Origin of the sequence: Nocardia sp. NPDC057455 (assembly GCF_042802775.1) — a bacterium.
Lineage (GTDB): Bacteria > Actinomycetota > Actinomycetes > Mycobacteriales > Mycobacteriaceae > Nocardia.
Map to the genome: position 1 here is coordinate 1 of NZ_JBHVDM010000024.1, position 55,754 is coordinate 55,754.

The window sequence follows — 55,754 nt, forward strand, 5'->3', positions numbered from 1 at the left end:
GCAGCAGGACCGGGCGTCGGCGAGGAAGCTACTTGGCGTCGGCTTTCTTACCGGCACGCTTGCCGTAGCGTGCCTCGAAGCGAGCCACGCGGCCACCGGTGTCGAGGATCTTCTGCTTGCCGGTGTAGAACGGGTGGCACTGCGAGCAGACCTCGACGGTGATGTGTCCCGACTCCTTGGTGCTGCGAGTCTGGAAGGTGTTGCCGCAACCACAGACGACCGTGGTGTCGACATACGTCGGGTGAATTCCTGCCTTCATGGGTGTCCTCTCGATCGTGGTCGCCGGGTCGCCCGCGCGCGATCGCGCGAAGCGTGAACCGGAACCGACTAGGCGGGAGCTCTGCTCACCTGAGCAGACGCAACGACGGCTCAGTATGCCAGAACTGCCGTTACGCTCCCAAAACACCCCCGGCGGGTGGTTTGTTCCCGACCGGGGTGCATCCCCCCGTCGTTCGCGCCCCCGGAAGTCCGGGCACGCGAATCCGCGTCACCTCCGGGACCCTGAAGTCGGGTAGTCCGCTACTCAGGAATGTGAACAAATTCGTTCATAGAGTTGCGTCCTGGTGCACATCGGCGTGCCGAGACAGGAAGGAGACCCCGTGAACATCCGGATCGCTTCCGCGATTTTCGTTCTACTGACTTTCGCGGTCGCCGTCGGTTTGTCCGCACTCCCCGCCGGCACGCCCTACTCGGCGCCGGAGAACTCCGTGTACGTCCACCCCTCGGAATCCGCCGCCCCCGGCCCCGACATCGGACCCTGTGCGCTGATCCTCGGTTTCCTGATCGGTGGCGCGGCCACCGTCGGCCTCGTCTTCTTCACGCCCCCGACGCCGAAGAGGTCCCACTTCAGCGGGACCCCTTCGGCCGTTGCCATCGCGACAACTGATTTCGCGAGCACATGGATGACTCGCCGGGCACGCCCAGAACCGGACGCGGCACCTAGCGCAGGCGCTGAACGCCTACCGCGCGGCACCCGAGCACTACGGCCCGCGTACCCGCAGAACTCACTCGTCGAGCGCGCCGGGCGCGGTCTTGCTCACCTGCATCAAGAACTCGAGGTTGTTCTTGGACTTCTTCAGGCGGTCGATCAGCAGATCGATCGCCTGGTGCGAGTCCAGGCCGGACAGTACGCGGCGCAGCTTGTGCAGCACCGCCGCCTCGTCGGGGTTGAGCAGTAGCTCGTCCTTGCGGGTACCGGACGGGTTGACGTCCACCGCGGGGAACACTCGCCGCTCCGCGATCTTGCGGTCCAGCTTGAGTTCGGCGTTACCGGTGCCCTTGAACTCCTCGAAGATCACCGTGTCACCGGTCGATCCGGTCTCCACCATGGCGGTGGCGATGATCGTCAGCGAGCCGCCGTTCTCGATGTTGCGCGCCGCGCCGAGGAACCGCTTGGGCGGGTACAGCGCGGTGGAATCCACACCACCGGAGAGGATTCGGCCCGAGGCGGGCGAGGAGTTGTTGTACGCGCGCCCGAGCCGGGTGATCGAGTCGAGCAGCACGACGACGTCCTTGCCCATCTCCACCAAGCGCTTGGCGCGCTCGATGGCGAGTTCGGCGACCGAGGTGTGGTCTGACGGCGGACGGTCGAAGGTCGAGGAGATGACCTCGCCCCGCACCGAACGCTGCATGTCGGTGACCTCTTCTGGACGCTCGTCGACCAGCACCACCATGAGGTAGACCTCGGGGTTGTTGATCGCGATCGCGTTCGCGATGTCCTGCAGGATCGTGGTCTTACCCGCCTTCGGCGGCGACACGATCAGGGCACGCTGCCCCTTGCCGATCGGCATGATCAGGTCGATCACGCGGGTGGTCAGCTTGTTCGGCTGGGTCTCCAGCCGTAGGCGCTGGTTCGGGTACAGCGGGGTGAGCTTGCCGAACTCGGGACGGCGCCTGGCCGCCTCGACGTCGCCGCCGTTGACCGTGTCCAGCCGCACCAGCGGATCGAACTTCTGGCGCTGGTTGGACTGTTCGCCGTCGCGCGGAGCGCGCACCGCGCCGGTGATCGCGTCACCACGGCGCAGGCCGTTCTTGCGAACCAGGTTCATCGACACGTAGACGTCGTTCGGCCCGGCGAGATAACCCGATGTGCGGACGAAGGCGTAGTTGTCCAGCACGTCGAGGATGCCCGCGACCGGCTGGAGGACGTCGTCCTCGCGGATCTCCAGCTCACGGGCCTCGCCGCCGCCGCCGGTCTCGCGGTCACGCCCACGACGACGCTCACGGAAGCGGCGTCCGCGCCGTCCGCGACCGCCTTCCTCGTCGTCACCGCCGCGGCCGCCCGCGCTGCCGTTCTGGTTCTGGCCGCGCTCGCCCTGGCCACGGTCGCTCTGACGCTCACCCTGGCCACGGTCCCGGTCACTCTGACGCTCGCCACGGTCGCTCTGACGCTCACCCTGGCCACGGTCGCTCTGACCACGCTCGCGGCGACGCTCGCCACCCTGCTCGGCGTCCTGCTTCGATTCGTCGGCACGCGTCTCGGCAGGCGCGGTCTCGGCCGCGGAACGCGCCTGGTCACGGCCGCGGCGCTGCCGGCCCCGGCCACGCTGGCCGCTCTCCCGGCCGGACTCCTCGGTGCTCTCGGTCGCCGGAGACGACGCCGACTCGGCCGCGTTCGTGGCGGCGGGCGCGGAATCGGCGGGGGCTGTCTTCGCCGGGGCGGGAGCCTCGGTGGGCGCGGACGAAGCCGCGGGCGTCACGTCGAGGGTCGCCTGCTCGGCCTTGGCCGGCGCCGCCGAAGCGGCGGTCTTGGCGGGGGCATCGGCTTTCGCGGGGGTGTCGGCCTTGGCGGTTACCGCGGACTTGGCCTCGCTCTTGGCGGGCTTCTCCGCCTTCGCTGCCGCCCTTCCGGCGGCCTGATTCTCCTTGATGGCGGCGATCAGATCGCCCTTGCGCATGCCGGAGGTGCCTCGGATACCGAGCTCCCCCGCAAGCGCGCGCAACTGCGGCAACAACATTCCAGTCAGCCCCGATCGTGCGACGTCGGTGTGTTCGCTCATCTTCGAAATCTGTCCGGATTCACTTTCGCGGTCGCCCGTCGGGTTCGATTCCACGCCGGGTGTCGCGAGCAGGTCCGTATCTGTCACGGAAATCCTTTCCTTCCCTCGATCGCCGTGTGCTGTTTCGAGGGTTCGTCCCGCAGCCCGGGCATTCTGCCGGACTGGGATGCGTCCGTCCGGGCGCTGTGTGCCGTATCACCTGCTCCGCCGGACCGGCGGCTTCTCCACCATTGGTGAAAGGTGGGGAGAGATCATTCCAGTTGCGCAGCTACGCAGCACCCCCATGGCCTGGAGGCTCGAGCCTGGAGCCTGCTGGAGCGATTGCCCTGATGAAGCACCGGCGTCTGATGCGCACGATGTACGGACTTGCCCAGGATAGCTGTCTATTGCGAATCTCGGCAAGACAGACTCGCCGTCAGTCGATCAGGACACCTTCGGCGATTCCCGGCTCCACCACGCGCAGGCCGTCGGCCGCCGCCAGTTCGCGCAGTTCCGCTGGAAATTCGCTGGTGCCCAGGGCCAGGATGGTCGGTCCCGCCCCCGAGACGGTGGCCGCGATCCCCGCCGTGCGCAAGCGGGTGATCCAGGCGGTGGTCAGCGGTAGCGCGGGAGCACGCTGGGCTTGGTGCAGACGGTCGGCGGTAGCCGGCATCAGCAGGTCGGGACGCTGGGTGAGCGCCACCACGGCCAGCGCGGCGCGGCTGACGTTGAAGGCGGCGTCACCGTGCGCCACGACGTCGGGCAGCAGACCGCGAGTGTGCGCGGTGGACGAGCGCTCCTCGGGGATCAGCACGACCGGACGCAGCGCGGGATGCGCCTCGAGCCGCACCGCGCGGTAGGCGCGAGCGTGGTATTCGGTGCCCGGAGCCTCGTCGGCGGGGCGCTCGCTCTCGGTCCACGAGACCACGATCCCGCCGAGCACACTGGCCGCCGCGTTGTCCGGATGACCCTCGAATTCCGCGGCCAGCTGAACCATTCGGTCGGCCGACGTGGCCAGCGCCGGGTCCAGCTTCGCGGCCAGGGCGCACCCGGCGGCGAGTCCGCCGACCACCGCCGAGGCGGAGGAGCCGAGCCCGCGCGAATGCGGAATCACGTTACGGCACACCACATCGAGGCCGTCGGCCCACACACCGGCCGACTCCAGGCCGCGCTCGATCGCGCGCACCACGAGATGCGAAGGGCCCCAAGGGACATCGTCGGCGCCCTCGCCCTCGACCCGGATGGTGAGCCCGGAATCGGTGGTACGCACTTGGATCTCGTCGTAGATCCCCAATGCCATACCGAGCGAGTCGAACCCGGGACCGAGGTTCGCGGTGGACGCGGGTACCCGCGCGGTCACGGTCAGACCGGCGGGCAGCGTCGAGCTCATGAGCTGGCTCTCGCGCGAATTCAACTCAGGCCAGCTCTAGTTCGGCGGCGACCGCGACCGGGTCGACCGCGACCGGCTGCACCTGCGGCAGGCCCAACAGCGCGGTGTCGGGATCCTTCAGGCCGTTGCCGGTCACGGTGCACACCACGGTGAGACCGGAATCCAGCCAGCCCTCCTTGCGGGCGGCGAGCACACCGGCCACGCTGGCGGCCGACGCGGGCTCGACGAACACGCCCTCGGTAGCCGCCACGAGGCGGTACGCGTCCAAGATCTCCTCGTCGGTGGCGGCACGGAACGCGCCACCGGACTGCTCCTTGGCCTCGACGGCGCCGTTCCAGGAGGCGGGCGCGCCGATCCGGATCGCGGTCGCGATCGTCTCGGGGTCCTTCACCGGGGCGCCGTTGACCAGCGGGGCAGCGCCCGCGGCCTGCACGCCGAGCATGCGCGGCAGCCCGCCGGTGACGCCGTCGGCGTAGTACTCCCGGTAGCCGCGCCAGTAGGCGGTGATGTTGCCCGCGTTACCGACGGGAAGGGCGTGCACGTCGGGCGCCTTGCCGAGTACGTCGCAGATCTCGAAGGCCGCGGTCTTCTGGCCCTCGATGCGCGCCGGGTTCACCGAGTTCACCAGGCCGATGCTGGGGAAATCGGCGGTGACCTTGCGGGCGAGTTCGAGGCAGTCGTCGAAGTTGCCCCGCACCTGGATGATCTTGGCGCCGAGCATGACGGCCTGGGCCAGCTTGCCCATCGCGATCTTGCCCTGCGGGATCAGCACCGCGCAGCTCATGCCGGCGCGGGTGGCGTACGCTGCGGCGGATGCCGAGGTGTTGCCCGTGGACGCGCACAGCACCGCTTGCTGGCCGCGGTACTTGGCGTCGGTCATCGCCATCGTCATGCCGCGGTCCTTGAACGAACCGGTCGGGTTCAGGCCCTCGACCTTGAGGTATACCTCGCACCCGGTCACCTCGGACAGGTGCGGCGCGGGCACCAGGGGCGTACCGCCCTCGTACAGCGTGACCGGCTCCCAGTCGGCCGCGCCCGCGAGCCGGTCGCGGTAGGCCGCGATCAGGCCCGGCCAGCGGGAGTGCACTCCCGCCTGTGGCGCGACGCCGGTCGTATGCCCGCCCGTCTCCCGGCCGCCGCCCCTCATGGAGTCGCTGCGCGACGCTGTGGTCATTCTTCGGTGCCTTCCAATCTCAGAACGCTGGTCACGGATGTGACGGATGTCATTTCCGCCAGGGCGGCCACGGTGTCCGCGAGCGCCGACTCCACTGCGTGGTGGGTCACCACGACGAGGCGCGCACCCGAGCCGTGCCCTTCTTGACGGACGGTCGAGATGCTCACCCCGTGCTGGGCGAATTCGCCCGCCACCGCGGCCAGGACCCCAGGGCGGTCCTCGACCTGCAGGTTCACGTGATAGCGGGTGGGCGTATCGCCGATCGGCGCGATCGGTAGCTCAGCATAAACCGATTCGCCGGGAGCGCGACCCCCGTAGAACTTGTTCCGTGCCGCCATCACCAGATCGCCGAGGACGGCGGAGGCGGTCGGGGCGCCGCCGGCGCCCTGCCCGTAGAACATCAGCCGCCCGGCGTTCTCCGCCTCGACGACGACCGCGTTGAAGGCTCCGGTCACCGCGGCAAGCGGGTGCTTGCGCGGGATGAGCGCGGGGTAGACGCGCACCGAGACGCGCTCTTTGCCGCCCTCCTCCGGTCCCGGTTCGTCGGGGCCCGCGTCCACCCGCTCGCAGATGGCCAGCAGTTTGACCGTGCAGTCGAGCGCCGAGGCGGTCTCCAGATCCTCGGCGGAGATCCGCGAGATCCCCTCGCGATACACGTCGGCGGCGGTGACCCGGGTGTGGAAGGCCAGCGAGGCGAGGATCGCGGCCTTGGCCGCGGCGTCATAGCCCTCCACGTCGGCGGTCGGGTCGGCTTCCGCGTAGCCCAGCCGGGTGGCCTCGGCCAGCGTCTCGGAGTAGTCGGCGCCGGTCTCGTCCATCGCGGAGAGGATGAAGTTCGTGGTGCCGTTGACGATGCCGACGACCCGGTTCACCCGGTCGCCCGCCAGCGACTGGATCAGCGGCCGCACCACGGGGATGGCACCCGCGACGGCGGCCTCGAAGTACAGGTCGGCGCGGCTACGCTCGGCAGCGGCGGCGAGCTCGCCGGTGTAGTCGGCCAGCAGCGCCTTGTTCGCGGTCACCACGGATTTGCCCGCGTTCAGCGCGGCCAGAATCAACCGGCGCGGCGGATCGATGCCGCCGATCACCTCCACCACCAGGTCGACGTCGTCGCGGGCGACCAGTGCGTCGGCGTCGGTGGTCAACAGGCCCGCGGGAAGACCGCGGTCGGTGTCGAGGTTGCGTACCGCCACACCGCGTAGCACCACGGGGGCGCCGACGCGGGAACGCAAATCCTCGGCGTGCTCGCGCAGGATGCGCACGACCTCGGTGCCGACATTGCCCATGCCCAGGACCGCGACGCCGATCGGGCGATCGGTCCCCCACGCACCCTTGTTCGCGTTCGCCGTCACGCTTCCACCTCCAAGCTGAGCAGGTCCGCCACCGTCTCCCGGCGCAGGATCAGGCGCGGCTGTCCGTCCCGCACCGCGACGACCGCGGGACGGGTCAACTGGTTGTACCGGCTGGACATCGAGTAGCAGTACGCGCCGGTGGCGGCGACGGCGACCAGGTCGCCCGGGCCGACATCGGCGGGCATCCAGGTGTCCCGGATGACGATATCGCCGCTCTCACAATGCTTTCCGACAACGCGCGCGACCACCGGGCCGGCCTGTGACGACCGCGAGACCAGGCGGCAGTCGTAGTCGGCCTGGTACAGCGCGGGCCGGATGTTGTCGCTCATGCCGCCGTCGACGCTCACATAGCGGCGGCGCAGACCACCGTCCAGCGAGACGTCCTTGATGGTGCCCACCTCGTAGAGCGTCACCGTGCCGGGCCCCGCGATGGCGCGGCCGGGCTCCACCGCGATCACCGGCGTGGGCAGGCCCGCGCGTTCGGCTTCCGCGGCGACCAGTTCGCGCAGGTTCGCGGCGAACCGGTCCAGTGGCGGCGGGTCGTCCGACGGCAGATACGAGATTCCCAGACCGCCACCGAGATCCAGCGTCGCGATCTGCGCGGTGCGCTCGACACCGAATTTGTCGATGGCCTCGCGGAGCAGGCCGAGCATGCGCCGCGCGGCGATCTCGAAGCCGTCGATTTCGAAGATCTGCGAGCCGATGTGGCTGTGCAGGCCGACCAGGCGCAGGTTGTCGGCGTCGAAGACGCGCGCGAGCGCCTCCATCGCGTCGCCGCCCGCGATCGAGAAGCCGAACTTCTGATCCTCGTGCGCGGTCGAGATGTATTCGTGGGTATGGGCTTCCACCCCGACGGTCACCCGGACCAGCACGTCCTGCACCACGCCCGCGCGGACCGCGACGGCTTCCAGGCGCTCGATCTCGATGAGCGAGTCGACCACGACGTGACCGACGCCCGCGGATACCGCGGCTTCCAGCTCCGCCACGGATTTGTTGTTGCCGTGCAACGCGATTCGCTCGGCGGGGAAGCCCGCGTGCAACGCGATGGCGAGTTCACCGCCGGAGCAGACGTCCAGCGCGAGGCCCTCGTCCCGGATCCAGCGGGCGACCTCGCCACACAGGAACGCTTTGGACGCGTAGTGGACTCGGGCGTTCGCCCCGAAGGCGTGGACCATGTCGCGGCAGCGGGAACGGAAGTCGTCCTCGTCGACCACGAACAGCGGGGTGCCGAACCGCTCGGCCAGCTCGTACACCGGCACGCCCGCCAGATGGACGATGCCGGCCTCGTCGCGGGTGGCGTTGCGGGGCCACACGTTGGCGGGCAGGTCGATCATCTGCGTCGGATCACTCGGACGCTCCGGCAGGTTCGGCGCGTGCGGAATCTCGGCATGCCGGGGACCGGCGGGATGCGCGCTCATAATTCCGCCTCGCTGCACTCGCTCACTGAGCCTTCCTTCCTCGCTGTGGTCGACCGGCCGGTCACATGCGCTCCGGTGCGCCGACGCCGAGCAGGCCCAAGCCGTTGGCGAGGACCTGGCGGGTCGCGTTGACCAGAGCGAGCCGGGCCGCGTTCGTCGGGGAGACGGGGTCGTCGCCCAGCGGCAGGACGCGCAGGTTCTTGTTGGTCTGGAAACGGTGGTACGCGCCGGCCAGCTCCTCCAGGTAGCGGGCCACCCGGTGCGGTTCGCGCAGGCTCGCCGCACCGGCCACCACGCGCGGGTACTCGCCGAGGGTGCGGATCAGCTCGCCTTCCTCCTCCGCCGACAGCGACGCGAGGTCGGGGGTAACGGAGTCGTAGTCGAACGCGGCGGCGTTGCGGGCTATGGACGCGGTCCGCGCGTGCGCGTATTGCACGTAATAGACCGGATTCTCATTGCTCTGGCTGGCCCATAGGTTCAGGTCGATGTCGATGCTCGAGTTCACCGAGGAGCGCACCAGCGAGTACCGCGCCGCGTCCACGCCGATCGCCTCGACCAAGTCGTCGAGCGTCACCACGGTGCCCGCCCGCTTGCTCATCTTCACCGCGACACCGTCGCGCAGCAGGTTCACCATCTGCCCGATCAGCACCTCGACGGTCGCCGGATCGTCGCCGAACGCGGCCGCGGCGGCCTTCAACCTGCCGATGTAACCGTGGTGGTCGGCGCCGAGCATGTAGATGCACAGGTCGAAGCCACGCGACCGCTTGTCCTGGAAGTAGGCGATGTCGCCCGCGATGTAGGCGGCTTTGCCGTCGCTCTTGAGGACCACCCGGTCCTGGTCGTCACCGTATTCCGAGCTGGCGATCCACCAGGCGCCGTCCTTCTCGTACAGGTCGCCGGAGTTCTTCAACCGCTCCACGGCCTGCTCGACCGCGCCGGAGGCGAACAGCGAGCTCTCGTTGAAGTAGACGTCGAAGTCGGTGCCGAACTCGTGCAGTGACTGGCGGATGTGCGCGAACATCAGCTCGACGCCCTCGGCCCGGAACACCTCGAGGCGCTCGGCCTCCGGCTTGCTCAGCACGTCCGGGTGGGCGGCCAGGATCTTGTCGGCGATATCGCCGATGTAGGCGCCCGCGTACCCGTTCTCCGGGGTCGGCGCGCCGGTGGCGGCCGCGACCAGCGAGGCGGCGAACCGATCGATCTGCGCGCCGTTGTCGTTGAAGTAGTACTCGCGCACCACGTCGGCGCCTTGCGCGGCCAGGATGCGGCCCAGCGCGTCGCCGACCGAAGCCCACCGGGTTCCACCCAGATGCACGGGACCGGTCGGGTTGGCCGAGACGAACTCGAGGTTGATCCGGGTCCCCGTCAGCGTCTCGGCGGTGCCGTACGCGGCGCCCGCGGCGAGTATCCGCTCGATGATCGCGCCCTGCGCGGAGGCCGCGAGGCGGATGTTCAGGAACCCGGGCCCGGCGACCTCGGCGGCGGCGACGCCGTCGGCGGCGGCCAGTGCGTCGGCCAGCCAGGTGGCCAGGTCACGGGGCTTGGTTCCGGCGCGCTTGGCCACCTGCATCGCGACATTCGTGGCATAGTCGCCGTGTTCGGGGTTGCGGGGGCGTTCCACGGTGACCTCGTCGGGCAGGACCGCAGGGTCCAGTCCACGTTCGACAAGCACCTTCGCCGCTGTCGAGCGAAGGAGATCTGCAAGGTCAGCTGGAGTCACGAGTCTCTATCCTATGGTCTTGGCGGGTGTACACCTCGGGGTGGGCACTGCGCAGCCAGCGGATCCATCAACGTCGAAAGAGCACACTGAGCGATGCCTAGCAGTCCCAGCGCCAAATCGGCCAAGGCCGCCAAGGCCGCGGCGAAGTTGTCCGATCCCCGCAAGCGGGGCAAAGGAGGACAGCTTCCGAAGAAGAACCGGCAGATCCCCTGGCCGGCCATCGGCGCGGCCGTAGTAATCATCGCATTGATCGGCGCGCTGGCTTACAACCTGGTCCCCAAGTACCGGGAAAAGGCCGACCTGGACAAGTACACGCCGAGCGCGCAGAAGAAGGACCCGTCCGACGGGATCGCGGGTGTGGTGAAGAAGGAGTACCCCGCGGGTCTGCACATCGGCTCCGGCCAGCGCGTGGCCTACGACCAGGCGCCGCCGTTCGGCGGCCCGCACGACCAGTCCTGGGCGACCTGCACCGGCGTGGTCTACAGCAAGCCGATCCGGGTGGAGAACGCGGTGCACTCCCTCGAGCACGGCGCGGTGTGGATCGCCTACAACCCGGACAAGGTGAACGCCGACGGCATCGCGACGTTGAAAGCGAAGGTCGAGGGCAAGCCGTACACGATGATGTCGCCCTATCCCGGCCTCGATTCCGCCGTCTCGCTGCAATCCTGGGGTCATCAGTTGAAGCTGGACAGCCCGGAGGACAAGCGCGTCGGCCAGTTCATCACCGCGCTGCGGCTGAACAACTACACCTACCCCGAAGTGGGCGCGGACTGCTCGACCATCGTCTTCGACACCGACAACCCGCCGCCGTTCGACCCGACGCCGCCCGGCCCCGATGCGGTGCCGATGGATGGCAAGGGCTTGCAGCCGGACCAGTCCGAGCTCGGTGGCGCACCCGGCGGCCTGCCTGGTGTGCCCGGCGTTCCCGGTCTTCCCGGCCTGCCCGGCATGCCCGGCGCTCCGGTGCCCGCGCAGCCCGCCCAGCCCGCACCCCGCGCGGGGCAGTAGTGGCCGGCGATCGGGAAGAGGCCGACTCCGGGGCGCGCGGAGTATCCGGGTCCGGCGGTGCCCGAGCCGACGGATCCGACGATTCCGGGAGTCGCGAGGTCGCCGGATCCAGCGGTCGCAAAGCCACGCGGCCCGGCACTCGCAAAGCACGCGGGCCCGGCAACCCCGAAGGCACCGGGCCCGATGAGCGGGCAGCATCCAGCGAGCCCGGCACTCGCGAAGCCACCGAATCCAGCGGTCGCGAAGCCACACCGCCCAGCAGTCGCAAAGCACGCGGGTCCGGCAACCCCGAAGGCACCGAATTCGACGATCGCGCAATACCCGCCGGGTCCGGCGTCGGCGATGGCGCCGGATCTGGCGGTCGTGCAGCTGCTGTGTCGGGCGGTGGCGAAACCACGGGGTCCGACGATCGCCCGGCACCCGACGGGTCCGGCACCGCTGACGTCATCGGGTCGGGCGGTCGCGAAGCATCCGGGTCCGGCAATCGAGAACCGGCCGCAACCGACCGGGAAGCGCACATCTCGGCCGACAGTCGGGAGACACCCGGAACCGACAGGCGCGAAGCACCTGCCGGAACCGGCGATCACCAGGCACCGGCCGGGACCGGCATCGGTAAACAATTCCGCCGCCAGCGCACCGCGCTGCTGACCCTCGGCATCATCGGGGCCATCCTCATCGGGTTCGCGATCGGCGTGCTGGCCCGGATTCCGCTGGACAGGTCCCCGGAGCCGGATCCGGGCCCGGTCGACATCGGTTTCGGCCAGGACATGTCGGCGCATCATGCCCAAGCGGTCGAAATGGCGGGCGTGGTGCTGGTTCGTTCCACCGACACCGAGGTACGCCGTCTGGCCTACGACATCCTCACCACCCAGCAGAACCAGATCGGGCGCATGCAGGGCTGGTTGCAATTGTGGGGCGAGCCCGCGCAGGGCGTGGACGGGTTCATGGGCTGGATGGCCGAGCCGATGGGCGGCCACGACCATTCCGGGGCCGACATGCCGCACCATTCCGGCCCGGTGTCCGCCATGCCCGGTATGGCCACGCCCGCGGAACTCGCCGCGCTGCGCCAGGCCACCACCCCCACCCTGGACACCAAATTCCTGCAACTCATGCTGCGCCACCACCAAGGCGGGCTGTCGATGATCGACTACGCCGCCCAGCACGCCGCCACCACAGCGGTGCGCGCCCTCGCCGAAACCATGGCCACAACCCAGCGCGGCGAATCCGACCTGATGACCACCATGCTCACCGCCCGAGGCGCCGCCCCGCTCCCCTGACTCGAAACCCCGCCGCCGTCCGCGCTTTTTGTTGGACGGCCCCCGATACGATAGGCTGACCCAGCCCGATCGGACCGCCTCCCCGGCCCCGACCGAGTCCTATCCCGCCCTCGTAGCTCAGGGGATAGAGCGTCTGCCTCCGGAGCAGAAGGCCGCAGGTTCGAATCCTGCCGAGGGCACCACAGGCCGCCTGCCAGAACACTGGTAGGCGGCCTTTTCTGTGCCGATCGCACGGGTGACTGCGTAGCCGGAGTCAGTCCAATAGGCGGTGACAGACGCTCGCGTCCGCGCCACGACCGTATGCCCGTTCGAAGTCCGCATAGTCCGGATCTATCTTGTCGTTCAGGTAGTACGGGACAAGCGCCGCCTCGACGCTGTTGCACACCCATGTCTCACCCGATCCGCTGTTTCGCAGCTGGAAGGTGATCCAGTGGTGGCCGGTCAGTGGAGCGCCCGCCGAGGCCGTGCATTCGCGACCTTTGACGGAGCCGAAGTGCGGTAAGTCGATCGTGTAGCCGCAGGTGTAGGTCGGCAGAACTTGCGCCTCTGCGGCGGGGGCCGTCACCAGACCGGCGGTAGCGGCCAGCAGGAGTATCGGCAGCCCGAGTCGGACCGTGCGGGTTGTACTCATCGCGGTTCCTGTTCGAAATAGAAATCAATACTTCTCGGCACTCATGAACAGCTGTCTCGCGCGCGGCGCGCGGTCAGATCGGGCGGCAATTGCTCGCGTCCACCCCGGCGTTGAGCACCGCCTCCGCCTCGGAAGCTCCCATTCCCGGATGGATCGGCTTGCCGAGGTGCGGGAATGCGCCACCACACTCCCATTTCTCACCGGTGACGCTGTTCTCCATCCTGACCGGATAGAAATAGTTACCGTCCAGCGGAGCGCCCGGTGACGCGACGCACCTGCGCGCTCGCATCGAGCTGAATATCACGACGTAGTTGGTGATGGGCGTGTGCTTGCAGGTGTAGGTCGGCAGCGGGGGCTGCGCCACGGCAGTGGGAGCCGTCGCCAGACCAGCAGTAGCGGCCAGCACGAGCACGGGAAGCCCCAGGAGGGCCAGACGGGTTGTGATCATCAAGGCTCCTACGCGAGAACGAAATCACTGTCCCGCGACCCTCACCGAACGGCCTAAAGGAATCCTTAACGACTGGTAAGCACGGACGGCCGACCGGGCGCGGCTTCCGCGCGGACCCTTCCGGCCGGAGTGTCCAGACCTGCCCACTCGGGGATCGGCTACCTCAATCGACCGCAGAGTGCCGTCGCACTGATCGCGACGTCGCCGCGCTGCGGGATCTACCGCAAGTCGAGGGGCCCTTCGGCGAAGTTGCGGCAGTCCTATGCTCGGTCGAACCCGCCACGGACCACGCCGGTGGTGAAAGCGTCCCACTCGCCGGGCGTGAAAATCAACGCCGGACCGGTCGGGTTCTTCGAGTCACGGACGCCGACCGCGCCTCCGGCCAGGTGTGCGACCTCGACACAGTCGGCTCCACCACCGCTGTGGCTCGATTTGAACCACCGGGCGCCGGTTAGGTCAACGGTCACGGTCGAACTCCCTTGCTATCTCTCGCAGTAGGTCTCTGCTCAGGCGGCTGTCCAAGCTCGACTGTTGGAGAACGGCGAACGCCTGGCGGAACCGCAGCACATCTGTCCGTCCTTCAAGGTACGTGCTACCGGTGTAGCTCTCGCAGTAGATGACTGGCGGCTCAGTGAACCGGCCTCGGACGTCGGGCGCGAAGTCCAGAATGGTGAAGGGCGGAAGAGGCATCCCTACGGGAATTCCGGCATGAAAGGGCAGTATTCGAAGTTCGATGTTGGCGAGAGTGCCGACGTCGGCAAGATGCCGCAGTTGCGGACTCATCACATTCCGGTCGCCGACGATAGTTCGCAATACCGCCTCCTGGAGCACGAACAGCGCCTTCGTCGGCCGGCGCGAACGAGTGAGGATGTGTTGGCGTTGGACCCGAAGTTGCACACGCCGCTCCAGTTCCTCATCGCTGTCCTCGGCAAAGTATCGCCGGTCGATGGCGCGCGCGTAATCGGGTGTTTGCAGCAGGCCTGGTATCAGCAAAGGCTGGAATATAGCCAATTCCTCTGCGGCAGCCTCCAACCCGACATACAGGTTGAACCACGCCGGAATCAAGTCTCCGTATGCGTGCCACCACGACTTCGCCGGAGTCTGCTCGGCCAGCCCTCTGGCGACAGCTGTGTTCTCCTCACTCAATCCATAGATCTCGCACAGCCCTGAAACGTCACGGACCCTGACCTTTTCGGTCAATCCGCGCTCCAGGCGGCTCAGGGTCGATTTGTTCCACTCCATGAGGGACGCGGCCCGTTCCAGGGTGAAACCCGATCCCTCCCGAGCCTCTTTCAGATACCTGCCGAGCTGTCGGCGGGGCAGTGTGCTGCCCGTTTCCTCCGCGCGGTCGTCTGCCATGCACGTCTCCCCTGCCGTTGCATTCCGCGATCTCTGTTTGTTGCGGTCCGCGCCGATCGTAGGCGGCGTCACACAACCCGAGCTGGTGATTTGCGCGAGTTTGCCCACGTAATGTGTTGCGCTGCCGCGAGACCGACGCCCGGCCCATCCTTTGCCGCATGCCACCGGACATCCGACTCAGCAGAACTCAGGCCGACGTGCTGGCGGCGCTCGAGCCGGGCGGAATCCTGTCCGTCGATGCGCTGGCGAAGACGGTGAACCTGACCGGACGGCAGGTGCGCCGCACGTTGCCGCCGCTCGAGTCGGCGGGGCTGATCGTGCACGCCGGACTGGTCAGCCGTCCCGGATACCAGATCACCGCCGGCGGCAGGCGGGCGCTCTCCGCCCACGGCGGGATCGACACCACGCGAGCGAGGCTGGATGTTGCGCCGCACGACATCTGGTGACCACACCGTCCTCTGGCAGATCGTCCGAGGGGCACGGATCGCGATCGAATCACTGATCGACCACGCGGCAACGACCCCGGCCTACCGGATGAGAATGGACGGCTCGATCGTCGATATCCCGAACGGCCACCCCGGCGTGATCTTCTTCGGCGAGGGCGGCCACCGCCCCGACCTCGCCCAGGTCCGCGAGTGGTTCCCCGAACGCTTTCACCTCTGGGACGCGGTCAAATCCGACTACTGGAACGCCGTAGCCCCGCGTCGATAACGCGAGTGGCACACCACGGAGAGGTCTACTCGACGTTTGCCGCGGCCGTGTGCCACTCGCCGACTCACCCGATGGGCGGCGGGTGGATGGATAGGCCGACGAGGTGCCTACGATGGCACCGTGTGACGGCTGTCCGGATGGCGGCGTGGGGACTATCCGATGTCGGGGCATCTGCCTATTCGGAGGAGCGTGAACAGTATTGGCTGACACTGGGTTCCGGCGCGGGTGGGCGCTGCGCTGGACCGTGGCGGGGGTTTCGGTGGCGGTCGCTGTGGTCGGAATCGTCTTGCTGATCGAGATCACCGGAAGTCGGCCGCCGTTCGATCCGGACGCGGTGCCGGGCAGTCAAGTGGTCTGGGTGACGGCGCCCGCGGGGGCCGATCGGGGGACGTTGGAATTGTGGCAGCGGAAGCGGTTTCGGCGGTGGGAGCGGACTTTGGCGGTGCCCGCCTGGGTGGGCAAGGCGGGTATTTCGCGGGAGGCGAGGGAAGGGGCTGCGTTTACGCCGGAGGGCACGTTCGCGTTGACCGAGGGCTTCGGCCGGTTACCTCACGCGGGCGCGAAGCTTCCCTACCTGTCGGTGGACCCGTCGAATACCTGGTGGTGGGTGTCCGACACGGAGAGCCCGCTGTACAACCAGAAATATCGATGCGCCGAGAGTGAGTGCCCGTTCGACACCACCCTCAGCGAGAATCTCGGGCGCACCGACCCGCAGTACAACTACGCGCTGGTCATCGACTACAACCGCTTTCCGGTCGTGCCGAAGCGCGGCTCGGCTTTCTTCGTTCACGTCGAGGCCGGCAGGCCGACCGCCGGTTGCGTCGCGGTCGGCGACGACGTGATGCGCACGTTGCTGGCCACCCTCGAGCCCGCGAGGAAGCCGGTGATCGGCATGTACGCGATCTGAATCGCCCGGCAGCGCCCAACCCGGCGGCGGGTCCCGGTCTCGGCCGAACGCGACGACGCTCGCACTCGCGCTGGACGATCACCCGAGCGGTTGCCGAACCGCACGCGGATGGCCGACAGCCGCGGCACGGCACGCGAACGAGGTGTTCTCGAATGCCGCCGTCATACGGAAGAAGGGCCCCGAAAGCCGGGGCCCTTCTCGAATGGATGGGTGTCGCCTGCGATCAGCGGGTCACGGCAAGGGCTCGGTGGGCTTGGCGGCGGACGTGAGGACGCCGGCGTCGGTGAGGTAGGTGAAGGCGGGGGCGGTCAGGCCGGGCTGGAGGAAGTAGAAGTGAGCTTTGGTGACGGTGCCGTTCTCGGTGGCGTCACAAAGGGCGTGCAGGGCGGTGGGGTCGACGGTGAGGGCGGTGAGCTTGCCCGCCTCGTAGTCCATCTCCACCCACTTCGCGTGGATGGCGGCGCTCATGACGCTGCCGGTGAAGCTCTCCCGGTCGGAAGCGGCGCTGAGGCTCAGTTCGAGGCCGTCGTCGAGGTCGGTCGGAGTGTGCTGCCAGCGGCCGAACTCCCACCAGCGCACGAAGCTGACAGGGCCGTCGACGCCGCCGGGCAGCTTCGCCGTCGGCTCCACCGAGCGCACCCAGGCGGGCGCCGCGGCAAGCGGATCGTAGGAGGTCCCGGCGACCTCGTTGTCCTCGTCCCGCCCGAATAGCAGCGCGCGGTCGCCGGGGTATCTGACCAGCGAGTACCAATTGCCCTCGCCGTCGTCGCTGATCAGCCGGCCGCCTTCCACGCCGGCCGTCTGCCCGATCTCCTGTCCGCTCGCTACCCGATCGGTGCGGGTGGCGGCGGTGATCACGTCCAAGACGGTCACGCGCGCCCACAGCACCTCGGGATGCGGCAACTGAAATCCCATGCCGGGCAACGTATCACCGGCCCCCTACCGCGACAACCGATCGGCAACCGGCCGGACAACCCGCTCGACGGGGGGTACACACCCCGGCAAACCGGAACGGATGGGGCGCTCACAGGGGTCTCACAAAATGCGCGAAGAGAAGGCAAATACACAGCTATGACGCCGGGCCTGGCACTGACGGACATCTCCGACAGGTGGACTCCGATCCGGACCGCTCGGAGCACCGGACATACGCACGAATGAAACCGAGTTCGACACGGCATGCCATCCGGCGGAAGTCTCCGCTCACGCGGACTCCGATCCGGACCATCCAGCGCACGAGGGATAACGCAGCGTAAATGACACCGAGCCGGGGGCAGGATTCCATCCGGCGGATATCGCCGATCAGGTGGACTCCGGCTCGGATCGCTCGGTGCGCCGGGGACGCAGCGCGTAGGCCGGGATCAGCTGGTCGCGCACGTGCAGGTCCGGGCGGCCGTCGGCGAACTGGATGCTGTAGGTCACCCGCCCCATCCAGTCTCCGTCGACGGTGGGAAACCAGTGGGTCAAGGTGCCGGGGCGCTCGCCGCGCATGACGACACCGGCGCCGTTCACATGCCGCGGGGTCCCTGGGTCGCGAACCAGAATCGCATCCAGCCGCACCCAAACCGGCCGCGGCGGGTAGGTCAGTGTCCGGTAGTAGTGGCCGGTCCTGTTCGGATAGACCAGCTCCGGTTCCGTGCCTTCGGTTCGCGGCGTTTCATCGCTTATCGAACCCATGTTCGAATGTTAGCCGGACATATGCGGCAAGCACCAGGCAACCCGGTCTCGAATCGGACGCCATGACGTCGGCCACACAGCGATGGCCGCAACTGTCGCCCGTGATCTAATATGATCGTTCTAGAACAATCACTTTAGAAGGAGTGGGAGATGTCCATGAAAAGCGAGGTCGTCAAGGGTTTCTACACCGCGACGCAGACGGGTGACGGACCGGCGATCCTGGCCCTGCTGCATCCGAAGTTCGAAGTGCGCACCGCACCGGGCATGCCATGCGGCGCGGGCGGCGCCTTTCACGGGCCACGAGCGGCCATGGCGCGAATCTGGGGTGCGGTGGCCCGGGACTTCGACACGGCACCGTACGACGAGACCTGGCAGGAGACCACGGACGGGACCGTCGTGGTGACAGGTCACTATCGCGGCGCGGCCCGCGCCACCGGCCGCGAGTACGAGGCCGAGTTCGTGCACCTGTGGCAGGTCGACGACGAAGGCCACATCACGCGACTGCACCAGTACACCGACACCGCGCGCTGGCACGCCGCATTGGCCGTCTGACGCTGCCGGAAACCGTTTGCCACAAGTCCCCCACCACCGCACGCCGACCTCTACCAGGACGACGCACATCCGGCGCAGGACTGGACGGATAGGCGCTGGGCCGAACCTCTCGCACTGGCTCGGGTCGTTACCGGCTGCGACGCAAGGCGCCGTTGTCTCAGCCGCCCGGAAACCATCGTCCCGTCCTCGATGCCCCCGCTCGTCGAAGCCGACCCTTGCCACAACCGGAAACCCTCGTCCCCGTCCTCGATACCCCGCTCGTCGAAGCCGACCCTTGCCACACGCCGGATGACCCGCCGACTTCGGCACGAGCCGCTGACGCGTCGGCCACCTCGATGTCGGCGGTCAGGCCGGGGGTGAGGTCGTCGTGGGCCTACACCAGTCGTCCGCGGGCAGCCTGCCAAGCGTTCGGCGGAGAAGGCGCCGGTGAGCACGCCGCGAGGTCCGACCCGTTTGGTTTCCGCTACCCCGGGCACGCCTTGGCGTAAAGATCCAGGTACCCGGGGGCAGACCGGAGGACGAGATGGCTTATCCGCCGGGCGGGCAACCGCCGGATGATCGACCGCCCCACCCGCAACAGCCGCCGCCTGGCTATCCACCACCCGAACCCGGACAGCCACCCACCGGCCCCGGCTATCCGCCACCCGGACCCGGACAGCCACCCACCGGCCCGGGCTATCCGCCACCTGGCTCCCCGACCTGGGGGTATCCGCCGCCGCCCCAGAAGAAGAGCCACACCGGCTTGATCGTCGGCTTGGTGGCGATAGTCGCGCTGGTGATCGCGGGCGCGGTGATCGCAGGAGTGTTCCTGACCTCACAAGGCAGAGGTCCGCTCGCCTCGGACGAGAAGCGGGTCGAACTCTCGATTCGCGACTTCTACGAGACCCTCGACACGCGCGGTTTCCGCGCGGCGGCCGAGCAGGCGTGTGCGCGCGAACGCGCCGCATTCGAGGCGATGACCGAGAGCGAGAAGAGCGAGTTCGACAGCACCTCGGTGTCGATCACCATCGATAGGATCGATGACGTCGTGGTCATCGGTGACACCGCGACCGCGAAGGTCACCGGCAAGCTCACCGTCGCGGTGCCCGGTGAGCAGCCCGACACCGAAACCAGCACGACCGAGCATCTGAAGAAAGAAGACGGCAAGTGGAAGGTCTGCTCCGCGGAGGGCACGCGCTGATCGCATGCACCCACGCATGAGTTGCTGCGGCCCGAACCGCAGAACCGTTCTCGGGGCACTCGGCCTCGCCGCACTCCTTCCCTTCACCGGTCGAACGAAAGCTCGGGCACTGCCGGATACGGCCGTCGCCACCGATCTCGAAGTGGTGACGATCACCGACACCTCGGTGATCCTCACCTGGACCACGCTCGCCCCCGACCCGGCCGGCCGGCTGCTGCCCGTCGACGCCGACACCCACGTCCGGATCGGGCCCGCCGACTCGGCGCGCGCGCCGGCGCCGGTCTTCAGCGACGACCACCCGACGCCGTTCCACTACGCCGAGATCGATGGACTCGAACCGGGGCGCGCCTACCGCTTCGAAGCCTGGTCGGCGGGCTTGCGCGCGACGCCCGCGCTATCGCTCACGACGTCCGATCCCGGCGCGCCCGAAGCGCGCGGCGAGTTCACCACCCTGGTCCCGCCGCCCGGTCGCAGGCTGCGCACCCTGGCTCTGGCCAACGATGTGCACTACGGCGAGCAGGTCAGCGGGCTGATCGTCGGCGACCTGCCGCCCGGCTTCCGGCAGGGCCCCGGCCTGGCGCCCTATCCCGAGACGATGCTGACCGCGGTGCTGGACGACCTGCGCCGTCCCGACCGCGGAGCCGAACTGCTGCTGCTCGCGGGCGACCTGACCGCCGAAGCCTCCGAGCACGACACCCGCACGGTGCGGGCCCGCCTCGATGCGTGGGGGACCCTCGGCCGCGACTACTTGGCGGTGCGCGGCAACCACGACCGGCCGCACGTAGGCGGCGAGTACGCCGGTTGCCCACCCGCGCCCGCCGACCACCGCGACTGCTGGGCCGATGTGTTCTCCGCACGACAGCGACTGGTCGAACACGAGGTAGGCGGTCTGCGGGTGCTCGGGTTGGATACCAGCCGACTCGACGGCGCGGGCGGGTCCATCGAGCGCCCGCAATTCGATCACCTCACCGAGCGTCTGCGCGCCGACCCGGACCGGCCGACCCTGCTGTTCGGCCACCACCCGGTCACGGCCGAGTCCGGACTGACCAACCTCGCCGGGCCGGGATTCGTGCTCGACGGACGCGACAGCGGCGAACTGCAAGCGCTCTACACCCGCTCCCCCGGTGTCTTCCTGCAGCACAGCGGCCACACCCACCGCAATCGCCGCACCAGGCCGGACGCGCCGTGCGCGGTGGAGTTCCTCGAGGTCGCCGCGGTCAAGGAGTATCCGGGCGGCTACAGCCTGCTGCGCCTCTACGAGGGCGGCTACATGGTCAACTTCTACAAAACGCGGACCGAGGAGGCGCGGCGCTGGAGCACGCTCACCCGCGGCGAGTACTTCGGACTGCTTCCGGACTACACGCTCGGCACCTGCGCCGACCGCAATCACGTTGTGCTGCGCGATTTCTCGGGGCTGCGCTAGCGGGTGTGCGAGTTCGCCACATCCGGGAACGTTTGCGCACGTCGGACGCGGTATCTTCCTTAGGTAAGCCTCAACATATGCACGAGGGACGCGGTCGGAAGGACGAGGATGAAGCCGGTCAGATGGAAGACGATTGCCGCTGGATTGGTCCTCGCGATGACGGCGCTCGGCGCCACGGCGTGCTCGAATTCCTCCGACGACGCGAACGGGATCACCGTCTACAACGCGCAGCACGAGTCGCTCACCAAAGAATGGGCCGACGCGTTCACCAAGGAAACCGGCATCGAGGTGACGTTGCGCCAGGGCGGTGATACGGCGCTGGGCAACCAACTGGTCGCCGAGGGCGCGGCGTCGCCCGCCGATGTCTTCCTCACCGAGAACTCGCCCGCAATGGCGCTGGTGGAGAACGCGGGGCTGTTCGCCGACGTGAACGCCGGCACGCTGGAACAGGTGCCCGCGCAATTCCGTCCGTCCACCGGCAAATGGACCGGCGTGGCGGCCCGCGCAACGGTATTCGTCTACAACAAGAACAAGGTCCAGCCCGGACAGCTGCCCGCCTCGCTGCTCGACTTGGCGCAACCGCAGTGGAAGGGGCGCTGGGGCGCCGGCGTTTCCGGCGCCGACTTCCAGGCCATCGTCGCGGCCCTGCTCGCGCTGAAGGGTGAGGACGCCACCCGCGCGTGGCTGAAGGGCATGAAGGAGAACGCGACGCCGTTCCCGAACAACGTCGCCACCATGAAGGCGGTCAACTCCGGCAGTCCGGATGGTGGCGTCATCTACCACTACTACTGGTACCGCGACCAGGCGAATACGAAGGAGAGCAGTGGCGACACCGCCCTGCATTACTTCAAGAACCAGGACCCGGGCGCTTTCGTCAGCGTCTCCGGCGGGGGCGTGCTGAAGTCGAGCAAGAAGCAGGAGGCGGCGCAGAAGTTCCTGGCGTTCATCGTCGGCAAGGCGGGCCAAGAGGTGCTGCGCGACGGCACGTCGCTGGAATACCCGGTCGCCGCCGGTGTGGCCGCGAACCCGGCGCTGCCGCCGCTGGCCGATCTCCAGGCCCCGGCGGTCGACCCGTCGAAGCTCGATTCGAAGAAGGTCACGCAGCTGATGACCGAAGCCGGTCTGCTGTAGCCGTGGCACTCCGGCACGTCGTCGCCGCGCCCCGGATCGGCAGGCCGGGGCCGGTGGTCACGGGCGTCGCGCTGCTGCTGGTGGCGGCGACGTTCGTGCCGCTCGGGTACATCGTTTCGACGGTCTTCTCCACCGGAATCGATCAGGCGGCGGAACTGGTGTTCCGGCCGAGAGTCGGTGAGTTACTGGCCAATACGGCCGCGCTGGTGGCGTGCACCGTGCCGATCTGCGTGGCGCTCGGTGTCGGGCTGGCCTGGGTGGTCGAACGCACCGACGTGCCGGGGAAGGCGTGGTGGGGGCCGGTTTTCGCGGCTCCGCTCGCGGTACCCGCCTTCGTCAACAGTTACGCCTGGGTCAGCGTCTTCCCGACCATGCACGGCCTGTGGGCGGGTGTGGTGATCTCCACGATGTCCTACTTCCCGCTGGTCTATCTGCCCGCCGCGGCCACGCTGCGCCGCCTGGATCCGGCGGTGGAGGAGTCGGCGCGGGCGCTGGGCTCGGGACCGGTCGCGGTGTTCGCGCGCATTGTGCTACCGCAGCTGCGCTTGGCCGTTCTCGGTGGCGGGCTGCTCATCGGGCTGCATCTGCTCGCCGAGTACGGCGCCTTCGTGATGGTCCGGTTCGACACGTTCACCACGGCCATCTTCGAGCAGTACCAGTCCAGTTTCGCCGGGCCGGCAGGCAGCATGCTGGCCGGTGTGCTCGTGCTGTGCTGCCTGGCGCTGCTCGGGGCCGAGGCGGGACTGCGCGGCCGGGCGCGTTACGCGCGGATCGGCAGCGGCGCCCCGCGCGCCGCGGCCCGGATCCGGTTGGGCGCGAGCACGTTACCGGTTCTGGCCGCGCTCGTCGCGGTGACGGCGGGTGCGCTGGGCGTGCCGTTGTGGACCATCGGGCGCTGGCTGCGCATCGGCGGAACGGCGGTATGGGATGTCACCGACATCGGCAACGCGCTCGGGCAGACGGTCGGCCTCGCGGCCGTCGCCGCGCTGCTGACCACCCTGTGCGCCTTCCCGGTCGCGTGGATCGCGGTGCGTTCCACCTCGACGTTCGCGCGGCTGGTCGAGGGCGCCAACTACGTCACCAGTTCGTTGCCCGGCATCGTGATCGCGCTGGCCATGGTGACCGTGACGATCCGGTGGGCGCCCGCGCTCTACCAGACGGCGGGCATGGTGATCGCCGCCTATCTCCTGCTGTTCCTGCCCCGGGCGCTGGTCAGCGTGCGGGCCGGACTCGCCCAGGTACCGGTGGGCCTGGAGGAGGCGTCCCGTTCGCTGGGGAAATCGGCGACCGCGACATTCTTCCTGGTCACGCTGCGTCTCGCGGCCCCTGCCGCGGCGGCCGCCGCCGCACTGGTGTTCGTCGCGGTGGCGACCGAGCTGACCGCGACGCTCTTGCTGGCGCCCAACGGAACTCGCACGCTGGCGATGCGGTTCTGGGGCCTGTCCGGCGAATTGGACTACGCCGCCGCCGCGCCGTACGCCCTGATCATGATCGTCGCCGCCGTGCCCGTGACGTACCTGCTGTTCACCAACTCGCGGAAGGCGGCCGGGATATGAGTCGCGTTGTCGTCGCCGATGTGTCGAAGACCTTCGGGCACACCCGCGTTCTCGGCGGGATCACCCTCGACGTGCCGAACCGCACCGCGACCGCCGTGGTCGGGTCGTCCGGATGCGGCAAGACCACGCTGCTGCGCGTGATCGCCGGATTCGAGTCGCCGGACGCGGGTTCGGTGTCGATCGGAACGGAAACCGTCGTCGGCGAACGAGTCTCGGTCCCGCCGCAGCGCCGCAACATCGGTTACGTCGCCCAGGACGGGGCGCTGTTCCCCCATTTGACCGTCGGCCAGAACATCGCCTACGGCCTGCCCGGTTTGCGCCGCCACCACCGGCGGGTGCACGAACTGCTGGAGATGGTGTCGCTGGACGCGTCCTACGCCGACCGGCGGCCGCATCAGCTCTCCGGCGGTCAGCAGCAGCGCGTCGCCTTGGCCCGCGCACTGGCGCGCAAGCCGTCGGTGATGCTGCTGGACGAGCCGTTCAGCGCGCTGGACGCGGGGTTGCGGGCCACGACCAGGCAGGCCGTGGCCGACACACTGCGCGAGGCGGGCATGACCAGCATCCTGGTGACCCACGACCAAGAGGAAGCGCTGAGCTTCGCCGACCAGGTGGCGGTGATGCGGGCGGGGCGCTTCACCCAGGTCGGGACGCCGGAGGAGGTCTACGCCACGCCGCAGGACCTGTTCACCGCGCGGTTCCTCGGCGATTGCGTGCTGCTGGACGCGGTGGTCGAGGCCGATGTGGCCAAATGCGCGCTGGGCCGGATCCCGGTGCAGCGCAACGCCGCGAGCGGATCGGCGACGGTTATGCTGCGACCGGAACAGCTCGTCGCCCATATCGCTTCGGAGAACGAGTCGGAGAGCGGCCGGATCAGCGCCGTCGACTTCCGTGGCGCCGACGTCATCCTGACCATCGACCTGGACGGCGCGACCGCTCCCATCCGGGTACGCCGCGCCAGCGTCGCCGCCCCCGTCACCGGGCAGCGGGTGCGCCTCGAAGTGGTCGGCACAGCCGTGGCGTACACCGAATCGAACGACGCTGCCTGAAGCGACGCGCTACCTGGCATGCCGGGAAGATCGGGCCGTCACGGCGACGACCGCTCTCTGGTCTGCCTCGAAATGCCCGGCTCGGCGGTGGCATGCGCCGAGCCGGGCACCGAGGACTCTTGGAGCGAGCGGCGGGAATTGAACCCGCGTAAACGGCTTTGCAGACCGTTGCCTAAACCACTCAGCCACGCCCGCCTCGCCCTAGATAGTGCCCCCGGCGGGTAGGCCCGGCCTACCATTGCGCTCACGGTGATCCGAAGCCTGGTCGGATGTCCCCGTCCACCCGTGGCGGCATGGAATGATCGGAACATGTCTCGGCCACGCCCGCTTCCGAACGACCCGATCGAGGAGGCCCACCGCCAGTGGGTCGGCCACGGCTGGGCAGATGTCGCCGACGGCATGGCCGCGGTGACGTCGCTGGTTCGGGCTCAGCAAATCGTGATGGCGCGAGTGGACGAGGCGCTCAAGCCCACCGGATTGACCTTCTCCCGCTACGAGTTGCTGATGCTGCTCAATTTCAGCAAAACCGGTGCGCTGCCGATGGCGAAGGCCAGCGCGCGCTTGCAGGTGCACCCCACCAGCGTCACCAACACCGTGGACCGGCTGGAGGCGGCGAAGCTGGTCGAGCGCGTACCGCACCCCAGCGACCGGCGCGCTACCCTGATCGAAATCACCCACGCCGGACGGGAATTGGTAGCGAAGGCGACCGAGGAACTCAACGCGAAGGTTTTCGCGCTCCCCGGACTTCCCCCGGAACGACTGCACACTCTGCTGCAACTGCTCGCCGAATTCCGACACGCCGCGGGCGACTTCGACACCACGGAGGGAACGGCGCGCTGGTCGGCTACGGCCACAGACTGATTCGACGTACCGGTCGGTCGCATACCCCGGCCGACCGACCGGCGAGTGACATTCCGGCATCCAACCGGCGAATTGCCGGGCATGCCGTCTTGGCAGCGGGAGCGAAAAGGTCCACCATGTAAATCATGGTGCTGGTCTTGGGGGTATCGGCGGGCGCCGGCGGCGCTCACGCGATGCTGACACACTCCGATCAGCCACACCTACCCCCGATCGATCGCTGCGAAGTGCCGCGCCGGGCCGGCGGCGGTGTCGAGGAATCGGTCTTCGAGGCGATCCGCCAGATGAACGGCGCCGCCGACCGGCGTGACGAGCTGATCTCGGGCACGGCGGTGACATGCCGCTGTCCGCTGCACGCCCGCGCCATCCGCGCGGGCATGCGCGGCCGCGGCGTGACCATCGTCGACGAACCGCTCGCCCAGCTGCGCTATCTGCGCTTCACCGGGCAACTGCCCGACAGCGGCTCGGTGATCCTCTACGACCTGGGCAGCTCGGGGCTGACCATCACTCATGCCGACTGCCGCACCGACACGATCCTGTCCGGCAAGCGCAGCACGGTCCTGGGCGGCGACGGCTACGACGCGCTGCTGCGCTGGCGGCTGGCCCGCGACGGCGTGCTCACCGACACGCCGACCATCCGCCGCCACCGCGAGGAACTCAGCGAAGCCAGGGTGGTCACCGCGATCGATGACAGCACCGGCGAGCGGGCCGTCCTCACGCGCAGCGACCTGGCCGAACTGTGCGCGGCGGGCATCCATCACTCGGTGTCGTTCGTGCGGCAGATGATCGACGAGACCGGTATGCGGCCGGAAGCCATAGTGCTGCTCGGCGGCTGCACCCGCAGTCCGAGCATTCGCGCCGAGCTGGCCGAACTGATCGACCTGCCGATCGTCTACGACCCGGAGCCCGACCTGGTCTCCGCGCGCGGCGCCGTGTTGCTGGCCGCCGAACGAAGGGGCGGTGACGTGCGGATGGCACGGTTGCGCGCCGGAGCCACCCTCGTCCCGGCCACCGTCGACCGGCGCAAACTGATCGCGGCGGCCGCGGTCACCGTCGCCCTCGGCGCCACCATCGCCGGACTGCTCGCCGCGGAGAAGGACGCGCCGACGCCGGAGGGCGACAAGGTGCCCACGCCGGCACAAATCGTCGCGCCCACCTCGGGGCCCTTCGGATAACCGGCGAGGAAACCGCCCGGGCGAGTGGATCGGCCGGGCGGGTCGCAGGTCAGCGGTTGGTGAACTTCGCCGGACGCTTCTCGACGAAGGCGCTCATGCCTTCCTTCTGATCCTCGATCGCGAACAGCGAGTGGAACACCCGGCGTTCGAAGCGCAGGCCCTCGGCGAGCGTCGTCTCGAACGAGCGGTTCACCGCTTCCTTGGCGATCATGGCGACCGGCAGCGACATCGACGCGATGGTCTCGGCGACCTCGGCGGCGGTGTCGAGCAGTTCCGCGGCGGGCACGATGCGCGAGACCAGCCCAGCCCGCTCGGCCTCCTCGGCGTCCATGTTGCGGCCGGTGAGCACCAGATCCATGGCCTTGGCCTTGCCGATCGCACGGGTCAGGCGCTGCGAGCCGCCGATGCCGGGGATGACGCCCAGCTTGATCTCCGGCTGCCCGAACTTCGCGGTGTCGGCCGCGAGCAGGACGTCGCAGATCATGGCCAGTTCACAGCCGCCGCCCAGCGCGTAGCCCGCCACCGCGGCGATGGTGGGCTTGCGGAACTGCGCCAGCCGGTCCCAGCGGGCGAAGTAGTCGTCCATGAACATGTCCATGTACGACTTGGGCTGCATCTCCTTGATGTCGGCGCCCGCCGCGAAGGCCCGCTCCGACCCGGTGATCACGATGGCACCGATCTCGTCGTCGTGCTCGAGTTCGTCGAGCGCGGCGATGACGTCGTCGAGGACTCGAGCGTTCAGCGCGTTCAGCGCCTTCGGGCGGTTCAGCGTGATCCAGCCGACCCGGCCCTTGCGTTCCAGCAGAATCGTCTCGAAGTCACGTCCACCCGTCACCTGGTCGCCGCCGTCCACTGAATCGCTCTGCGATGCGTTCATTCTTCGGCACCCTCTTCGTCGGAACGGTTACGGATATCGGTGACGATAGCCGAGAAGTCCCGTCCGGCATCCGTCTGGTTGAAGCGGTCGTAGATCGCGGCGGCCAGCAACCCGAGCTGCCCGTCGATGTTGTTCTCGCGCAACGCGTTCGCGGCGAGTCCCAGGTCCTTCGACATGAGCGCCGTGGCGAAGCCCGGCTGGTAGTCGTTGTTGGCCGGGCTGGTCGGCACCGGGCCGGGCACCGGGCAGTAGCTGGTCAGCGCCCAGCTCTGGCCGGAGGCGGTGGAGACCACGTCGAAGAACGACTGATGGCTCAGGCCCAGCTTCTCGCCCAGCACCAGCGACTCCGACAGCGCGATCATCGACACGCCCAGCAGCATGTTGTTGCAGATCTTCGCCGCCTGTCCGACGCCGGAGCCGCCGCAGTGCACGACCTTGCCGCCCATCACCTCGAGCGCAGGAAGCGCGGCGGCGAAATCCTCGGCGGCGCCGCCGACCATGAAGGTCAGTGTGCCCGCAGCCGCGCCCGCGACACCGCCGGAAACCGGAGCGTCCAGTGCGCGGTGCCCGGCGGCGGCGGCGCGTTCGGCCGCGGTCTTGGCGTCGGCCACGTCGATGGTGGAGCAGTCGATGAAAAGCGTGCCCGGCGCCGCGGCCGCCAGCAGCTCCGCGTACACGTCGAGGACGAGTTTGCCGTTGGGCAGCATGGTGATCACGGTGTCGGCCGCGGCGGCCTCGGTAGCCGTGCCGACCGCGATCGCGCCGTCGCGCTCGGCCTGTTCGCGCGCCGCGGGCACCGGGTCGAAGGCGAGCACCTCGTAGCCCGCGCGCACCAGGTTGGCCGCCATCGGCGCACCCATGTGGCCGAGGCCGAGGAAACCGATTCGCTTGCTCATCACGCCACCTCCGGGGTCAGCAGACCCAGCTCTCGATCGCCCAACTCGGCGAAGTATGCGTCCACCTGCGCGTCCGTGACCGCCTCGAGCGTCGCGGGCGACCACCGCGGGTTGCGATCCTTGTCGATCACCTGCGCGCGAATGCCCTCGACCAGGTCATGCGACGACAACGACGCGATGGACACCCGGTACTCCTCGTTCAGCACCGCCTCCAGGCTCGGCGCGGTGCGGGCCGCGCGCAGCGAACGCAGCGTGACCTTCAGCGCGACCGGGGATTTCGCCAGGATCTCGGTGGCCGCAGTCTGCGCTTCGGGTGCGTCGTGCGCCTGCAACCGCGCGACGATCTCCTCCACGGAGTCGGCTGCGTAGCAGTCGTCGATCCAGCCCTGCGCGGCGGCCAGCGCGGATTCCGGCGCGTCCGTGGCGAACTTGGCGATCGCGATGTCGGCGCTCTCCGTGCGCAACGTCTCCAGCAGCGCGGGCAGATGCTCGGAGGCGACGAAATAGTCGGCGAAGCCGGCGGCGACGGCGTCACCGGCGCTCATGCGCGCGGTGGTCAACCCGACGTGCGTGCCGAGCTCACCCGGGGTGCGCGCGAGCAGATAGGTACCGCCGACGTCCGGGACGAAGCCGATGCCCACCTCGGGCATGCCGATCTTGGACCGTTCGGTGACGATGCGGTGGCTGCCGTGACCGGAAAGCCCGACGCCGCCGCCCATCACGATGCCGTCCATGATCACCACGTACGGCTTCGGATAGCCGCCGATCAGCGCGTTGAGGATGTACTCGTCGCGCCAGAACCGGCCTGTCGCCGAATCGGCGGTGGTGGCACCGCTTTTCGCGTCGGCGTGGATGGCGACGATGTCACCGCCCGCGCACAGGCCGCGCTCTCCCGCGCCGGTGACGACGACGGTGCGCACCGCGTCGTCCTCGGCCCACGTACGCAGAGCGTCGGTGATCGCCAGGGCCATCGAGTGGTTCAGCGCGTTGATGGCCTTCGGCCGGTTCAGCGTGATCAGGCCGAGCCCGTCGCGCTGGTCTAGAAGAACCTCGGGTTCACTCATGCTCTGACCACTCATGCCGCTCCTACCAGTGAGCGGGCGACGACCACCCGCATGATTTCGTTGGTGCCCTCGAGGATCTGGTGCACCCGCAGATCCCGGACGATCTTCTCCACGCCGTACTCGGTCAGGTAGCCGTAGCCGCCGTGCAGTTGCAGGGCCTTGTTGGCCACCTCGAAGCCGGCGTCGGTGGCGAAGCGTTTCGCCATCGCGCACAGCTCCACCTTGTCCGGCGCGTCGGCGTCCAGCGCCGCGGCGGCCCGCCACAGCAGCGTGCGAGCGGCCTCCAATTCGATGCGCATATCGGCGAGTTCGAACTGCAGCGCCTGATTGCGCAACAGCGGCTTGCCGAAGGCGTGCCGCTCGGCCAGATACGGCACCGTCTTGTCCAGCGCCGCCTGCGCCCCGCCCACCGAGCACGCGGCGATATTGAGCCTGCCGCCGTTGAGCCCGTTCATCGCGATGCGGAAGCCGTCACCCTCCGAGCCGAGCCGATTGGCCACCGGGACCCTGGCATCGGAGAAGATCACCTGCCGGGTCGGTTGCGCGTTCCAGCCCATCTTCTTCTCGTTCACGCCGAAGGAGACGCCGGGGGTGTCGGCGGGCACGATGAACGCCGAGATCCCGCGCGCACCGTCGTCTCCGGTCCGGGCCATGACGACGTAGACGTCGGTGGCCCCCGCGCCGGAGATGAACTGCTTGGCTCCGTTGAAGACGTAGTCGTCACCGTCGCGAACGGCCCTGGTGCTCAACGCCGCAGCGTCGGAGCCGACCGCGGGCTCGGTGAGCGCGTAGCTGGCGAGCAGTTCCATCGCGGTGAGCCGGGGCAGCCAGCGGTTGCGCTGGTCGTCGTCGCCGTAACGGTCGATCATCCACGTCGCCATGTTGTGGATGGAGATGTAGGCGGCGATGGCCGGGCAGCCGGTGGCCAGTTGCTCGAATATGCGCACGGCGTCGAGCCTGCGCAAGCCCGAACCCCCCACGTCCTCGCGCACGTAGATGCCGCCGAGGCCGAGCGGGCCGGCCTTGTGCAGTACGTCCACCGGGAAATGCTTCTGCTCGTCCCATTCCAGCGCGTTCGGGGCGAGGAATTCGTCGGCGAAGCCGCGCGCCGTGTCGCGGATCGCCTTCTCGTCGTCGTCGAGGATGAACATCGCGTCAGTCCATCGTCGGGATCACGAACGCGTTGCTCTCCTTGAGCCCGGCGGGCCAGCGCTGCGTCACGGTCTTGGTCTTGGTGTAGAAGCGGATCGAATCCGGCCCGTGCTGGTTCAGGTCGCCGAATCCGGAACGCTTCCAGCCGCCGAAGGTGTAGTACGCGATCGGCACCGGGATCGGCACGTTGATGCCGACCATGCCGACCTGCACGCGCGCGGCGAAATCGCGGGCGGTGTCGCCGTCGCGGGTGAAGATCGCGACGCCGTTGCCGTACTCGTGCTCGTTGGCCAGCCGCAGTCCCTCCTCGTAGTCCTTGGCGCGGACCACGGTGAGCACCGGACCGAAGATCTCCTCACGGTAGATCCGCATCTCGGGGGTCACCTTGTCGAACAGCGTCGCGCCGACGAAGTAGCCGTCCTCGGCGCCCTCCACGACCAGACCGCGTCCGTCCACCACCAGCTCGGCCCCCTCATCGATGCCGATCTGGACGTAGTTGTCCACGCGGTTGACGCCGTCCTGGCCGACCAGCGGCCCGTAATCGGCGCCCGGGTCGTCGGAACGGCCGACGTTGAGCTTGTGCACGCGCTCGGTCAGCTTGGCCACCAGGCGGTCGGCGGTCTCCTCGCCGACCGGGACAGCCACCGAAATGGCCATGCAGCGCTCGCCCGCGGACCCGTAGCCCGCGCCGATCAACTGGTCGGCGACATCGTCGAGATCGGCGTCCGGCATGACGATGGCGTGATTCTTCGCGCCGCCGAAGCACTGGGCACGCTTGCCGTTCGCGGTCGCGGTCTCGTAGATGTACTGCGCGATGGGGGTGGAGCCGACGAAGCCGACGGCCTTGACGCGCGGATCGTGCAGCAGCGTGTCGACGGCTTCCTTGTCACCGTTGACCACGTTGAACACACCGGCGGGCAAACCGGCCTCGAGGAACAGCTCGGCCAGCCGCAGCGGCACCGAGGGGTCGCGCTCGGAGGGCTTGAGCACGAACGCGTTGCCGGTGGCCAGCGCGGGACCGGCCTTCCACAGCGGGATCATGGCCGGGAAGTTGAACGGGGTGATGCCCGCGACGACGCCGAGCGGCTGGCGCATCGAGTACACGTCGATGCCGGTGCCGGCGCTCTCGGAGTATTCACCCTTGAGCAGGTGCGGAATGCCGACGGCGAACTCGATGACCTCCAAGCCGCGCTGGATGTCACCCTTGGCGTCGGCGATGGTCTTGCCGTGCTCGGAGGACAGCAGCGCCGCCAGGGAATCCATCTCGTCCTGCACCAGGGTCAGGAACTTCATCAGCACGCGCGCCCGCTTCTGCGGGTTCAACGCGGCCCATTGCGGCTGCGCGGCCTCGGCGTTCGCGATAACCGCCTCGACCTCGGATTTGCTCGCCAGCGGCACCCGCGCCTGCACTCGGCCGAAGTTGGGATCGAAGACGTCGCCGAACTTGCCGGAAGCGCCCGGCACATGCTGTCCGCCGATGAAGTGGGTGAGTTCGCGAACCATGCCAGTCCTGTTCTCGTAGCGATCGGGACACCGCGGAGCGGTATGCGGTCATCCTATAGTTGGACGTCCAAGTATCAGCAATGCCGACAGGTCGATGTGATTCATCCCACGCGTCCAGGTGAGGGGTTCGATTCGCCTCCGGCGTGCCCAGCCGGTTCAGCGGCGGGGCGTGCAGCCGGTTCAGGGATCACGGAGCGCGGATCTTTCCATCGAGCCGGAGGTAGCCGTGCCCGACGTCCCTGATCCGGCGCAACCGCCCGACGGCCGCTTGCGCGATCGGTGGAGCCACCGGATCATCCGGCCCGGCCTACGGCTTCGGCACGGGAACGGCCGGATCGGCTTCCTGCTCCCGCCGCGGTCGCGCCAGCCGGAACGCGCCCAACGCGAGCGTGATCGCGCCGATCGCCACGACCACCGCCGCCGCGCCGAGCGAATCGCCGGTCCATTCCGAGACCGCCTCCCCCGCCGCCACCGCGATGGCCACACCGCCCCCGATGACGAGCACCGCCGACCGCTGGGTCGCGTACAGCGCGAAGCAGGCCACAGCGATCAACGCCGTGATCCCGTAGGCCCACGTACGGCCACCGATGTCTAGACTCTGCGCGGCCGCGACGGCCGTTAGGATCGCGATCGAATATCCGATCCGGAGGTCCACCAGGGCGCCGAACCTGGTCAGCGCGAACCACGCGCCACCGAGCAGCAGTACCGCGGTGCTGCCCCAGGTGTCATCGAGACCGAACACCTCGGTCACGATCCCCGCGACGGCCGCGGGCACGAAGCAGGCGCAGACCAGCATTCCGAGCACCGAGGGCAGCGCGAGGTAACCGAGTACGGCGATCACCGCTCCCGCCACACAGGCGAAGACCCACGCGGCATCGGTGCTCGCGTGCTCGAGCGCGGTACCGACAGACCCGGCGAGCGCGACGGACCCGAGCGCGAAGAGCACCGCCGCCAGCCTCGCGCGGGCACCGTTCGCGCTCGTGCGGCCGGTCGGTACCCCGGCGAGCAGAACACCCCCGAACAGCAGACCCGCCGACACGACCGCGAGCACTCCCACCCGGACCGGCCGGTCGAGCGCGTCCCAGGACGAAGCCGCCACCAGGGCGATTCCGCCGAACAGCAAACCGGCGCCGACGTACGAGGCGATCTCGGCGAGCACCTTCCCACGCGCCACCACCGCCGCCCGCTCGACGGCTAGCGCCGCGAGCACCGCGTCGGCCTGGCCGCGGGTCAGCACACGCTCGGCGACCAGCCGCCCTACCGCGGCTTCCGCCCTGTCGTCGCTCACCATGGGCCCAGTATGTCCGAGTCGGCCGCCATGACAACACAATCGGCCGGAGCGCGGTATCGCGCACTGGTACCGCCGTCTGATCGGCACGGCGAGAGGCGCGCGTCCAACCGGTGTACGGCCTTCGACGACCACTACCGAAGTCCGCCGTCCGCTGACACCGAACCGGCACGGCGGCAGCGGCGTGGGCAACGCGGCGGCGACGCTGGCGATGTGATCGCGGTCACCGTACGATTAGTTTGACGTCCTAGTATCGGGCGACAATGGAATCCCGAGAGGAATCCCGTGGCCGACAGCAGCGCGCTCTACACGCCCACCCATCCCGTCCGCTTCGTCACCTCGGCGGCCCTGTTCGACGGGCACGACGCGGCGATCAACATCATGCGCCGCATCCTGCAGAGCCAAGGCGCGGAGGTGATCCACCTCGGCCACAATCGCTCGGTGAGCGAAGTGGTCGACGCCGTGCTCACCGAGGACGCCCAGGGCGTCGCGGTCAGCTCCTACCAGGGTGGCCACGTCGAGTACTTCGAGTACCTCGCCGACGCTCTGAAGAAGGCCGGAGCCGAACACGTGCGGATCTTCGGCGGCGGCGGTGGCGTGATCGTCGCGGAGGAGATCGCGCGACTGGCCGCGGCGGGCGTGACCATCTTCTCCCCCGAGGACGGACAGCGACTCGGCCTGCCCGGCATGATCAACCAACTGATCCGCGCCTGCGACGTCGACCTCGCGACCGCGCCGCCGGTGCCGGACGCGGTACTCGCAGGCGAGCGCGCCGCCTTGGCGCGCGCCATCACCTGCCTGCAAGCGGACGCGCTGCCGGCGGCCGACCGGCGGAAGCTGGCCGAGGCCGCGTCGGCGCGCACCGTGCCGGTGCTCGGCATCACCGGGACGGGCGGTTCCGGAAAGTCCTCGCTCACCGACGAATTGGTGCGCAGGCTGCGTTCGGATCAGCAGGACAAGGTACGGGTCGCGATCCTCGCGGTCGACCCGACCCGGCGGCGCGGAGGCGGCGCACTACTCGGCGACCGCATCCGGATGAACGCCCTCGATGGCGAGCACGTCTTCTTCCGCTCGCTGGCCACCCGCGGTGGACGCGAACTGCCGGACAATATCGACCTGATCGTGACCGCCTGCAAGGCAGCGGGTTACGACCTGGTCGTCCTGGAAACCCCCGGCATCGGTCAGGGCGACGCCGCGGTGACCGACCACGTCGACGTGTCGATGTACGTGATGACGCCCGAGTTCGGCGCCGCCTCCCAGCTGGAGAAGATCGACATGCTGGATTACGCGGACGTGGTGGCGATCAACAAGTTCGAGCGCCGCGGGGCCGCGGACGCGCTGCGTGACGTGGCCCGGCAGCTGATCCGCAACCGCGAGGAGTTCCACGCCGCGCCGGAGGACATGCCGGTCTTCGGCACCAGCGCGGCGACGTTCAACGACGACGGGGTGACCGCGCTCTACCAGCACTTGACGGGGCTGCTGGCCCACCACGGCCTGCGGCTGGAGCCCGGCGCGCTGCCCCGGGTAAACACCCGTACGTCCACGCGCTTCGCCCAGGTCATCCCGCCCGCGCGAGTGCGCTACCTCGCCGAGATCGCCGAGACCGTGCGTGGCTACCACGCCGAGACCGCCGCGCAAGTCGCCGCCGCGCAACGGTTGCAACGCCTCGGGCAGGTGGCGGCCGAGCTGCCCGGCGACACGGCCGTCGCCGAACTCGCCGAACGCGCCCGCGCCGACCTGACGCCCGCGAACGCCGCGCTGCTGGCCGAGTGGCCCGCGCTCGCCGAGTCCTATCGCGGGGAGGAACAGGTGGTCCGGGTGCGCGATCGGGAGATCCGCACCCCGCTGCGCCGGGAGACGTTGTCCGGCAACTCCATTTCGCGCGTCGCCCTGCCGCGCTTCACCGATCACGGCGAGCTGCTGCGCTTCCTGCGCGCCGAGCACCTGCCGGGGCGGTTCCCGTTCACCGCCGGGGTGTTCCCGTTCAAACGGGACAACGAGGATCCGGCGCGCATGTTCGCCGGCGAGGGCGACCCGTTCCGCACCAACCGCCGATTCAAGGTGCTCAGCGAGCATTCCGACGCGAAAAGGCTCTCCACGGCATTCGATTCGGTGACGCTCTACGGGCACGATCCTGCCGAGCGCCCCGACATCTACGGCAAGGTCGGCACCTCCGGCGTGTCGATCGCCTCGCTCGACGACATGAACGTGCTCTACGACGGCTTCGATCTGACCGCGCCGACCACCTCGGTATCGATGACGATCAACGGCCCCGCGCCGACCATCCTGGCCTACTTCCTGAACACCGCGATCGATCAGGCGCTGGACCGGTTCACCGCGGAGCAAGGGCGCCCGCCCACCGACGCCGAGGCCGCCGAGCTGCGCGCCCGCACCCTCGCCACGGTGCGCGGCACGGTGCAGGCCGACATCCTCAAGGAGGACCAGGGCCAGAACACCTGCATTTTCTCCACCGAGTTCAGCTTGCGCATGATGGCCGACATCCAGGAGTGGTTCGTGCGCAACGGCGTGCGCAATTTCTACTCGGTGTCGATCTCCGGCTACCACATCGCCGAGGCGGGCGCGAACCCGATCAGCCAGCTGGCTTTCACCCTGGCCAACGGATTCACCTATGTGGAGGCGTATCTCGCGCGCGGCATGCGTATCGATGACTTCGCACCGAACCTGTCGTTCTTCTTCTCCAACGGGATGGACCCGGAGTATTCCGTGATCGGCCGGGTGGCCCGCCGCATCTGGGCCGTCGCCATGCGGGATCGCTACGGCGCCAACGAGCGGTCGCAGAAGCTGAAGTACCACATCCAGACCTCCGGCCGGTCGCTGCACGCGCAGGAGATGAACTTCAACGACATCCGCACCACGCTGCAAGCGCTGATCGCCATCTACGACAACTGCAACAGCCTGCACACCAACGCCTACGACGAGGCGGTCACCACCCCCACCGAGGAGTCGGTGCGCCGCGCCCTGGCCATCCAGCTGATCATCAACCGGGAGTGGGGGGTCGCGATGAACGAGAACCCGCTGCAGGGCAGCTTCCTGATCGACGAGCTCACCGATCTGGTCGAAGAGGCGGTGCTGGTCGAGTTCGAGCGGATCAGCGAACGCGGCGGTGTGCTCGGCGCGATGGAGACCGGCTACCAGCGCGGCAGGATCCAGGACGAATCGATGCGCTACGAACAGCGCAAGCACGACGGTTCGCTGCCGATCATCGGGGTGAACACCTTCCGCAACTCCCACGACGAACCGCACCGGGAGCTGGAGCTGGCGCGCGGCACCGAAGCGGAGAAGCAGTCGCAGCTGCGGCGGGTAGGCGAGTTCCAGCAGCGCAACCGGGACGCCGCCCATACCGCGCTGGCCCGGCTGGAAGCGGTCGCCCGCACCGACGACAACATCTTCGAGGTGCTGATGGAGGCCGCCCGGGTCTGCACGTTGCAGCAGATCACCGACACGTTCTTCACCGTCGGCGGGCAGTACCGCCGCAACGTGTGAGACCCGCGAGCGGCTGAGCCATCAGAAGATTCGCACCTCCGGGATGGTGTCCATCAGCGTGGCCCACTCCGGGTACCGGGCGAGCTTCGCCTCGTGCAGCGCCATGATCTTCTCGCGCAGCCGCGGATCGGGCTGATCGGAGACGTCCGGACCGATCGCGATCTTCGCGAAGTGCGGGATGATCCGCGGATCGCCCGCGAGATGAACCGGGTCGTGCATGTACCGCTCCAGCGCGTCCAAGTCCTCGATGGCCACGCAGTAGGCGTGCGTGAACCCTTCGTCGGCGTCACCCAGATTCTGGCCGACAGTCGAGAACGACACCGACTCGACCGATGCGGTGCGTCGCATGGCGGCGAGCACCTCGGCTTTCTGCTCCTCCGTCGTCTCGGCGCGGAAGCCGAAGCGCAGCAAGTGAACGATCATGGACTACTCCTCGATTGAGTGAACTGGCAAGTTCAATTTAGGCAACTAACCGGTTAGATCGCAAGATTGAACTATCTAGTTCATTTCTGCTGCCTACGCGCTAGCATGCACAGGTGAGCGGAACGAAGACGGCGCGGGGCCGCATAGACAAGCGACAGGCGATCCTGGACGTCGCGTTCACGGTTTTCGCCCGCCGCGGCTACGACAAAGCCTGTGTGCAGGAGATCGCCGACGAGGCGGGCGTAGCCAAACCGACGGTCTACAACCATCTCAACGACAAGCAGACGCTGTTCGAGCATGCCGTGCTGGCCGCCGCGGAAACGCTCGCGGCGCACACCCTCGCGATCGTGGACGAATTGCGCGATCCGGACACGGATCTGGCGACGACGCTGACCGATGCGGCGTACCGGCTGCTCGAAGTCTGCGCGAGCGATCGGTCCCGCGCGCTACGGGCGCTCACCTATGCGCAGCTGGCGGCGTTTCCGGACCTCGCCGACACCGTTCTCACCCGGACCTCGCGCGATATCGCGGAGGCGCTGGCCGACCGGCTGGCTCGGCTCGCGCTCGCGGGAAGGCTCCGTCTCACCGATCCGTCGGAGGCCGCCGAGCAGTTACTCGCCCTGCTGACCGCACCGCTGGAGGCACGCTCCCGGCTCGGCGCCCGCACGGTGCCCGATACCGAACTCCGGGACATCGCCGCGGCGGCGGTCCGTACCTTCCTGGCCGCCTACGGCACGCACTGATTCCCGGACCGCGGCGCGCGGGGCATGTGACAATCGCCGAGCAAACCTTCGGCGCGGTTGGGATGGCAGACATGGACCTCTCGGGTATTCGGATCATCGACGCACACATCCACCAGTGGGATCCGTTCACCACACCGCGAGATTTCAGCGCCTTGGCGAAGCTGTTCCGGCTGCTGCCGGTGCCGGTGGACGCGGCCAAGCGCCTCGCGCCGCGGCGCGACCGGGAGTTCGTCGGAGATCCGGTCGCCTACCTGCGGCCCTACCTCCCGTTCGACTACCGCGCCGACGCCGGGAACGCGCCCATCGAGGCGATCGCGCACATCGAGGTCGAATGGTCGGAGCGGGGACCGCTCGGGAAGGCCGGAGAAACCGCCTGGGTGGCCGGGCTGCCGCTGGAAGCGGAACCGCGGCTCGGCGCGATCCTCGCGGGCGGCGACCCGGCGGACCCGGGGTTCGCCGAACTGCTCGACGCGCACGCGGCCGCGTCACCGCTGCTGCGCGGTGTCCGCACCATGGTCGCCCACCATCCCGATCCCGGCGTGCGATCGTTCACCGACGCGCCCGGCAAGCTCACGACCACGCGATTCCTGGACGGCTTCGCACGGCTGGCCGAACGCGGCCTGTCGTTCGAAGCGTGGGTGTACTCGCACGCCATTCCCGATGTCACGGCACTGGCCGAACGCTATCCCGAGGTGCCGATCGTGCTGAACCACCTCGGCACCCCCGCGGGGATCTTCGGCGGGGTCGGCAAACACACCGGCACCAACCCCGGGCTGCGCAGGCAACTGCTGGTGCGGTGGCGCGACGATCTCGCCGCACTGGCCGCGCATCCGAACGTGGTCGCGAAGGTGAGCGGGCTGATGATGCCGATCCTCGGCCACCCGATCCCGCCGCGGGGCACGCCGACGCCCGCGGCGCACCTGCTCGACCGGATCGGCCCGCTGGTCGAGCACGCGCTGGACGTCTTCGGCGCGGACCGTCTCATCTGGGGCTCGAACTTTCCCGTGGACAAGCCGGTCACCAGCATCGGCAACAGCATCGAGGCGATCGCGACCGCCGTCACCGGCCACGGCGGCGGACGGACGGAACTCGGGCAGATCTTCCGGACCACCGCGCAGCGCGTCTACCGGATCGCGGACTGAACCAGGACCGGCGAACGGACGGTCGATCATGTCGGTGCCCGTCGTTACGATGTGCCGCGTGAAAGTTACCGGCACCTTCTCCGTGAACGACTTCGTCCCGACCGAGGTGGTGCCCGATCCCGCCATCGCCACCGCGTTGCCGGTCGGCGTCGCCGTCATCACCAAGCAGTTCGACGGCGCGATCGAGGGCCGCTCGTCGACGATCTTCACCGCCGCGTTCGACCAGGCCACCGGCGTGGGAAGCTACACGGCGATGGAGTCGTTCGAGGGCGCGCTGGACGGCGTCGCGGGTACCTTCAACTTCCTGCACGTCGCGAGCACCACCGGCGCCGATCGCACGAACGAGTTCTGCACGATCGTTCCGCACAGCGGCACCGGTGACCTCGCAGGCATCACGGGCACGGGCGGACTGCGCGTGGACCCCGACGGCACGCACCACATCTGGTTCGACTACGACCTGGGTTGATCCGCCCGAGCAAGGTGCGCGGTGAGCGTGCCGCGTGCGGTCGCCAAGGACGGCCCGTACCAGGTGAGTGCCCGGCCCTCCACCAAGGCGACCGGGATGTCCGGAAACGCCTCGGGTCCGTCGGTTTCGGTGAAGACATACGGCTCGTCGGGGAGCACCGCGAGATCGACGCCCACGGTCAGCTCGGCCTCGGTGACGCGCGGATAACGATCCGGCCGATCGGCATGCACCAGCCGCAAGCCCAGACGGCGCGCTACATCGCCGGTGAAGGTGTTCCGGCCGACCACCATCCACGGATCGCGCCAAACCGGAATGACGGCGGCACGTGCCGGTTCGGGCGGTGGTGGCGCCCAGGCGGATTCGGCTGCGGCCAGCCATGCCGGAACATCGGCGCCGAGCACTTCGACGCAGAGCCTGGTGAGCGAGACCATTGCCTGGTCGACCGTCTCCACCTCGGTGACCCACACCGGGACTCCGGCCGCGCGCAGGCGTTCGACATCGATGCGGCGGTTCTCCTCCTTGTTGCACAGCACCAGGTCGGGGGCAAGTTCGACGATGCGCCGCACGTCCGGGTTCTTGGTCCCGCGGACCCGCTCGACTGTCAGATCGGCTGGGTGCGTGCACCATTGCGTGGCGGCGACGAGGACTTCCGGGCAGGTATGCGCCACCGCCTCGGTCAGCGACGGAACGAGCGACACCACCCGGCGCGGGGGTGTGCGGAGGTCCACCGGAGTACCGAGGTCGTCGCGAGGCAACCCGGACGCTGGGCTCTTCCCTGCCACACGGTCAGCCTATAACAGGATATTCGCGCTGATCGGCGCCCTTTCCCGCCGGTACAGGGCCGGGTACGACCGGCGGGCAAGTTCGGCGCAAGGGCAGCATCCGGGCGTCGTTGGGGCAGTTCCGTGCCGAGTTCCGCTGCGCCAGAATGGATAGCGGCACCCGGCGTCGGGAAGTCTCCGGTCCCTTCGCTCCGCCGGTATCGATCCCGCCCCGACAGACCGGCGGTAACCGACAGCCCCGATGCTGGGTGCCCACCAACCTCAGCGGTCGAACAGCCGATAGAGCGCGGTGAGTTCGCGCAGACCGGTCGCGGCGGTCGTCTCGTCGGCCGAGGTCATCCGCAGCACCTTGCGCAGCAACATCGGATCCAGATCCTCCGGGGCCGTGCGGAACTCGACGCTGGGCAGGTCCGGCAAAGAAATGTGCTCACCGTACGGGTCATCGGAGGCAGCAGGCCCCGGCTCGCGTTCGATGCCGCCGATCAGGGTGTCCAAGTCGAGTCCGCGGAGGGTCAAGATCTCACGCGGGTGTTCGTCGAGGCGCTCGGCCAGCAGGTAGCAGACCGCCGCGACATGCTTGCACGGCCAGCCGGGGTCCGGGCAGGTGCAAGTGAAATCCAGCTCCGCCGCGGTACTCGGCAGCAGCAAGGGGCCGAGCCCGGTCGGCAACGCGCCCGAGGCGATCTCGGCGAGCATGCCGGGAGCGCAGCGGATGGTCTCGATGAGCATCTCGACTTCGTCCTCGCGCAGCGGGCGCACGGTGAACACCGCCGTGAACGGGCGCGGTTGACTGCCCTGCACCTCCGCCGTCACCGCCCCCGGCTCGATCCGGTAGTTCACCACCTGACCGGATCTGGCGTAATTGCGGCCGCGCGCCAGCCGGCCGGGCTCCGCCATCCGCTCCACCGAATCCACCAGCGCCCTGCCCCACCAGGTGCGCCCGAAGCCGCCGCGTCTGCTACGAGCTTCCACGCCACCGCGCACCGGCAGCTTCTTGCCGTACTCGGAGTAGTCGACGAAAGGACTCATTCGCCCACCGCCGCCGCGCCGAGGGCGAACAGATCGCGCAATTCGTCGGTGCTCAACTCGGTGATCCAGTTCTCCCCCGCGCCGACGGCCAGATCGGCGAGTTGACGTTTGCCGTTGATCATCTCGTCGATCCGCTCCTCGATCGTGTCCACGCAGACCAACTTGCGCACCTGCACATCGCGCCGCTGGCCGATCCGGAAGGCGCGGTCGGTGGCCTGGTTCTCCACCGCGGGATTCCACCAGCGATCCAGGTGCACCACGTGATTGGCGGCGGTGAGATTGAGCCCGGTGCCACCCGCCTTGAGCGACAGCAACATCAGCGGCGGGCCGTCCGGCGCCTGGAATCCGGTGACCATCGCGTCGCGCTTCTTCTTCGGCACGCCACCGTGCAGGAACGGGATCGCGGCGCCGAACCGTTCGGCCAGGTAGGGCGCGACGAGTTCGCCGAATTCCCGGAACTGCGTGAACAGCAGCGCCTTCTCGCCGTCGGCCAGCACCGCGTCCACGACGTCCTCGACCAAGGCGAGTTTGCCGGAACGGTGCGCCCCGCGGTGCAGCACCCCCGATCCGTCACCGAGGAAATGCGCCGGATGGTTGCACACCTGCTTGAGCCGGGTGAGCGCACCGAGCACGGCTCCTTTGCGCGCCATGCCCTTGGCGTCTTTGATTTTGGCCAGCATGTCGTCCACGACCGCCTGGTAGAGGGCGGCCTGTTCGACGGTGAGATTGGCGCGCACGGTCATCTCGAATTTCTCCGGCAGGTCGCTGATCACCGTGGGATCGGTCTTCACCCGGCGCAGCACGAACGGCTGGGTGAGCCAGCGCAGGCGGCTGATCGCGTTCTGGTCGCGCTCGCGTTCGATGGGCACCGCGAAACGGGCGCGGAACGACTGGGCGCTGCCGAGCACCTTCGGCATCGCGAAATCCATGATGGAGCGCAGCTCTTCCAGTCGGTTCTCCACCGGGGTGCCGGTCAGCGCCAGCCGATGCCGCGCGGGCAGCGATCGCGCCGCCCGCGCCTGCCGCGTTCCCGCGTTCTTGATGTGCTGCGCTTCGTCGAGGACCACGCGGTCCCAGTCCTGCCTGCCGAGTTCCGCGGCGTCGCGCGCGAGCAGCGCGTAGGTGGTGATCACCAGATCCACCGCGGCGACCGCCTCGTCGAGTTCGGCCCCGGCCCGCCGTCCCGCGCCGTGGTGCACCCAGACTCGCAGGTCGGGCGCGAACCGTTCCGCCTCGCGCTGCCAGTTGCCGACCACCGACATCGGGCAGACCAGCAAGGTCGGGCCGGGCCGGGCCGGCTCGGGCGCGGTCTCGCGCTCGTGGACCAACAGGGCGAGCACCTGGACGGTCTTGCCCAGTCCCATGTCGTCGGCCAGGATCGCACCGCACCCCATCCGGCTCATGGTGGCCAGCCAGGCCAGGCCACGTTCCTGGTAGGGACGCAGTTGGGCCTTCAGCCCGACGGGCGGGGCGACCGCTTCCGGCTCGCGCGTGCGATCGAGCAGATCCTCCACCCATCCCGAGGCAGTGACCTCGGTGATCGGCACTTGCGGCACCCGCGAGACCGCGATCTCACCGAGCATGTCCGCGAAGGTGACCGGAGAGTCGTCGGCATGCGCGGCGACATACCGGGCCGCGGCGGCCAGCGCCTTGTGATCGGCCTGCACCCACTGGCCGCGCAGCTGGACCAGATCGGACTTGCCGCGCACCAGGCGTTCCATCTCGGCCCGGGTCAACACCATGTCGCCCAGTGCCAGCTCCCAGCTGTAGGACACCAGGCCGCGCAAACCGACCGTGCTCTGCGCGGCGGGCACCGCACTGTCCACGCGCAGCCGCATGCTCGGCTCGGCGACACTCCAGGCGCGCGGCAGCAGCAAGTGGACCCCGGCGGCGTGCAGGGCGTTCGCGCCGTGCGCGACCAGGTCGAGCACCACTTCCGTGGGCAACAGCAGATCCATGCTGCGCGGATCGCTCGGCAGATCGCGCAACCTCGGATACGCGCGCTGGGCCGCGCCGAGCTTGTCCACCGCGATCCGCACGAGATTCGGATCTTCGTGCAGCGGAACCGTTCTGGGCGCTTCACCGGTGAGACGCAGGCAGACCTCCAGCCGCCACAGCGCCACCGACTCGTCGGCGAGGCCGAGTTCGCCGTCCGGTTCCAGCAGCCGCAGCACGAGTTCCGGCTCGTCGCCGGTCAGACCGGCCCGCCAGCGCTCCAGCACCTCGGCGACCTGATAGCTGCCGTTGTCCAGCGGAGTGTCGCCGACCAGGGCGGCCACCAGGGGATGCGTCGAGTCCGGCGGTTCGGCCAGTGACCGTGCGATCGGATCGGTGAGTTCGGTGACCATGTCGTCGAGCAGCGCGGCCGGACGCCCGGCCACCCGCAGCGCCTGCGGCATGGCGACCGCCAGTTCGGCCAGCCAGGCCCGTTGCCGCTCCCCGCCGACCAGCCGCCAGCGCACCCACCACTGGCCGTCCTCTCTGCGCAGATCCGGCACGACACGCCCGGCGCGCACCCAGCGTTCGATGCCGCGGGCGACGTGCGCGAGGAAACGCAGATCCGCGGACACCAGCTCGGCGGGCAGCCGCTGGCGCAGGGCCTCCGCCGCCGCGACCGGGGCCAGCGCGTGCGCGCGAACCCGCGCGGTGCCGACGACGCCGTTCTCGACGACCAGTACCTCGGCGCGGTGCCGGAACCTCGACGTCCGCAGCGCGCGGCCCAGCGGATCGGGAACCCCGCCGGAGGTCTCGGCGACCGGCGCGTCGTGCCAGAGCAGCAACCCGGATCCCGGCGACCACAGTCCGTGCAGCATCACCCCATCCAAGCAGGCGGCTCCGACACGGCCGCGCACACCGCGGCCCGACCGTTGTGGATTTCTGCGCGATACCGGAACATACTGGAATATCCGCAGGTCATCGCAGAATAATCGCAGCTCTTCGTCAAGGAAGCGGAGGAAGCAGCATGACGATTCTGCTCCAGGTTCTCGAGCAGAGCTTCACCCCGACGACCGCGTGGGAACGGCGCAAATTCACCTTCGTGCACGCCGACAAGATCGTCGGCATGCGGCTCGACGGGCAGTGCGGCGTGTGGCTGGACCTGTCGCGTCCCGGTGAATCCCAGCGGCTGGCTCGCACCGCCGACCCGCGCGAGGCGATCACGTTCCTGCTCACCACCTTCGCGAAGCTCGCCGAATGCGAGGAGCGCGGCGGCTCGTGGGTGATCGGGCACGACGGAACGCATATCCAGTCGATCGCGGCCACCCGGTTCCCGCCGCGCGCGAGCGAGGTCGCCGACGACGATCTCTTGGCGCGCGCCTGGCTGTAGGGCCTCGACAGCGGCGGGTCAGCTACCCGTCGCGACCGGCCGTTTCGGATCGTTCGACCACTGCGACCACGACCCGGGATACAACGCCGCCTCTACGCCGGCGATGGCGAGCGCCGCGACCTGGTGCGCCGCCGTCACGCCGGAACCGCAGTACACGGCCACCGGACCCGCTCCGAATCCGGCGAAACGATCGCGCAGTTCCCGCGCTGCGCGAAAGCGCCCCTCGGCGTCGAGATTGTCGGCGGTCGGAGCGCTGAGCGCGCCGGGGATGTGCCCGGCGCGGGGGTCGACCGGCTCCACATCACCGCGGAAGCGCTCGCTCGCGCGGGCATCGAGCAGCACGCCCTTCCAGCGAGCCGCCGCGTCCGCGTCGATCACGGGCAGGTGGCCGGGGCTCAATTCGACATCTCCCGGCTCGGGGTCGGGCTCGGCGCCGGTGGCGACCGGCCCGCCCGCGTCCACCCAGGCGGGCAGACCGCCGTCGAGGATCTGCACGTCCGCGACTCCCGCCCAGCGCAGCAGCCACCAGGCTCGGGCGGCGGCCATGCCACCGGTGGCGTCGTAGACGACCACCGGATCTCCTCGGCGCAGACCCCAGCTGCGCGCGCACTTCTCCAGTTGCGCGAGGTCCGGCAGCGGATGCCTGCCGCGCGCGGGTGACGGCGGCGCGGCCAGTTCGGTTTCCAGGTCGACGAACACCGCACCGGGAATGTGACCGTCGAGGTAGTGCTGCGGCCCGTCCGGGTCACCCAGCGCCCATCGGACATCCAGCAGCCGAAGCCGCTTGTCCGGCAACGCTTCCCGAAGCTCTACCGGTGAGATCAGTACCGCGCTCAACTCAGCTCCTCGTCCCGAATGACGTCCTCGCGCACCGACTCCCTCACCCTACGCATCCGAATGTGCCGATGTCGCCGTACTCTCGCCTCGCGTGCCGCCGCGCCGGTCCAAGTCAGGCCAGTTTCGCGGTACTGGCAGGCGACACGCCCCCGTGACCAGCGGCAATATCCGACCGGTGTCGAACGTTTCCGCCGCAGCCACCGCGACAACGGCGCCCGAACGGTCGCCGACCGGGCCTGCGCCCGCGATCGGCGCGGGCATGGTGACCGCGCTGGTCGGTTTCACCAGCTCGTTCGCCGTGGTGCTGAGCGGGTTGACCGCGGTGGGCGCGAGCCCCGCGCAAGCCGCGTCGGGACTGCTCGCGCTGTGCGTCACGCTGGCGATCGGCATGATGGCGCTGAGCTACCGCTACCGGATGCCGATCACGCTGGCCTGGTCGACGCCGGGCGCGGCGCTGCTGGCCGGCGCGGGCACGGTGGCGGGTGGCTGGCCCGCGGCGATCGGGGCGTTCGTGGTGGCGGGGGCACTGATCGTGATCACCGGACTGTGGCAGCGGCTGGGCGCGCTGGTGGCGGCGATCCCGGTGGAGATAGCGCAGGCAATGCTGGCCGGAGTGCTGCTACCGCTGTGCCTGGCGCCGATCCGGGCGGTGCAGACGAGTCCGGCGGTGGTGGCGCCGGTGATCCTGGTCTGGCTCGCGCTGCAACGGTATGCCCAGCGCTGGGCCGTGATCGCCGCCTTCGCGACGGCCGCGGCCTGCGCCGCGATCAGCATCGTTGCGGGGCACCGGCACCTCGACGTCGGCGCGATGGTGCCGCGGCTGGAACTGACGCTGCCGCACTGGAGCTGGCAGGCAATGATCGGCGTCGCGATTCCGCTCTACATCGTCACCATGGCGTCACAGAACATCCCGGGCACCGCGGTGCTCGCCTCGTTCGACTACCGGGTGCCATGGCGCGCGGCGATGACCGTCACCGGTCTGGGCACCGTGGTCGGCGCACCCGCGGGCGGGCACGCGATCAACCTCGCCGCCATCAGCGCCGCGCTCTCGGCGGCCCCCGCGGCGCATCCGGACCCGAAGCGGCGCTGGATCGCCGCGTTCACCGCCGGCGCGTCGTACCTGCTGCTCGCACTGGGCTCGGCCGCGCTGGTCACGCTGATCGCGACCGCTCCGGCGGGCACGCTGGAAACCGTGGCCGGTCTGGCGCTGCTGGCGACCCTGGCCGCGGCCCTCGGGGCGGCACTGCGCTGCGAGCACCGCGAGGCGGGCGTGGTGACCTTCCTGATCGCCGCCTCCGGGGTCGGCTTCGCCGGCATCGGCGCCGCCTTCTGGGCATTGCTCGCGGGGCTGATCGTGCGGAAGGTCCTGCGCTGACTACTCGGCCGAGGCGCGCTACTCGGTGAGCGCGGCCTGGAAGCGGCGCATTCCATCGAGCCAGCGGTCGTAGTCGGAGCCCTTGTGGCGGTACATCTTCAGCACCTCGGGGTGCGGGAGGATCAGGAAATGCTCGTCGGCCACCCCGGCGAGCACGATCTCGGCGACCTCGTCCGGGGACAGCACCGCGCCCGCGCTGGTGACGGCCTTCACCGCGAGTTCCGCCTCGGCGGCGTGCTCCGGCGGGACCAGGCCACCGTGCAGCAGTCGCGTATCCACGCCCATCGGGCACACGCAGCTCACCCGGACCCCTCGGTCGCCGTAGGTGACCGACAGCCATTCCGCGAAACCGACGGCCGCGTGCTTGGACACCGCGTAGGGCGCCGAACCGAGCTGGGTGAGCAATCCCGCCGCCGACGCCGTGGCGACGAAGTAGCCGCCGCCCCGCGCCAGCCATCCCGGCACCAGTAGCCGCGCGGCGCGCACATGGGCCAGTACATTGACCTCCAGCGCGGCCGCCCACTGCTCGTCGGTGCTGTCCAGGCCCGCGCCCCCGCCGATGCCCGCGTTCGCGAAGTACGCGTCGACCGGGCCGAACTCCGCCTCGGCGCGCTCGATCAGCGTGCGGATCACCGCCTCCTCGGCCACATTCCCGCCGACCGCGACCGCGCCCGGCCCCAGAGACGCCGCGACCCGCGCCGCACTCGCCTCGTCGAGGTCGGCGAGCACCACGCGCGCATCGGCGGCGACGAGCCGGGCGGCCAATGCCGCTCCGATCCCCGCGCCCGCCCCCGTGACAATGGCAACTTTGCCCGAAATCTCCATCCCCGCACCTTAACGGGACGTCATCGGACCTCTGCCAGGGATCCGGCGACCAGCTCCTGCACCTGCGGATCGCGCGGTGGCGAAAGAACGGTGCGTCGGCGAGCCGCCGTGGCATCGAACCTCGATCATTCGAGGGCGAGAACCTCAGCTCGAGTTCGCCAGGCGATCCAGCAGCGGAGCGGTGCGTGGGCCCACCAGTTCGCGCATCACCAGCGCCATGTTGGTCCGCTCGACGCCGGGGATCTTCAGGATCTGCCCGGCGATGCGATACAAGTCGTCGGCGTCCCGGGCGACCACCCGCACCGTGAGATCGGTGAGTCCGGTCATGCCGCACACCTCGGTCACCTCGGGCACCTCGGCGAGTTCGTCCACCACCGAATCCAGGCGATGCTGGTCGACGACAACCGCGACGAACGCCGCGAGCGGATAGCCGAGCGCGCGCGGCTCGACGCGCCGCTCGAAGCTGCCCAGCACACTTCCTGCCTCCCAGCGGGACAACCGGGCCTGCACGGTGTTGCGGGACAGGCCGAGCCGGGTGGCCAGCTCCACGCCCGTCGCACGGGGATTGGCGACCAGTTCCAGCAACAGCCTGGCGTCGGTGGCGTCCAGGCTCATGCCGGCGTTTTCTCTGGTCATACCACGCAGTATGACATCCCGCCGCCGGTCGCTATTGAGCATTCTGCCCATCCACCGGTCGGCCACTTGCGCAGTTCGCATTCGGGGGGATGCTGTGAGGTAGGACACATTCTCGTGTGTCGACCACCTGGTGAGGAGGCGATCACCCATGCCGGGCAAACCCGAGTATCCGGTGCAGTTGGTGCAGCCGGACGGTCGCCGCGTCCTCGACCGCGAATACGCCGCGCTGGTCGCCGACGTCGGACCGGAGGAGTTGCGAGCGCTGTACGAGGACATGGTGGTCGCCCGCCGGATCGACGTCGAGGCCACCGCGCTGCAAAGACAAGGCCAACTCGGCCTGTGGGCGCCCATGCTCGGGCAAGAGGCCGCCCAGGTCGGCTCCGCGCACGCGCTGCGTCCCGACGATTACGTGTTCTGCAGCTATCGGGAGACGGCGGTCGCCTACTGTCGCGGCGTACCGCCCACCGATCTCACCCGCCTGTGGCGCGGCGTCGCCCACCATTGCTGGGATCCGCACGCGGTGAACATGACCAACCCCAATATCGTCGTCGGCTCCCAGGGCCTGCACGCGACCGGTTACGCGTTCGCGGCGCACATGGACGGCGCCGAGATAACCACCATCGCCTATTTCGGCGACGGCGCCAGCAGCCAGGGCGATCTGGCCGAAGCACTCGGGTTCGCCGCGACCTGGAGCGCGCCCGTCGTGTTCTTCTGCCAGAACAACCAGTGGGCGATCAGTGCCCCGGTGCGGGTGCAGAGCGCGACGCCGATCGCCCGCCGCGCCTATGGCTACGGCATGCCCGGCAAGCAGGTCGACGGCAACGACGCGCTCGCCGTACTCGCCGTCACCAGGCAAGCGGCGGCCAGGGCGCGCACCGGCGGCGGCCCGTCGTTCATCGAGGCGCTCACCTACCGGATGGGCCCGCACACCACGGCGGACGATCCCACTCGTTACCGCTCGGCCGCCGAAACCGAGCAGTGGGCGCGGCGCGATCCGATCGACCGGCTCAGCAGGCTGCTCCAGCGCGAGGGCCACTGGGACGACGCGTTCGCGAGCCGGGTCGCCGAGCGGTCGGACGCGGTGGCCCGAGCGGTGCGCACCGCGACCATCGACACGCCCGATCCCGCGCCGAGCGAGCTGTTCGAGCACGTCTACACCACCCCGCATCCGCTGATCACCGAACAGCGGAGGGCGTACGCGGAGTACCTGGCCGGTGATCCCGGCGGGGCCTCCGGACGAGGAGAAGGAGTCCCGCGATGATCACCACCTTCGCCGCCGCGCTCAACACCGGCTTGCGCCGCGCGCTGGAGGACGATCCGAAGGTCCTGCTGATGGGCGAGGACATCGGCCGCCTCGGCGGGGTCTTCCGGGTGACCGACACGTTGCAGAAGGACTTCGGCGACAACCGTGTCATCGATACGCCCTTGGCCGAATCCGGCATCATCGGAACGGCTTTCGGCATGGCGCTGCGCGGCTACCGGCCGGTGTGCGAGATCCAGTTCGACGGGTTCGTCTATCCCGCCTTCGACCAGATCGTCTCGCACGTCGCCAAGATCAACTATCGCACGCAGGGAAAAGTCAACGCTCCTTTGACAATCCGCATCCCGTTCGGTGGCGGCATCGGTTCGGTGGAACACCACTCCGAATCACCCGAAGCCTATTTCGCCCATACCGCCGGGCTGCGCGTGGTGACACCGAGCAACCCGGCCGACGCGTACTCGATGATCCGCCGGGCGATCGCGCTGAACGATCCCGTGATCTTCTTCGAGCCCAAACGCAGGTACTGGGACAAAGCCGATGTCGACTTCGCCGCGCTCGACCGCGACGGCGGCCTGCCGCTGGATCGCGCGCGCGTCTGCACCACGGGATCGGACGCGACCGTCGTCGCCTACGGCGGGACCGTGGCCACCGCGCTGTCGGCCGCGGGGATCGCCGCGCGGGAGGGGCACTCGCTCGAGGTGATCGACCTGCGCAGTCTCGCACCGATCGACTTCGACACCGTAGAGGAGTCGGTCGCGAAGACCGGGCGGCTGATCGTCACCCACGAGGCGCCGGTATTCGCGGGGCTCGGCGCCGAGATCGCCGCGCGGATCACCGAACGCTGTTTCTATCACCTGGAAGCGCCCGTGCTGCGCGTCGGCGGGTTCGACATCCCCTACCCCCCGGCTAAGCTCGAGAAGCACCACCTGCCCGACCCCGATCGCATTCTCGACGCGGTCGACCGTTCCCTCGCCGCGTGAGGCGGGGTTCGCCGTAGTGAGAGGTGCCGCGTGGAAAATCCTGCCGGTCAGAACCTTTCGTCGTCCGTGCTGGAGTTCCGGCTGCCGGACCTCGGGGAGGGCCTGACCGACGCCGAACTGGTGTCGTGGACGGTGGCCGTGGGCGATGTGGTCGAGTTGAACCAGCCCATCGCCGACGTGGAGACGGCCAAGGCGGTCGTCTCGTTGCCGTCGCCGTTCGCCGGCCGGGTGGTCGAATTGCTGGCGCGGCCGGGCGACACCGTCGCGGTCGGCGCGCCGCTCATTCGCGTGCAGGCGACCGGATCGGCGAGCGCGGGCAGCGACGCACGCCGCGCTTCGGTCTTGGTCGGCTACGGCCCCGAGGCGGAAGCGACGTCCCGGCGGCGTCCTCCCGCGACTCCCTCGCACAACATTTCACCGCCCGGCGACGCGGATACCGGGCGACGCGAGCCGGAACCACCGAGCGACGCGACGCGCGCGGCGGCGACACCCGCCGCGCGAAAACTGGCGCGCGAACTCGGCCTGGACCTGTGGTTCATCGCGGGTTCGGGGCCGGGCGGCGCGGTCACCGTCGAGGACGTGCGCGGCGCGGTGCCCGTCTCGCAGCCGCGTCCCGCCGCACCGGCCACCGTGCCCGCCGCGGCCACCGAGGCGGTTGGCCCGTCCGCGCGCGAGGAACGCACTCCGATCAGCGGCATCCGCAAGCGCACCGCGACGGCGATGTCGTACAGTGCGCGCACCATCCCGCAGGCCGCCACGTTCGTCACCGTCGACTGCACCGCCTCGATGGAACTGCTCGATCATCTGCGCAGCACGAAATCCTTCGCCGGTCTGACCTTGACGCCGCTGGCGTTGGTCGCAAAGGCGGCACTGGCCGCGCTCGCGGACTTTCCCGGCATGAACGTCTTCTGGGACGAGGCCGCCGGCGAAATCGTCACCAAGCACTACGTCAACCTGGGCATCGCGGTGGCCACCGAGCGCGGCCTGCTGGTCCCGAACATCAAAGAGGCGCAGACCCTGAACCTGCGCGACCTGACCCGCGAGATCGCCTGGCTGGCCGAGAACGCGCGCGCGGGCGGCGCGACGCCCGCAGAACTGCGCGGCGGCACGTTCACCGTCACCAACATCGGTGTCTTCGGCGTCGACACCGGCGTCCCGCTGGTCAATCCGGGCGAGTCCGCGATCCTGTGTCTCGGCTCGATCCGAAAGCGGCCGTGGGTCGTGCGCGACGAGATCGCCGTCCGGTGGGTGACCACCCTCGGCGTCTGCTTCGACCATCGCATGATCGACGGCGAGCAGGCGGCCCGCTTCCTGGCCACCACGGCGGATTTCCTGGAGGACCCGCTCACGCTGCTCGGCCGAGTGTGAGACCGCGCCGGTTCGGCGACGGTCAGTCGGTGACGAGCGCCGCCGCGGCGGTGCGGATGACCTCCGGGATCTCGACCGGTTTGCGGGTATCGGCGTCCACGTAGACGTGCACGAAGACACCGGTGGCGGACAGTTCCAGCGCGCCGTCGGCCTCCCGGAAGATGGCCAGATCGTAGGTGATGCTGGAGCGGCCGAGCCGGGAGATGCGCAAGCCGACCTGCAACTGGTCCGGAAAGCTGATCGAGCCGAGGTACTGGCAGGAGGTCTGCGCCACCACGCCGAGCGCGGGCAGCTCGCGGATGTCGGTTCCGGTGGCGTGTATCAACCACGCGTTGACCGCGGTGTCGAAGTACGAGTAGTAGGTCACGTTGTTCACGTGCCCGTAGTGGTCGTTGTCGGCCCACCGGGTCGGCACCGGCCAGAGCACCGGATACTGCTGTGTCACCCGGCCGACGATAGCTCAGTGGGGACGATGCGGTATCCATCGCGCCGCGCGGGGCCTACGTGGCTACGCGTGCTCCCTCCTCCTGGCCTGACCGCACGCGACTGTGCCGGTGGTCGCGCGGAGAGACGCCGAAGTGCCGTTTGAACGCGGTGCTCAGCGCGAAGGCGCTGCCGTACCCGACCTGCCGGGAGATGGCCTCGATGGTGGCATCCGATTCCTGGAGCAGGTCGGCGGCCAGCGCCAGCCGCCATTCGGTGAGAAACGCCATCGGCGGCTCGCCCACCAGATCGGTGAACCGGCGCGCCAGCGCGGCCCGCGACACACCCACCGCCTCGGCCAGGCCCGCGACCGTCCACCCGTGCGCCGGATTGTGCTGGAGCAGGCGCAGGGCCTTGCCGACCAGCGGGTCGCCGTAGGCGTGGTACCAGGCGGGCGCGTCGTTGCGGGCGAACCAGGCGCGCAGCGCGGCGATCAGCACCAGATCCAGCAGGCGGTCCAGTACCGCGCTCTGCGCGGGCTCGTCCTTGGTCACCTCGTCGACCAGGATGTCCAGCACCCGGCTGTCGAGCTCGCCGCGCCGCAACACGAGCACCGGCGGGAGCGCGCGCAGCAGGCGCTGGCTGGCCGCGCCCGCGGACTCGTAGGTGCCGGTGACCATCAGGGTCGCTCCGTCCGGATCGGTCCCCCATTGCCGAACGCCCAGGGTGAGTGTCTCGCAGAGGATCTCACCCTGCGGCGTCTTCGTCACCTGACCGGGATGGATGATGATCTGCGGCTCGGTCGCCGGGTCGTCGGCCACCGTATACGGCGTGGGTCCGCGGAAGATCGCGACGTCGCCTGCGTGCAGCTGCCGCGGCGCCCCCTCCTCGGTGACGATCCAAGCGCCGCCGCGGATCATCGACAGCACGGTCAGCGGAGCTTCGTCCTGGATGCGCAGCGACCACGGCGGATCCAGCAGTGAACACATCAGGAACGCGCCGCGGGCGCGCGGGCCTTCGAGCAGACTTGCGAGCACATCCACCCAACCAGGGTAGACGATCACGCATGATTACGCGCTACCGAACCATAGTCCGTCTCGGTCGCGCCATTATCTGCCCGAGCGGTGGCGCAGATCGCCGGCATCGAAGTACGGAATGCCCGGGCCGCCCGAAACGTTGAAAATGTCAACAGGCCCGCTCGCGGACGTGACGCGCAAAGCCGAGCGTCACGCACGGTCGCACAACCAGGTCAACGGCGCCCTGGACCGGTTCCACGGGCGGGGCTGGCCAGATCGGACGATCCGTCGGTACCGTCGAAGTGGTGTCGAGCCCGACGGTCGATCGTCCGATCCGCGTCGCGCGCGCCGCTGTGTTCACTGTCTTCGCATTGAACGGCTTTCTGCTCGCCATGTGGGTGGTGCACATTCCGGTCATCACCGACCGCACGGGCGTCTCGAAATCCACACTGGGCATGTTCATCCTGTTGATGTCCGGTGCGGGCATCGCCGGGATGCGGCTGGCGGGTCCGCTCGCCGATCGGTTCGGCAGCAGGACGCTGGTCGCCGTGGCAGCGTGCATCGCGTCGGTGGCGGTGATCGGGCCCGGCCTCGCCACCGGACCGTGGGCCTTGGCACTCGCATTGGCCTGTTTCGGCTTCGGCAACGGCGCGCTGGACGTGTCGATGAATACCCAAGCGGTGCTGGTGGAACGGGCCTACCGGCGTCCGATCATGGCCGCTTTCCACGCGCTGTTCTCCGGCGGCGGCCTGCTCGGTTCACTGCTCGCGGCCGCCACCCTTCGTGCGGGCTGGGATGTGAGGGTGACTCTGGTGCTCGCCGCGGTCAGCTGTGTCGCGCTGACCCTCACACTGGCACCGCGGCTGCTGCGGGAAACCAGGCAAGGTCCGGAAGCGTCGGCGCCCCACGGCCGGGCGTCCGTCCACGCGACCGAGCGTGACGACCCACCACCACATCACGACTCGACAGCGCACGCCAGTGCTTCGTCCCGGCACGACGTGATGCCGATCGGCTCCGACACCGCGCGGCCGCTGGATCAGCCCGGCCCCGACCGGATGACAGGTGAGCCCGCCCTTCCCGCGCAGACCTCGCGGCGTCGTCGTCGAGCAGTCGATGTATCGCCGAGCACGCCCCTCGACGCTCACGATCGCGGCCGAAAGGTGTTCGCACTGGCCGCGATCGCCTTCGCGCTTCTGCTGGCCGAAGGCGTGGCCGCCGATTGGAGCGCATTGCAGCTGCGCGAGCATCTCGGCGCCGACGCGGCGACCGCGGCGCTGGCCTTCGGCGCCTTCTCCACCACGATGACGATCGGGCGTTTCGGCACCGACCGGGTCAGTCACGCCTTCGGCCGGGTCGCGGTGGTGCGCTACGGCTCGCTCATCGCGGCCATCGGTTTGGCGGTGATCGTCGTCTCGCCGTGGATTCCGCTGACGCTGCTCGGCTGGACCATGGCCGGGCTCGGACTCGCCGGCGGCATTCCGCAGATCTTCACCGCGGCGGGAAATCTCGGCTCCGCCAGGGCCGCGACCGACATGTCACGGGTGTTCAGCATCGGCTATCTCGGACTGCTCGCCGGTCCCACGATCATCGGCTGGCTCACCGCCGTGATGTCGCTGACCACGGCGATGGTGGTGCCGATGATCGCCATACTGCTCTGCTGCCGGTACGCGAACGTCGTCGCAATGCCGCGTGCGCACTGACCGGCTCACAGACGCAACGCCAGCTCGACCATCGGCACCGCCTCGATACCTGTGCCCGTAGCTTCCTCCACTATCCGGCCGAGATTCCGGAATGCCCGCGGGTGGCTGCGTCGATAGTCGTCGAGGACGACGGCGGACTCGTCCGGGCGCAGCACCCGGGACACCGCCTCG

General features: G+C 69.1%; 53 protein-coding genes and 2 tRNA genes (1 of these 55 running past the window's edge). 24 read left to right on the forward strand and 31 right to left on the reverse strand.

The window, feature by feature from the left end:
* Positions 1-28 precede the first annotated feature (28 nt).
* The 8 genes from rpmE to argS form a co-directional block, all read right to left on the reverse strand.
* The gene (gene rpmE, locus ACFU5M_RS12490) at positions 29-259 is read right to left on the reverse strand and encodes a 50S ribosomal protein L31 (RefSeq protein WP_039796334.1); all 231 of its coding nucleotides are present in this window, start codon (positions 257-259) and stop codon (positions 29-31) included.
* A 426-nt stretch (positions 260-685) separates the two neighbouring features.
* Complete coding sequence (locus ACFU5M_RS12495) at positions 686-874, reverse strand: hypothetical protein (protein ID WP_379048229.1); 189 nt, start codon at positions 872-874, stop codon at positions 686-688.
* Positions 875-1,004: 130 nt separating this feature from the next.
* Entirely contained in the window at positions 1,005-3,086 is a 2,082-nt protein-coding gene (rho, locus tag ACFU5M_RS12500) for a transcription termination factor Rho (RefSeq protein WP_379048231.1), read from the reverse strand.
* A 328-nt stretch (positions 3,087-3,414) separates the two neighbouring features.
* Positions 3,415-4,368 (reverse strand): homoserine kinase, encoded by a 954-nt coding sequence (gene thrB / locus ACFU5M_RS12505; RefSeq protein WP_379048233.1) that lies wholly within the window; start codon positions 4,366-4,368, stop codon positions 3,415-3,417.
* Positions 4,369-4,393: 25 nt separating this feature from the next.
* Positions 4,394-5,515: a threonine synthase gene (thrC, locus tag ACFU5M_RS12510; RefSeq protein WP_379048388.1), complete on the reverse strand. Its 1,122-nt coding sequence runs from the start codon at positions 5,513-5,515 to the stop codon at positions 4,394-4,396.
* Between the two features lie 23 nt (positions 5,516-5,538).
* A complete protein-coding gene (locus ACFU5M_RS12515) occupies positions 5,539-6,894 on the reverse strand; it encodes a homoserine dehydrogenase (RefSeq protein WP_379048235.1) in 1,356 nt (451 codons plus the stop codon).
* Positions 6,891-8,312 (reverse strand): diaminopimelate decarboxylase, encoded by a 1,422-nt coding sequence (gene lysA, locus ACFU5M_RS12520; protein ID WP_379048237.1) that lies wholly within the window; start codon positions 8,310-8,312, stop codon positions 6,891-6,893. Before lysA ends, ACFU5M_RS12515 begins: the two co-directional genes overlap by 4 nt.
* Positions 8,313-8,373: 61 nt before the next feature.
* The gene (gene argS, locus ACFU5M_RS12525; protein WP_379048239.1) at positions 8,374-10,032 is read right to left on the reverse strand and encodes an arginine--tRNA ligase; all 1,659 of its coding nucleotides are present in this window, start codon (positions 10,030-10,032) and stop codon (positions 8,374-8,376) included.
* Between the two features lie 93 nt (positions 10,033-10,125).
* Between argS and ACFU5M_RS12530 the strand changes: the two genes are divergently transcribed.
* The 3 genes from ACFU5M_RS12530 to ACFU5M_RS12540 all read left to right on the forward strand — a co-directional run bounded on the left by ACFU5M_RS12530 (position 10,126) and on the right by ACFU5M_RS12540 (position 12,499).
* Positions 10,126-11,040, forward strand: a complete 915-nt coding sequence (locus ACFU5M_RS12530) for a DUF3105 domain-containing protein (RefSeq protein WP_379048241.1) — start codon at positions 10,126-10,128, stop codon at positions 11,038-11,040.
* Positions 11,041-11,648: 608 nt separating this feature from the next.
* Positions 11,649-12,317 carry a DUF305 domain-containing protein gene (locus ACFU5M_RS12535; protein WP_379048390.1) on the forward strand — a complete coding sequence of 223 codons (669 nt, stop codon included), beginning with the start codon at positions 11,649-11,651 and terminating at the stop codon, positions 12,315-12,317.
* 106 nt (positions 12,318-12,423) lie between these two features.
* Positions 12,424-12,499, forward strand: a tRNA-Arg gene (locus ACFU5M_RS12540).
* Positions 12,500-12,570: 71 nt separating this feature from the next.
* Here the strand turns inward: ACFU5M_RS12540 and ACFU5M_RS12545 are convergent.
* The 4 genes from ACFU5M_RS12545 to ACFU5M_RS12560 all read right to left on the reverse strand — a co-directional run bounded on the left by ACFU5M_RS12545 (position 12,571) and on the right by ACFU5M_RS12560 (position 14,755).
* Positions 12,571-12,948, reverse strand: a complete 378-nt coding sequence (locus tag ACFU5M_RS12545) for a hypothetical protein (RefSeq protein WP_379048243.1) — start codon at positions 12,946-12,948, stop codon at positions 12,571-12,573.
* 73 nt (positions 12,949-13,021) lie between these two features.
* Complete coding sequence (locus ACFU5M_RS12550; RefSeq protein WP_379048245.1) at positions 13,022-13,396, reverse strand: hypothetical protein; 375 nt, start codon at positions 13,394-13,396, stop codon at positions 13,022-13,024.
* A gap of 260 nt (positions 13,397-13,656) precedes the next feature.
* Entirely contained in the window at positions 13,657-13,863 is a 207-nt protein-coding gene (locus tag ACFU5M_RS12555) for a DUF397 domain-containing protein (RefSeq protein WP_379048247.1), read from the reverse strand.
* The gene (locus ACFU5M_RS12560; protein WP_379048249.1) at positions 13,853-14,755 is read right to left on the reverse strand and encodes a helix-turn-helix domain-containing protein; all 903 of its coding nucleotides are present in this window, start codon (positions 14,753-14,755) and stop codon (positions 13,853-13,855) included. Before ACFU5M_RS12560 ends, ACFU5M_RS12555 begins: the two co-directional genes overlap by 11 nt.
* Positions 14,756-14,913: 158 nt before the next feature.
* On the opposite strand from ACFU5M_RS12560, the gene ACFU5M_RS12565 reads away from it, so the two are divergent.
* The 3 genes from ACFU5M_RS12565 (at position 14,914) to ACFU5M_RS12575 (ending at position 16,373) form a co-directional block, all read left to right on the forward strand.
* The gene (locus ACFU5M_RS12565) at positions 14,914-15,201 is read left to right on the forward strand and encodes a hypothetical protein (RefSeq protein ID WP_379048251.1); all 288 of its coding nucleotides are present in this window, start codon (positions 14,914-14,916) and stop codon (positions 15,199-15,201) included.
* Positions 15,176-15,466, forward strand: a complete 291-nt coding sequence (locus ACFU5M_RS12570) for a hypothetical protein (protein WP_379048253.1) — start codon at positions 15,176-15,178, stop codon at positions 15,464-15,466. Before ACFU5M_RS12565 ends, ACFU5M_RS12570 begins: the two co-directional genes overlap by 26 nt.
* Positions 15,467-15,665: 199 nt before the next feature.
* Positions 15,666-16,373 carry a L,D-transpeptidase gene (locus tag ACFU5M_RS12575; RefSeq protein WP_379048255.1) on the forward strand — a complete coding sequence of 236 codons (708 nt, stop codon included), beginning with the start codon at positions 15,666-15,668 and terminating at the stop codon, positions 16,371-16,373.
* A 231-nt stretch (positions 16,374-16,604) separates the two neighbouring features.
* Here the strand turns inward: ACFU5M_RS12575 and ACFU5M_RS12580 are convergent, their stop codons facing one another.
* Together ACFU5M_RS12580 and ACFU5M_RS12585 are read right to left on the reverse strand one after the other, a co-directional pair.
* Positions 16,605-17,288 (reverse strand): hypothetical protein, encoded by a 684-nt coding sequence (locus ACFU5M_RS12580; protein ID WP_379048257.1) that lies wholly within the window; start codon positions 17,286-17,288, stop codon positions 16,605-16,607.
* A 384-nt stretch (positions 17,289-17,672) separates the two neighbouring features.
* Complete coding sequence (locus ACFU5M_RS12585; protein WP_379048259.1) at positions 17,673-18,047, reverse strand: hypothetical protein; 375 nt, start codon at positions 18,045-18,047, stop codon at positions 17,673-17,675.
* Positions 18,048-18,197: 150 nt separating this feature from the next.
* Between ACFU5M_RS12585 and ACFU5M_RS12590 the strand changes: the two genes are divergently transcribed.
* The 6 genes from ACFU5M_RS12590 to ACFU5M_RS12615 all read left to right on the forward strand — a co-directional run bounded on the left by ACFU5M_RS12590 (position 18,198) and on the right by ACFU5M_RS12615 (position 24,935).
* Positions 18,198-18,599: a nuclear transport factor 2 family protein gene (locus tag ACFU5M_RS12590; RefSeq protein WP_379048261.1), complete on the forward strand. Its 402-nt coding sequence runs from the start codon at positions 18,198-18,200 to the stop codon at positions 18,597-18,599.
* Between the two features lie 523 nt (positions 18,600-19,122).
* Positions 19,123-19,779: a hypothetical protein gene (locus ACFU5M_RS12595; RefSeq protein WP_379048263.1), complete on the forward strand. Its 657-nt coding sequence runs from the start codon at positions 19,123-19,125 to the stop codon at positions 19,777-19,779.
* A gap of 16 nt (positions 19,780-19,795) precedes the next feature.
* Entirely contained in the window at positions 19,796-21,202 is a 1,407-nt protein-coding gene (locus tag ACFU5M_RS12600; RefSeq protein WP_379048265.1) for a metallophosphoesterase, read from the forward strand.
* A 108-nt stretch (positions 21,203-21,310) separates the two neighbouring features.
* Positions 21,311-22,333 carry an iron ABC transporter substrate-binding protein gene (locus ACFU5M_RS12605; RefSeq protein WP_379048267.1) on the forward strand — a complete coding sequence of 341 codons (1,023 nt, stop codon included), beginning with the start codon at positions 21,311-21,313 and terminating at the stop codon, positions 22,331-22,333.
* A gap of 2 nt (positions 22,334-22,335) precedes the next feature.
* Positions 22,336-23,889 carry an ABC transporter permease gene (locus tag ACFU5M_RS12610; protein ID WP_379048269.1) on the forward strand — a complete coding sequence of 518 codons (1,554 nt, stop codon included), beginning with the start codon at positions 22,336-22,338 and terminating at the stop codon, positions 23,887-23,889.
* On the forward strand, positions 23,886-24,935 hold the full coding sequence (locus tag ACFU5M_RS12615) for an ABC transporter ATP-binding protein (RefSeq protein WP_379048271.1): 1,050 nt from the start codon (positions 23,886-23,888) through the stop codon (positions 24,933-24,935). Before ACFU5M_RS12610 ends, ACFU5M_RS12615 begins: the two co-directional genes overlap by 4 nt.
* Positions 24,936-25,055: 120 nt before the next feature.
* Here ACFU5M_RS12615 and ACFU5M_RS12620 read toward each other — a convergent pair.
* Positions 25,056-25,130 (reverse strand) — tRNA-Cys (locus tag ACFU5M_RS12620).
* 114 nt (positions 25,131-25,244) lie between these two features.
* On the opposite strand from ACFU5M_RS12620, the gene ACFU5M_RS12625 reads away from it, so the two are divergent.
* Both ACFU5M_RS12625 and ACFU5M_RS12630 read left to right on the forward strand, forming a co-directional pair.
* Positions 25,245-25,796: a MarR family winged helix-turn-helix transcriptional regulator gene (locus ACFU5M_RS12625; protein ID WP_379048273.1), complete on the forward strand. Its 552-nt coding sequence runs from the start codon at positions 25,245-25,247 to the stop codon at positions 25,794-25,796.
* Between the two features lie 125 nt (positions 25,797-25,921).
* Positions 25,922-26,968, forward strand: coding sequence for an Hsp70 family protein (locus tag ACFU5M_RS12630; RefSeq protein WP_379048275.1), 1,047 nt, complete (start codon positions 25,922-25,924; stop codon positions 26,966-26,968).
* A gap of 49 nt (positions 26,969-27,017) precedes the next feature.
* Here ACFU5M_RS12630 and ACFU5M_RS12635 read toward each other — a convergent pair whose 3' ends face one another.
* The 6 genes from ACFU5M_RS12635 to ACFU5M_RS12660 form a co-directional block, all read right to left on the reverse strand.
* Positions 27,018-27,845, reverse strand: coding sequence for an enoyl-CoA hydratase (locus ACFU5M_RS12635; protein ID WP_379048277.1), 828 nt, complete (start codon positions 27,843-27,845; stop codon positions 27,018-27,020).
* Positions 27,842-28,741: a 3-hydroxyisobutyrate dehydrogenase gene (gene mmsB / locus ACFU5M_RS12640; RefSeq protein WP_379048279.1), complete on the reverse strand. Its 900-nt coding sequence runs from the start codon at positions 28,739-28,741 to the stop codon at positions 27,842-27,844. The genes ACFU5M_RS12635 and mmsB overlap by 4 nt, the downstream gene beginning before the upstream one ends.
* On the reverse strand, positions 28,741-29,820 hold the full coding sequence (locus tag ACFU5M_RS12645) for an enoyl-CoA hydratase/isomerase family protein (protein WP_379048281.1): 1,080 nt from the start codon (positions 29,818-29,820) through the stop codon (positions 28,741-28,743). Before ACFU5M_RS12645 ends, mmsB begins: the two co-directional genes overlap by 1 nt.
* Positions 29,817-30,956 (reverse strand): acyl-CoA dehydrogenase family protein, encoded by a 1,140-nt coding sequence (locus ACFU5M_RS12650; RefSeq protein WP_379048283.1) that lies wholly within the window; start codon positions 30,954-30,956, stop codon positions 29,817-29,819. The genes ACFU5M_RS12645 and ACFU5M_RS12650 overlap by 4 nt, the downstream gene beginning before the upstream one ends.
* Before the next feature lie 4 nt (positions 30,957-30,960).
* A complete protein-coding gene (locus ACFU5M_RS12655; RefSeq protein ID WP_379048285.1) occupies positions 30,961-32,460 on the reverse strand; it encodes a CoA-acylating methylmalonate-semialdehyde dehydrogenase in 1,500 nt (499 codons plus the stop codon).
* Positions 32,461-32,767: 307 nt separating this feature from the next.
* A complete protein-coding gene (locus ACFU5M_RS12660) occupies positions 32,768-33,751 on the reverse strand; it encodes a hypothetical protein (RefSeq protein ID WP_379048287.1) in 984 nt (327 codons plus the stop codon).
* Positions 33,752-34,033: 282 nt separating this feature from the next.
* On the opposite strand from ACFU5M_RS12660, the gene icmF reads away from it, so the two are divergent.
* A complete protein-coding gene (gene icmF / locus ACFU5M_RS12665; RefSeq protein WP_379048289.1) occupies positions 34,034-37,252 on the forward strand; it encodes a fused isobutyryl-CoA mutase/GTPase IcmF in 3,219 nt (1,072 codons plus the stop codon).
* A 21-nt stretch (positions 37,253-37,273) separates the two neighbouring features.
* On the opposite strand, the gene ACFU5M_RS12670 is transcribed toward icmF, so the two are convergent.
* The gene (locus ACFU5M_RS12670; RefSeq protein ID WP_379048291.1) at positions 37,274-37,675 is read right to left on the reverse strand and encodes a Dabb family protein; all 402 of its coding nucleotides are present in this window, start codon (positions 37,673-37,675) and stop codon (positions 37,274-37,276) included.
* A 113-nt stretch (positions 37,676-37,788) separates the two neighbouring features.
* On the opposite strand from ACFU5M_RS12670, the gene ACFU5M_RS12675 reads away from it, so the two are divergent.
* The 3 genes from ACFU5M_RS12675 to ACFU5M_RS12685 all read left to right on the forward strand — a co-directional run bounded on the left by ACFU5M_RS12675 (position 37,789) and on the right by ACFU5M_RS12685 (position 40,026).
* Positions 37,789-38,418 carry a TetR/AcrR family transcriptional regulator gene (locus tag ACFU5M_RS12675; RefSeq protein ID WP_379048293.1) on the forward strand — a complete coding sequence of 210 codons (630 nt, stop codon included), beginning with the start codon at positions 37,789-37,791 and terminating at the stop codon, positions 38,416-38,418.
* 71 nt (positions 38,419-38,489) lie between these two features.
* The gene (locus ACFU5M_RS12680) at positions 38,490-39,560 is read left to right on the forward strand and encodes an amidohydrolase family protein (RefSeq protein ID WP_379048295.1); all 1,071 of its coding nucleotides are present in this window, start codon (positions 38,490-38,492) and stop codon (positions 39,558-39,560) included.
* Between the two features lie 58 nt (positions 39,561-39,618).
* Positions 39,619-40,026, forward strand: coding sequence for a DUF3224 domain-containing protein (locus ACFU5M_RS12685; protein WP_379048297.1), 408 nt, complete (start codon positions 39,619-39,621; stop codon positions 40,024-40,026).
* Here the strand turns inward: ACFU5M_RS12685 and ACFU5M_RS12690 are convergent.
* From ACFU5M_RS12690 to ACFU5M_RS12700, 3 genes are all read right to left on the reverse strand, one after another.
* A complete protein-coding gene (locus ACFU5M_RS12690; protein ID WP_379048299.1) occupies positions 40,011-40,808 on the reverse strand; it encodes a helical backbone metal receptor in 798 nt (265 codons plus the stop codon). The two genes, ACFU5M_RS12685 and ACFU5M_RS12690, sit on opposite strands and share 16 nt — an antisense overlap.
* Before the next feature lie 261 nt (positions 40,809-41,069).
* On the reverse strand, positions 41,070-41,837 hold the full coding sequence (locus ACFU5M_RS12695; protein ID WP_379048301.1) for an SWIM zinc finger family protein: 768 nt from the start codon (positions 41,835-41,837) through the stop codon (positions 41,070-41,072).
* A complete protein-coding gene (locus tag ACFU5M_RS12700; protein ID WP_379048303.1) occupies positions 41,834-44,650 on the reverse strand; it encodes a DEAD/DEAH box helicase in 2,817 nt (938 codons plus the stop codon). The genes ACFU5M_RS12695 and ACFU5M_RS12700 overlap by 4 nt, the downstream gene beginning before the upstream one ends.
* A gap of 149 nt (positions 44,651-44,799) precedes the next feature.
* Here ACFU5M_RS12700 and ACFU5M_RS12705 point away from each other — a divergent pair, with 149 nt between their 5' ends.
* Positions 44,800-45,162 (forward strand): hypothetical protein, encoded by a 363-nt coding sequence (locus tag ACFU5M_RS12705; RefSeq protein WP_379048305.1) that lies wholly within the window; start codon positions 44,800-44,802, stop codon positions 45,160-45,162.
* Between the two features lie 18 nt (positions 45,163-45,180).
* Here ACFU5M_RS12705 and ACFU5M_RS12710 read toward each other — a convergent pair whose 3' ends face one another.
* Positions 45,181-45,999, reverse strand: a complete 819-nt coding sequence (locus tag ACFU5M_RS12710) for a sulfurtransferase (RefSeq protein WP_379048307.1) — start codon at positions 45,997-45,999, stop codon at positions 45,181-45,183.
* 175 nt (positions 46,000-46,174) lie between these two features.
* Between ACFU5M_RS12710 and ACFU5M_RS12715 the strand changes: the two genes are divergently transcribed.
* The gene (locus ACFU5M_RS12715) at positions 46,175-47,374 is read left to right on the forward strand and encodes a benzoate/H(+) symporter BenE family transporter (protein WP_379048309.1); all 1,200 of its coding nucleotides are present in this window, start codon (positions 46,175-46,177) and stop codon (positions 47,372-47,374) included.
* A gap of 18 nt (positions 47,375-47,392) precedes the next feature.
* Here the strand turns inward: ACFU5M_RS12715 and ACFU5M_RS12720 are convergent, their stop codons facing one another.
* Positions 47,393-48,199, reverse strand: coding sequence for an SDR family oxidoreductase (locus ACFU5M_RS12720; protein ID WP_379048311.1), 807 nt, complete (start codon positions 48,197-48,199; stop codon positions 47,393-47,395).
* 144 nt (positions 48,200-48,343) lie between these two features.
* Positions 48,344-48,835: an Lrp/AsnC family transcriptional regulator gene (locus ACFU5M_RS12725; RefSeq protein ID WP_379048313.1), complete on the reverse strand. Its 492-nt coding sequence runs from the start codon at positions 48,833-48,835 to the stop codon at positions 48,344-48,346.
* A 148-nt stretch (positions 48,836-48,983) separates the two neighbouring features.
* Between ACFU5M_RS12725 and pdhA the strand changes: the two genes are divergently transcribed.
* From pdhA to ACFU5M_RS12740, 3 genes are read left to right on the forward strand one after another with little or no spacing between them, the layout of a single operon-like run.
* Positions 48,984-50,096, forward strand: a complete 1,113-nt coding sequence (pdhA, locus tag ACFU5M_RS12730; RefSeq protein ID WP_379048315.1) for a pyruvate dehydrogenase (acetyl-transferring) E1 component subunit alpha — start codon at positions 48,984-48,986, stop codon at positions 50,094-50,096.
* The gene (locus ACFU5M_RS12735) at positions 50,093-51,076 is read left to right on the forward strand and encodes an alpha-ketoacid dehydrogenase subunit beta (protein WP_379048318.1); all 984 of its coding nucleotides are present in this window, start codon (positions 50,093-50,095) and stop codon (positions 51,074-51,076) included. The genes pdhA and ACFU5M_RS12735 overlap by 4 nt, the downstream gene beginning before the upstream one ends.
* A 30-nt stretch (positions 51,077-51,106) precedes the next feature.
* Positions 51,107-52,444, forward strand: coding sequence for a dihydrolipoamide acetyltransferase family protein (locus tag ACFU5M_RS12740; protein ID WP_379048320.1), 1,338 nt, complete (start codon positions 51,107-51,109; stop codon positions 52,442-52,444).
* 22 nt (positions 52,445-52,466) lie between these two features.
* Here the strand turns inward: ACFU5M_RS12740 and ACFU5M_RS12745 are convergent, their stop codons facing one another.
* Both ACFU5M_RS12745 and ACFU5M_RS12750 read right to left on the reverse strand, forming a co-directional pair.
* On the reverse strand, positions 52,467-52,889 hold the full coding sequence (locus tag ACFU5M_RS12745; protein ID WP_379048322.1) for an acyl-CoA thioesterase: 423 nt from the start codon (positions 52,887-52,889) through the stop codon (positions 52,467-52,469).
* Positions 52,890-52,944: 55 nt separating this feature from the next.
* Positions 52,945-53,910, reverse strand: a complete 966-nt coding sequence (locus tag ACFU5M_RS12750) for an AraC family transcriptional regulator (RefSeq protein ID WP_379048324.1) — start codon at positions 53,908-53,910, stop codon at positions 52,945-52,947.
* Positions 53,911-54,188: 278 nt separating this feature from the next.
* On the opposite strand from ACFU5M_RS12750, the gene ACFU5M_RS12755 reads away from it, so the two are divergent.
* A complete protein-coding gene (locus ACFU5M_RS12755) occupies positions 54,189-55,583 on the forward strand; it encodes an MFS transporter (RefSeq protein ID WP_379048326.1) in 1,395 nt (464 codons plus the stop codon).
* 5 nt (positions 55,584-55,588) lie between these two features.
* Here ACFU5M_RS12755 and ACFU5M_RS12760 read toward each other — a convergent pair whose 3' ends face one another.
* On the reverse strand, positions 55,589-55,754 hold the final stretch of the coding sequence (locus ACFU5M_RS12760; RefSeq protein WP_379048328.1) for a nitroreductase family deazaflavin-dependent oxidoreductase. It continues 284 nt past the right edge of the window; only the last 166 of its 450 coding nucleotides appear in the window; the start codon falls outside the window, past its right edge; it ends in the stop codon at positions 55,589-55,591.

What these genes read in the sequence shown, in the direction of transcription:
- ACFU5M_RS12550 (WP_379048245.1), bottom strand. Translation starts at nt 13,396, where the DNA reads ATGATCACAACCCGTCTGGCCCTCCTGGGGCTTCCCGTGCTCGTGCTG.
- ACFU5M_RS12545 (WP_379048243.1), bottom strand. Translation starts at nt 12,948, where the DNA reads ATGAGTACAACCCGCACGGTCCGACTCGGGCTGCCGATACTCCTGCTG.
- ACFU5M_RS12700 (WP_379048303.1), bottom strand. Translation starts at nt 44,650, where the DNA reads ATGCTGCACGGACTGTGGTCGCCGGGATCCGGGTTGCTGCTCTGGCAC.
- ACFU5M_RS12595 (WP_379048263.1), top strand. Translation starts at nt 19,123, where the DNA reads ATGGCTTATCCGCCGGGCGGGCAACCGCCGGATGATCGACCGCCCCAC.
- ACFU5M_RS12720 (WP_379048311.1), bottom strand. Translation starts at nt 48,199, where the DNA reads ATGGAGATTTCGGGCAAAGTTGCCATTGTCACGGGGGCGGGCGCGGGG.
- rpmE (WP_039796334.1), bottom strand. Translation starts at nt 259, where the DNA reads ATGAAGGCAGGAATTCACCCGACGTATGTCGACACCACGGTCGTCTGT.
- ACFU5M_RS12670 (WP_379048291.1), bottom strand. Translation starts at nt 37,675, where the DNA reads ATGATCGTTCACTTGCTGCGCTTCGGCTTCCGCGCCGAGACGACGGAG.
- ACFU5M_RS12680 (WP_379048295.1), top strand. Translation starts at nt 38,490, where the DNA reads ATGGACCTCTCGGGTATTCGGATCATCGACGCACACATCCACCAGTGG.
- ACFU5M_RS12600 (WP_379048265.1), top strand. Translation starts at nt 19,796, where the DNA reads ATGAGTTGCTGCGGCCCGAACCGCAGAACCGTTCTCGGGGCACTCGGC.
- ACFU5M_RS12735 (WP_379048318.1), top strand. Translation starts at nt 50,093, where the DNA reads ATGATCACCACCTTCGCCGCCGCGCTCAACACCGGCTTGCGCCGCGCG.
- ACFU5M_RS12695 (WP_379048301.1), bottom strand. Translation starts at nt 41,837, where the DNA reads ATGAGTCCTTTCGTCGACTACTCCGAGTACGGCAAGAAGCTGCCGGTG.
- ACFU5M_RS12580 (WP_379048257.1), bottom strand. Translation starts at nt 17,288, where the DNA reads ATGGGATTTCAGTTGCCGCATCCCGAGGTGCTGTGGGCGCGCGTGACC.
- ACFU5M_RS12605 (WP_379048267.1), top strand. Translation starts at nt 21,311, where the DNA reads ATGAAGCCGGTCAGATGGAAGACGATTGCCGCTGGATTGGTCCTCGCG.
- ACFU5M_RS12585 (WP_379048259.1), bottom strand. Translation starts at nt 18,047, where the DNA reads ATGGGTTCGATAAGCGATGAAACGCCGCGAACCGAAGGCACGGAACCG.
- ACFU5M_RS12570 (WP_379048253.1), top strand. Translation starts at nt 15,176, where the DNA reads ATGTTGCGCCGCACGACATCTGGTGACCACACCGTCCTCTGGCAGATC.
- lysA (WP_379048237.1), bottom strand. Translation starts at nt 8,312, where the DNA reads ATGAGCGCGCATCCCGCCGGTCCCCGGCATGCCGAGATTCCGCACGCG.
- ACFU5M_RS12705 (WP_379048305.1), top strand. Translation starts at nt 44,800, where the DNA reads ATGACGATTCTGCTCCAGGTTCTCGAGCAGAGCTTCACCCCGACGACC.
- ACFU5M_RS12655 (WP_379048285.1), bottom strand. Translation starts at nt 32,460, where the DNA reads ATGGTTCGCGAACTCACCCACTTCATCGGCGGACAGCATGTGCCGGGC.
- thrC (WP_379048388.1), bottom strand. Translation starts at nt 5,515, where the DNA reads ATGAGGGGCGGCGGCCGGGAGACGGGCGGGCATACGACCGGCGTCGCG.
- thrB (WP_379048233.1), bottom strand. Translation starts at nt 4,368, where the DNA reads ATGAGCTCGACGCTGCCCGCCGGTCTGACCGTGACCGCGCGGGTACCC.
- ACFU5M_RS12630 (WP_379048275.1), top strand. Translation starts at nt 25,922, where the DNA reads ATGGTGCTGGTCTTGGGGGTATCGGCGGGCGCCGGCGGCGCTCACGCG.
- mmsB (WP_379048279.1), bottom strand. Translation starts at nt 28,741, where the DNA reads ATGAGCAAGCGAATCGGTTTCCTCGGCCTCGGCCACATGGGTGCGCCG.
- ACFU5M_RS12625 (WP_379048273.1), top strand. Translation starts at nt 25,245, where the DNA reads ATGTCTCGGCCACGCCCGCTTCCGAACGACCCGATCGAGGAGGCCCAC.
- pdhA (WP_379048315.1), top strand. Translation starts at nt 48,984, where the DNA reads ATGCCGGGCAAACCCGAGTATCCGGTGCAGTTGGTGCAGCCGGACGGT.
- ACFU5M_RS12590 (WP_379048261.1), top strand. Translation starts at nt 18,198, where the DNA reads ATGTCCATGAAAAGCGAGGTCGTCAAGGGTTTCTACACCGCGACGCAG.
- ACFU5M_RS12565 (WP_379048251.1), top strand. Translation starts at nt 14,914, where the DNA reads ATGCCACCGGACATCCGACTCAGCAGAACTCAGGCCGACGTGCTGGCG.
- ACFU5M_RS12615 (WP_379048271.1), top strand. Translation starts at nt 23,886, where the DNA reads ATGAGTCGCGTTGTCGTCGCCGATGTGTCGAAGACCTTCGGGCACACC.
- ACFU5M_RS12560 (WP_379048249.1), bottom strand. Translation starts at nt 14,755, where the DNA reads ATGGCAGACGACCGCGCGGAGGAAACGGGCAGCACACTGCCCCGCCGA.
- ACFU5M_RS12530 (WP_379048241.1), top strand. Translation starts at nt 10,126, where the DNA reads ATGCCTAGCAGTCCCAGCGCCAAATCGGCCAAGGCCGCCAAGGCCGCG.
- ACFU5M_RS12650 (WP_379048283.1), bottom strand. Translation starts at nt 30,956, where the DNA reads ATGTTCATCCTCGACGACGACGAGAAGGCGATCCGCGACACGGCGCGC.
- ACFU5M_RS12645 (WP_379048281.1), bottom strand. Translation starts at nt 29,820, where the DNA reads ATGAGTGGTCAGAGCATGAGTGAACCCGAGGTTCTTCTAGACCAGCGC.
- ACFU5M_RS12725 (WP_379048313.1), bottom strand. Translation starts at nt 48,835, where the DNA reads ATGACCAGAGAAAACGCCGGCATGAGCCTGGACGCCACCGACGCCAGG.
- ACFU5M_RS12495 (WP_379048229.1), bottom strand. Translation starts at nt 874, where the DNA reads ATGGCAACGGCCGAAGGGGTCCCGCTGAAGTGGGACCTCTTCGGCGTC.
- ACFU5M_RS12660 (WP_379048287.1), bottom strand. Translation starts at nt 33,751, where the DNA reads ATGGTGAGCGACGACAGGGCGGAAGCCGCGGTAGGGCGGCTGGTCGCC.
- ACFU5M_RS12635 (WP_379048277.1), bottom strand. Translation starts at nt 27,845, where the DNA reads ATGAACGCATCGCAGAGCGATTCAGTGGACGGCGGCGACCAGGTGACG.